A 53,002-nucleotide genomic window follows, 5' to 3' on the forward strand; every position below is an offset into this window, starting at 1 on the left:
GCTTCGCTGCGAGGGCCACCGCGGCGACCCATCGGTCGGCTTCGTGATCCTTGGCGCCGAGGCCGTGCCCGTTGCGAACGCACCTAGTCCTCAGGTGGACGTACGCGTCGGTCACCTCGGCGAGTGGAGGCATCACCCGGGAGGAGTCGACAAGTCGGTCCAAGACTCCACGTCTGCGAGAACCCCAGCCCGCAACCTCAGCGCCGAAGCGCATCTCTGCCACGACGGTGAACGGCAGGACCCATATCGACTTGACCAGCAACGGTTCCCACCGGGTGCGCCGTGCCGTCCCTCTCACTCCGAGCCAGGCGCTCGCGATCATCGTGTCAACGACGACCTCGGCTGACACCGATCAGGCTTCCTCGAGAATCCTGAAGAACTCGTCCTCTTCCTCGGGGGTGAGGTCCTCGATCACGAAGCGGCGCAGGTCGCCCATCGGCTGACCGCCTTGGAGCACCTCGGCAATCGTGGTCGGCTCGCTCGGCGCAGGACGCTGGTTAGCGGTGTTGTCCGACATGACCTTCCCCGTTCACCGTGTTCGACTAATCCAGGCTACCGCCGATCGGCCAGCGGCGGGTGGGCGGCTCGCGGATGGACAACGTTGTTTCAGCTCGTCGCGAGACGCAGGACCAGGACGGCGATCGCGAGGGCGAGAGGGACGAGAGGCATGGCGAGTCCCTTGGTATCGCCGACGCGGAGGTGTCCGAGCATGGCGCCGAGGAAGTAGGCGACGAGGCCGGCGGCGGCTGCGATGCCGAGGGGTGCGAGCCAGAGACCGATGAGGATGCCAGCCGCGCCGGCGAGCTCGAGGGCGGCGAGGACGGGGAAGTAGCGGTCGGGGACGCCGACGGTGCCGCCGATGACGTCGACGACCTGTGGGTCCTTCTGAAGCTTCTTGGCGGCCGAGCCGGCAGCCATGACGGCGAGGAGGACGGTGGCGATGGCGAGGACGATGAACATGAAGGTCTCCTTGGTCAGTTGCTGATGGCGGGTGCGGCGCGCACGTAGGTGTCGTCGGTGAGCTGGCCGACGAGAAACGCGGCGATGTCGGCGCGGGTCGTGGCGAAGCCGACCTTGTCCACACCGAGGAACCCGGACCGGGTGGTGCCGGTCGCGGCATTGTCAGTCGGGTTGGTGATACGGGCAATGGTCCAATCGAGATCGGAGCTGGTGACGGCTTCGGTCATGGCGGTGATCTCGGTGAGCGCATTGGGGAACATGAGCCTTGGCATGAACCCGATGACCTTGGCCTTGAGCGTCGGTTCGTCGCGGGGGTCGTTGACGGCGGGGGTGGCGAGGCCGATGTAGCGGCGGACACCGTCGGTGGCCATGGCGGCGACGATGTGATGGGTCCCGTCGGTGACGGGGGTGCCGGTGGCGCCGCGCTTGAGGGCAGGGCCGAGGGCGCTGATGACGGCGTCGGCTCCGGTGACGGCTTCGCTGATGGCGGCGGGGTCATCGAGGCCGCCTTGGATCACGGTGAGACCGGGGCGGTTGGTGTCGATCTTGTCGGGGTTGCGGGCGTACCCGGCGACGGTGTGGCCCCCGGCGAGGAGTTGGTCCACGACGAGGCGACCGATCTTGCCGGTGGCGCCGAACACGGCGACGTGAAGCGTGGGCTTGGCGGTCATGAGAGTTCCTTTCGGACCTGGGGAAGAACCTCGGTGCCGAGCAGCTCGATCCCTCGCAGGAAGGTGGCGTGGGGCATGCCACCTACGTCCATCTGGAAGATCTGGCGGCGGTGGCCGAGGGCGTCGTGGAGGTGCAGGATCCGGTCGGCGATCTCGTTGGGGCCGCCGACGAAGACCATCTGGCCGGCGTCGTAGCTGGCTTCTCGACCGGCTGGTGGTGCCATGGGTCGGCCGATCTCCGCGGAGCCGGCGACGAACATGCGATGCTCGTGGTCGAGGTAGGTGGCCTTGGCGTGGCGGTCGTCGGCAGCAACGAAGCCGTGGACGGCGACCGCGATGTCGGCGGCGTCGGCGGGGTGGCCGGCTTGTTCCCAGGCTTCGCGGTAGGCGTGGCCGTATTGCGCCCAGTGCTCGACCGGGCCGCCGAGGATTCCGAGGAACATCGGCAGGCCGAGCTCGACCGCCCGGTACACGGAGTTGGGGCTGCCGCCGGTGCCGAGCCAGAGCTTCAACGGCTCGTCCGGTCGGGGCACGATGAGCGTGTCCTGCAGCGGCCGGCGGCGGTGCGGACCCTGCCAGGTGACCTGCTCGTGGTGGTTGAGGGCGAGGAGCAGCTCGAGCTTGGAGGCGAAAAGCACGTCGTAGTCGCCTTCGTCGAGGTCGAAGATCGGGAACGTGATCGACGAGGAGCCCCGGCCGGCGACTACCTCGATGCGTCCGGGGGCGACCGCTGCTGCGGTGGCGAGTTGTTGGAACACCCGGATCGGTTCATCGGTCGACAGCACCGACACGGTGGCACCGAGTCCGATTCGCCGGGTCGATGCCGCGGCAGCGTTGACCAGGGACGTAGGCGAGGACAGGGGCATGGAGCGGGTGTGGTGCTCACCGAAGCCGAAGAAGTTGAGCCCGACCTCGTCGGCGACGTGCACCGCCTCCAATACGTTGCGGATCGCTTCGGCGGTGTTGCCGGGGCCGCCGTCGGAGGTCGGTGGCGTGTTGCCGAACGAGTAGACACCGAGCTCGAGGGTCATGGGGTGTGCTCCTTGGTGCGAGCGGTCTTGGGAGTGCGCTTGGGGCCGAGGCTGCGTTCGGCGTTGCGTCGCATGGCGAGCTCGGTGCGGCGGGCGCTCGGTGCGGCCGGGCCGTCGGTGGCGGCGTCAGCTCGGAACCCGTCGAGGAGGACGTGGATCAGCCGGGCCGAGGCGTCGGCGGCGATGTTGTGGGCGCGTTCGACGAGCCCGGCGTTGGCCATGAGCACCACGACGACGTCCTGGGTGGTGAAGTCGGCCCGGAGCACACCGGCGGTGTGGGCTCGTTCGACGACCTTCACCAGACCGTCGAAGGCCTCGGCGCGGAGACGTTGGATCTCCGGCGCGGTCGCGAGCTCCATCGTGACCAGATCGGCGATACCCCGATCGCGGGCCTGCATGGCGGCGGCGGCTCGGAAGTAGGAGGCGAAGCCCTCCCACGGGTCGGGGTCCGCGAGCGCGGTGCGCACTGCGTCGAGGTGTTCGGCCATCCGTTCGGCGAACACCGCCTCGATGAGGTCTCCGCGGGTCGGGAAGCGCCGGTACAGGGTGGCGTTGCCCGTGCCGGCGAGGCGGGCGATGTCGTCGAGCGGCGCGTCGAGACCGTGCTCGGCGAACACGTCCCGAGCGGCTTCGACGATGGCGGCCCGGTTGCGGGCGGCGTCAGCTCTCAGATCCATGAACTCTCCAACGATCCTCTATGTGGGGATTATTCCCCACTTGTGGGTAGCGTGGTGGCATGACCCACAGGATCGAAGTTCCCGAGTCCCTCTCCGACCTGCTCCACGGACCCAACACCGCCGTGCTCACGACCGTCGGCGCCGACGGGCTGCCCCAGTCCACGGCGGTCTGGTACCTCGTCGGTGACGACGGCGTGCTGCGCTCGAGCATCACCACCGACCGCCAGAAGTACCGCAACCTGGTCCGGCACCCGATGGCGACCCTGTTCATCCTCGATCCCACCAACCCGTACAGGACCATCGAGATCCGATCCAACGTCGAACTGACCCCCGATCCCGAAAAGGCGATGGTCCACCAGTTCGCCGACAAGTACGGCATGCCGGTCGAGACGCTCTTGCAGGCCGGCGGCGACCGCGTCGTCGCCACCTTCGACCCGGTCAAGGTCAACGCCAATGGCTGATGCACACCTCACCGCCCTCCGCTCCTCCGTGGCGCGCCTGCATGACCTCGCGGCCGGCCTTGACGAGGAAGAGCTGACGGGACGCGCCTACCCGAGCGAGTGGAGCGTTGCCGACGTCCTCTCCCACTTGGGCTCGGGCGCCGTCATCACCCGCCGACGGCTCGACGACACCCTCACGGGCAGCGAGACGCCCGACGACTTCGCGCCCGTCGTATGGGACGAGTGGAACGCCAAGCCGCCCCTCGCCCAGCGCAACGACGCCCTCGCCGCTGACGTTTCATTGCTCGCCAGCCTCGACGCTGTGCCCGCCGAGCAGCGCAGCACGTTCACCTCCGAGATGGGGCCCATGACGCTCGACTTCGCACAGTTCGTCGCCATGCGCCTCAACGAGCACGCCTTCCACACCTGGGACATCGAAGTCGCCGGTAACCCGACAGCCACGATCCCCCAGCAGGCCTCGGAGCTGATCGTCGACAACCTCGACCTCATCGCCCGCTTCACCGCCACACCAACCGGCGACACCACCATGATCACCGTCGCCACCACCGACCCTGCCCGGCGCCTTCTCGTCGAGCTCACACCCGAGTCGGTCACCTTCGGCCCTTCGAACAGCGACGCTGGTGAAGCGGACCTGAGGCTCACCGCCGAGTCGTTCGCCCGGTTCGTCTACGGGCGCCTCGACCCCGCACACACCCCGGCCGGAGATCACGGGCCCGCCCTTGACGTCCTCCGGCAGGTCTTTCCGGGCCCGTAGGACTCGATGCCGACACCCGCGCCATCGGACCCGTCCCTTGCCGTTCTACCGAACTACTCGATAGCTCCTCCGGGCAGTTGACCTGCAGATTCGTGCGATGTGCCGTTCTGCTCGACATCCGGGTGCGCCGGTTCTAACGATCGTTCTACCGGGTTCCGGAATCTCCGGAGCCGGAAGAACGAGGAGGACCACGTCATGAAGGGACACGTCGCCCGCAAGAGGGACCGCTACTACGCGGTCATCTACGAAGGACTCGACCCGGTGACCGGCAAGGAGCGCCGCAGCTGGCACCCGGCCGGCACCGACCGCGCCGAAGCCGAAGCGCTCGTGGCCCGGCTCGCCGCCGAGCGAGACGGCCGCAACGACGAGGTGCGCTCGCTCACCTTCGGGGCCTACCTCACCCACCAGTGGCTACCGGCCAAGCGTCTCGAGCTGAGGGTCAGCACCCACCGCAGCTACGTGCAGAAAACCCAACGTCACATCCTCCCGGCCCTCGGACGTCGACGGCTCCGCCGGCTGCGACCCGAAGACCTCAACCGGCTCTATGACTCGATGCTGCACCCCACCGACGGGACCAGGCCCCTCGCCCCCAAGACTGTCTACGAAGTCCACCTGATCATCCGCGGTGCCCTCGACCACGCGCTACGCCGAGGATTCGTGTCCCGCAACGTCGCCCTCGCCGCATCAGCACCCAAGCAGCGTGCCATCCCCCAAGTCGAGCGCACGGCCTGGACCCCCACCGAACTCCACGCCTTCCTGCGTGCCGCCGCAGGCCACCGACTGTTCCCAGCCCTGTGGCTGTCGGCCAACACCGGGCTCCGCCGCAGCGAACTGCTCGGCCTGCAATGGTCCGACCTCGACATCCAACACGCCCGCCTGTCCATCAACCGCGGCCTGGTCGCGGTCGGCTACGAACTCCACGAATCCCGCGGCAAGACCGACCACTCCCGCCGCTGCGTCGAGCTCGACCCCACCACCTTGCGGGTGCTCGCCGCGTGGCGGGCGATGCAAGCCGCAGAGTTCACGGCGGTGGGCATCGACGACCCAGGGTGGATGTTCACCTCGCCTTCGGGTGGCCCGGTGCACCCGCACTCGATCAGCCAGACCTTCGACCGGATCGTGCGACGAACACCGGTCCGGGTCATCCCGTTCCACGGCCTGCGCCACACCCACGGCAGCCTGCTCATCGCCCACGGCATCGACTCGAAGGTCGTGTGCGAACGCCTCGGCCACGGCGAGTTCACCTTCACCGTCCAGACCTACCAGCACACCTTGCCGCCCATGCACACCGACGCCGCCCGCGTCATCGAAGTACTCCTCACGCCACCCGGCACCGAAAACCCCAAGATCAGAAAGGCCGGTTGAACACCCGGGAGAACACCACCCGAACCCGGTAGAACACCCCGACAACGAGCAAGGCCCAGGTCACTCACCTGGGCCTTCACTCACAAGTTGGTGGCGGGGGCAGGATTTGAACCTGCGACCTTCGGGTTATGAGGGCCCCTCTCCCGTCCCGTTCCGTACCTTCCAGTACCTCTGAGGTGGGGTTTCGCGCATTCGACGTGCCAGTCCGTACCACTGCGGACCAGCCAATCCCGGCCCGCGGTGTAGAAGGGAGTGTAGAAGCCTCGAGTTGGCCGCGAAGTCCGGACTTGGGTCACTCGTCCTTCGCTGAGCACCGTCGCGGTTGCCTCTTACCGGGGACGTTCCTTGATGCCGGCCTTGAGAAGGTTGACGACTTCGACGATGCGTTCGGCGCGATGGTCTGGTCGACGCTTGGTGGCGTCGATCCAGCGGAGGTAGGCGCGGCGGTAGAACTGGGCCAGCCCGTCGAAGAACGCAGCGGCGTCGGGTTCGGCCGCGAGCGCTGCGGCGATGTCCTCGGCAAGGTCGTCGCGTTGGGGCCCTTCGGGGTAGAGAACGACGTCGACCTCGTCACCCGGGGCGATTCCGCAATCGCGTCGCCATGCCGGTCCGAGCACGATCCCCCATCCGTCGTCGATCGCTTCGACGACGGCTCGGACACCCATGCCGTTCACGGAGCCGGCCACGGGGTGCGAGGGCTTGTGGCCCCAGGCGTCGTCGGGCGCGAAGGGAAGGGGTACGAGGACGCGTCGCTTCGCGTTGCTGACAACGGTTGCCGTGAAGCGACGGGTGGGGCCGGCCATGGTTCTCATCATCGCGGAGCGGACTCGGGTCGGGTCGTCGGTCACGCAGCAAGCACCTCGACTGCCACCCCCCCTGGCGGCGCCGCTTCCGGCAGATGCGCGCTTCCGCCTGAGTCTGCTTTCGGCTGCTGGGAGTACACCGACCGATCGCTGGTGACACCCGAGCCCAGTTCAGCTTTGCGCCCGATCCGCACACCGTTGCCGTCTGAGTCGAGGACACTGAACTCGCGTGGCAGGCGCGGTGGGTCAGGTGCTGTCGATGATCTGGCACACGGGGAAGTCGGTGCAGGGCGCCGGGTCCAGGGCGTCGGCGTTGGCGGCGAGTGCTCGCAGCTGGGTGCGGACCTGGCGCAGCTCGGCCATGCGGTGGTCGATGTCGGCGAGGTGCCGGTCGATCAAGGTGGTGACGTGTTCGCATGGTGCCTCGCCACGGGAGCGGATGTCGATGATCTGCGCGATCTCGGCGACGGTGAAGCCTGCCGCCTGCGCGGATCGCACGAAGCGCAACACCGCGAGCGTCTCGTCGTGGTAGTCGCGGTAGCCGGACCCGGTGCGGGCAGGTTCGGCGACGAGCCCGGATTGCTCCCAGTACCTGATGGTCTTGGTGGGCACGCCACTGCGTTCGCTCAGCTCGCCGATGCGCACGACCGAACCCTAAGCCCCTTGACCTTCCAGTGCACGGGAAGGTTTAGGGTGAGCGCATGGAGGTTCGCATCCTGTACTTCGATGACTGCCCCAACGTCGGTCTCGCCGAGGAACGCGTGCGCGACCTCGCCGCGGGTGATCCCGCGATCCGCGTCATCCGTCAACGCGTCGCCGACCTGGCGGACGCCGCAGCTTCGGGATTGCACGGCTTGCCGACGATTCTCATCGACGGCGTCGACCCGTTCGTCGAGCCCGGCACCGAGACGTCGTGGGCATGCCGGGTGTTCGTGTCGGCCGACGGCGTCCAGGGCGCTCCGTCCATGGAACAGCTGCGCGAGGCAATGGGCCGGTGAGCGCGCCAGAAGCGGTTCGGTTCGGTGCCGTGTCCGCAGTGGGCGTGGTCAAGCTGCGGCGATGGCTTACATCATCGAACGCACGGTCCGCGTCCACGTCGTCGCCTACGACGGCCTCGACCCGCTCACCGCTGTGTAGGAGACGGTGTAGAAGGTCGGCTCTCGGGATCCGGGTCTGACCGCTACGTTGCGATGATGGGGTTCACGTCACGAGCCATGGGCACGGGGCCTGGATGGCGGGCAGCGGTGGCCGTCGTGGCGGCCGTCGCAGTGACCGCCTCCTGCTCGGGTGACGACTCGTCCCCATCGGCGAGCGACAGCGGGGCCGGCGCGGAGCTCTACGCGCAGTCGTGTGCGTCCTGCCACGGAAGTGATCTGCGCGGCACCGATGTGGGACCACCCCACCTGTCTCAGGTGTACGCGCCGGACCACCACCCCGACGAGTCGTTCCGCGCCGCGATCACCCAGGGGACCCGGGCCCACCATTGGGACTTCGGTGACATGGCTCCAGTGGAGGGCCTCACCGACGAGGAGATCGACCAGGTGATCGCCTTTGTCCGCGAGCAGCAGGAGATCCACGGCCTCGAGCCCTACCCGCCGCGGTGAGGTTCGTCACAGTTCCCGAGACTGCTGAAGGGCTCAGGACCCGCCCATCATCGGGCCGTTGCGCATCCACTGGTCCCAGTCGCCCATGTGATCGCTCATCCAGCCGACCATCTGATCGCACCACTGACCGCTGCCGTTCGTGGCCGTGGGGTCCTCGGCCATCCACTGTTGGCAGGTGGCGCGCATCGAGTCGGGGTCCTGCCACATCATTGACCCCATCATCATTCCGCCTTGGCGCTGGCCCATCCGGCCGTTCATCCAGTCGGTCATGGAACTGCACCACCCGGCGCCGGGCCCGTCGGCGCCCTGGTAGGCGTCGGCCCACTGTTGGCACCCCTGGTGCATCCAGCCGATCTGGGCGGTGTCAAAGGAGGGGCCGTCATCGCGGGTGGCGATGACCGCAGCGGCGATGCCGCCGACGGTGAGGACGGCGACGACGATCGCGAGCACGATCCACCGGCGACCGGTCCGCCTCGGGGCCGCCGGCGAGTCTGCGGGGCCTCTCTCGGTGGGTTCCACGTCGGTGTCTGCCATGGCTCCACGATCCTCCCGTGCGGTGGCGGGGCACAAGGGACCTTGGGCCTTGCGTGGGGGCGCCGACCGGGGGTTCTGACAGTGGATCCGCCGTGGGGTCAGGCGGCCCGGCTGCGGCCGAGGCCAGGGAGGAAGCGGCCGGCCGTCGCGGTGTAGCGCTCGTAGTCGGGGCCGTGGACGGTGCGCAGGTAGGGCTCCTCGACGAAGCGGACCTGGACCTCGAGCGCAGCGAATAGGGCGGCGAGGCCGGTGAGGGAGATGACGTTGCCGACCATGAGGGTGAGGCCGAGGGCGGTGACGAGCATGGCGGTGAAGATCGGGTTGCGGACCAGGGCGAATATCCCGCCGGTGACCAGGCCTGTGCGTTCGGCGGGGTCGACGCCGATCCGCCACGAGTCGCCCATCCCCATCTGGGCGGCGGTGGTCGCCACGATCCCTGCGACGGCGAGCGCGAGGCCGACGATCTGCACCGTGGCGTTGTCCAGCGGCGCGATCGGGTCCAGCCCTGCGAGCCCGGCGATCGGCGCGGCGAACCCCGCCACCAGGGCCGCGACGAACCCGAGCTTCGCCCACCACTGGATGGTTCCGGCCTCGGCGTGGAGACGCAGCCCGGTGTCGCCGGTCTGGCGCCACTGGACCCAGGTCCGCCACCCGAACGCGACCGCCGCGAACACCACGTAGAGCACGAGCGCCAACACCGTCATCACCGACCTCCGTCCCGAACGACTTGTCTCATCGGCGAGGGACGGTATCATCGGTCTATGCCGATGCAAAGTGGTGCGATCAGCGTTGACGAGCGCGGCGACATCGATGTCGCCGCCCAGATGTTCCGAGGGTTCGGCGATCCGACCCGCCTGGCGATCCTCACCGAGCTGCTGGCCGGGGAGCGGCGCGTGGTCGATCTCGTCGCCGCGGTGGGCGGGTCGCAGTCGAACGTGTCGGGCCACCTGGCGTGCCTCAAGGAGTGCGGCCTGGTGCTCGACCGCCCCCAAGGCCGCGCCGTGCACTACCGGCTGGCCAGCCCGGCGGTCGTTGATCTCCTGCGCCAGGCCGAGGTCCTCCTCGGTGAGATCGGCGAGAACGTGGCGCTGTGCCGCAACCACCGGATGCCGCGATGAGCGCCCCGGCCACCCCCGGCACCGCCCAGGACCAAGGCCCCGACCGGCTGCTCCCGGCACTGGTGGCGTCACGGGAGGTGCGGTGGTCCGCGACCAGCGGTCTGCTCATCGCCGCGGGGTACCTGGCCGGGCCGCTGGGCGCGCCGGGTGTCGTGTCCACGGTCCTGTTCGTGGCCGCGTCGGTGGTCGGCGCCCGGTTCTTCGCCGCCGAGGCGATCGAGGAGCTCGTGACCGAGCGCGAGATCGGCATCGAGCTGCTGATGACCGTCGCGGCGGTGATCGCCGGGGCGCTCGGCGCCTGGTCCGAAGCCGCAGCGTTGGCGTTTCTGTATTCGATCAGCGAGGCCCTCGAGGAGTTCACCGAGGACCGCACACGCGACGCCATCCGCAAGCTCTTGGACCTCGCCCCCCGCACCGTCACCGTCGTCGCACCCGATGGCACCGAACGCGACGTCGACATCGACACCGTCGCGGTCGGCGACCGGTTCCTGATCCGCCCCGGCCAGAACGTCGCCACCGACGGGACCGTCGTCGACGGCACCTCCGCGGTCGACGAGTCCGCCGTCACAGGCGAGTCGATCCCCGTCGACAAAGCCCCCGGCGACCCCGTCATCGCCGGCACCACCAACGGCCACGGCGCCCTCGTCGCCGAAGCGACCGCCACCGCCGCCACCAACACCCTGGCCCGAGTGGTCGACCTCGTCAGCGAAGCCCAAGACCAGAAGGGCCGGGGCCAGCAGTTCATGGAGCGCTTCGCCCGCATCTACTCCCCCGCGGTGCTCGCCCTTGGCGCCGCCGTCCTCCTCATCGGTGGCGGGGTGAGCGGCGACTGGTCCGAATGGGCCCTGCGCGCCGCGACCGTGCTCGTCGCCGCCGCGCCCTGTGCACTGGTGATCTCGATCCCGGTCACCTACGTCGCCGCCATGGGACGAGCCAGCCGCGACGGCGTGCTCATCAAGGGCGGCATCTACCTCGAAGAGCTCGGCCGGCTCCGCGCCATCGCCCTGGACAAGACCGGCACCCTCACCCACGGCCGACCCGAGCTCACCGAGATCCACCCCCTCGACGGCCGCGACCCCGACGAGCTCCTCGCCCTCGCCGCCACCGCCGAGCGCCGCTCCGAACACCCCATCGCCCGAGCCATCGTGCGCGCCGCCGACACCCGGAACCTCACCATCGGTGAACCCGACACGTTCCACGCCGCGGTCGGCGGCGGCATCCACGCCCGCGTCGACGGCACCGACCTCACCATCGCCAGCCCCGACTACACGACCAGCCAGGGTCACGACCTCGACCCCGCCGTGACCGAGGTGATCGAAGGGCTCGAGTCCAACGGCAACACCACCGTCGTGATGGCCGACCGCACCGGTCCGCTCGCCGTGCTCGCCGTCGCCGACACCATCCGCCCCCAAGCCGCCGACACCATCGACCGCCTCCGAGCGCTCGGCGTCGACCACATCACCATGCTCACCGGCGACAACCCCCGCACCGCCCGAGCCATCGCCACCCGAGCCGGCATCGACCACGTCGACGCCAGCCTCAAACCCGAGGACAAGGCCGCCCGCATCCGCCAACTCGTCGACGAGCACCACCACGTCGCCATGGTCGGCGACGGCATCAACGACGCCCCACCCCTCGCCGCGGCCAGCGTCGGCATCGCCATGGGCACCGCCGGCAGCGACATCGCCCTCGAAACCGCTGATGTCGCCCTCATGGCCGACGACCTCACCCGGCTGGTCACCGCCATCACCATCGGACGGCGAACCCGCCGCGTCGTCACCCAGAACCTCGTCCTGTCCCTGATCATCCTCGCCGCCCTGGTCCCCACCGCGCTGCTCGGTGTCATCGGACTGCCCGCCGCCGTCCTCGCCCACGAGCTCTCCGAGCTCGTCGTCATCCTCAACGGCACCCGCATGGCGAAGAGGTAGGGCTCCGGGCTGTGTGCGGTGCGGGCTTGAGCCATGACCAGCCAACCCTGCGGACATTCGACAGTTCGCAACCGGTCGAGGAGTTCGTGGGGCGTTCTACCGGGCAGGTCGAAGCGGAGTACACGTCGTTGACCTGCGGGTTCACGAGATGAGCCGTTCCGCTCGACATCAGCGCGAGACGTTCTCACGATCGTTCTATCGGGTTCCGGAGCGCCCGGATCCGGAAGAACAGGAGGATCCGCCATGCAAGGACACGTCGCCCGCAAGCGAGACCGCTACTACGCCGTCATCTACGAAGGGCTCGACCCCGTCACCGGCAAGGAGCACCGCAGCTGGCATCCCGCCGGCACCGACCGCGCCGAAGCCGCAGCGCTCGTGGCGCGCCTCGCCGCCGAGCGAGACGGCCGCAACGACGAGGTCCGCTCGCTCACCTTCGGGGCCTACCTCACACACCAGTGGCTCCCCGCCAAGCGCCTCGAGCTGCGCGTCAGCACTCATCGCAGCTACGTCCACAAGACCCAGCGCCACATCCTGCCGACCCTCGGACGGAAGCGGCTCCGCCGGCTGCGGCCCGAGGACCTCGAACGGCTCTACAACGCGATGCTCCAGCCCAAAGACGGCACCCGGGCCCTCGCCCCGAAGACCGTGTACGAGGTGCACCTGATCATCCGCGGCGCCCTCGACCACGCGTTGCGCCGAGGGCTCGTCAGCCGCAACGTCGCGCTGGCCGCTTCAGCACCCAAGCTGCGGGCGATCCCCAAGCCCGAGCAGAAGACCTGGACCGCCGACGAGCTCCAGGCGTTCCTGCGGGCTGCGGCCGGTCACCGGCTGTTCCCAGCCCTGTGGCTGTCGGCCAACACCGGGATGCGGCGCTCCGAGCTTCTCGGGCTGAAGTGGTCCGACCTCGACGTGGCGAAGAAGCGCCTGTCGATCAACCGCGGACTGGTCGCGGTCGGCTACGAGCTCCACGAATCACGCGGCAAGACCAACAACTCCCGGCGCTGCATCGACCTCGACCAGACCACTCTCGCGGTCCTCGCAGGATGGCGGACACTCCAAGCCGCCGAGTTCGCCGCGGTCGGGATCGACGACCCAGGGTGGATGTTCACCTCCGCCTCGGGCGGGCCCGTGCACCCCCACTCGATCAGCCAGAGCTTCGACCGGATCGTGCGACGCTCCCCCGTCCCCGTCATACCGTTCCACGGTCTGCGCCACACCCACGCCAGCCTGCTCATCGCCAACGACGTCGACGCCAAGGTCGCCTCCGAACGCCTCGGACACAGCGAGTTCGTGTTCACTGTCCAGAGCTACCAGCACACCTTCCCAGGGATGCACACCGACGCCGCCCGCGTCATCGAAGCACTCCTCACCCCGCGCGCCTCCGAAAACCCCAAGGTCGCCAAAGCCGGTTGAACACCCGAGAGAACGAACCCCGAACCCGGTAGAACGCCCCGACAACGACGAAGGCCCAGGTCGCTGACCTGGGCCTTCACTCTCAAGTTGGTGGCGGGGGCAGGATTTGAACCTGCGACCTTCGGGTTATGAGGATCAGATCAGGGTGTCGGTCCGTACCTTTGTGTACCAGATCATGGCGCTGAGCTGGGCTTTCACCCCGCCGCGGTCTCCGTCCGTGCCGGGCTGGCATCTCCTGTTTCGGGTGGTTCGGTAGAAGACCCGGTAGAAGTCAGCAGGCCTGTCTCGGCGCACCGGCAGCGCGCTGAGCGGTGGCCCCTCACTCGCTCGGATCGCTCCCCAGCAGCCCTCGGAGGCTGATCCATCGGCTGACCTTCGAGCCGCAGAACTCCGTGGCCCGGCGGCAGCAGGATCGAGTCAGCGCTCAGCTCGCACGGCGTACGACCGCGTGGCCGTCGCGTTCGAGCTTGGCGATCGAGCGGTTGGCCGAGAGGTTCTCCCCCACACCCACAACAAGGTCGGCGCCGACCGCTGACGCGATCTTCTCGAGCGTGTCCAGTGTCGGCCGGGTGCCCCCGCCTTCCATGCGGGCGATCGCCGATTGGGTGGTTCCCATGCGCTCGGCCAGCTCCGCCTGGGTGAGACCGGCCTCGGTACGAAGCCGGTGAACCAGCTCGCGGAACGCAGCAATACGAGCTTCATCCTCGTACGCGACGGCAGCCGGCCCGGTGCGGGGCCTCTGCTCGGTCAGGTCACTCCACGACGTGCGCTTGGTATCGGTTCCCATCAATCGTCCTCCTCGACAGCGTGTTCTTCGCTCAGGCAACGCTCGTACGCTCGCTTCGCCCGCTGGACCTCACGCCGTTCCCGACGCTGGGTCTTTACGAACACCGTGAGCAAGATGATCCGCCGACCTGACGCGATCCAGTACGTGATCCGCGTCGGGCGGCCATCGAGGTAGAACCTGAGCTCTCGGAGCTTGCCGTCCAACTGCTTGGTGAACGGCTCGTCGAGCAGCGGTCCCATCTCGGCGAGACGGTCGAGGTTGAACTGGCAGCGTGCCTGGTTGGCTTCGTCCAGAGCGAGGTACCAGTCCCGAACCTCCGGCTCGAGCTCCACCTCACCCCACGACATAGCGTCGATGCTATACCACGCCGGGGAGACCTGACGACCAGACGTTGGTTCAGACTCAGGAAAGCCGCCGCAACGCTAGGCAGACCAGTTCCAGCTCAACTTGGAGCGGGAGGGCGTCGGTCTGCTCAGGGCGCCGTCAGCACCCAGATCGTGATGGGGGCATCGCGGCGCAGTTCGAGACCATCTCGCTGTTCCATCGGGTTGCGGAAGCCGAACTCTTCAGCAGCTGCCTGCCAGTCGAGCATCGTGCCATCCGGGGTGACCGGGAACTCGGCACCCACCGGACCCTCGATGTTGAAGATGACCTCGGTTCGGTCACCGAACTCGAAACCGTGTGAGCTGAAACTGAGGCCTTCAGTCTCGGGGGCCTTGGTGTTCAGGTCACCATTCTCTTCGCGCCACTGAACATATGTACCTCGTTCGGCCTTGAAGCCGATCGCGCGCAGCTCCTCAACCGCCGCGTCGGGATCGAAGGTCTCTACGTCAAGGTTGGGGGAGATATCGATCCAGTCGCCATGAGGCGTGACGGTGAACATCGCCTCAGCAGCGGGAGGCGTGCGCCCAGCATCGAAGGCGACAAACCCGACCACAAGGATCACGAAGGCAGCCGCCCCGACCAACGCTGTGCGAGAACGGCGCGCACCTCCGTGGAGGCTAGGGGTGGCTTGCAACGAGCTACGGGCCTCGTCGACGAGACCACGACGAAGACGATCGGCATCATCGGTGGTGAGGGTGGCGGTGGCGGAGTGATTCTGGCGGGTCATGTCAGGTCCTTCGGGGTCGTGGCGAATCGGGGCGCGGGAGTTGGTTCCGAATCGGAGGCGAGGCGGGTGCGGGCGCGGTTGAGGCGGGACTTGACGGTCCCGAGCGGGATGTCGAGAGCAGCGGCGATCTCTGCGGTGGAGAGCCCCTCCCAGGTGGCGAGCACGACAACATCGAGTTCACGGCGCGGCAGGTGGGTCACCCGGTCCAAGACCCGTCGCGCCTCCAGCACAGCGGCAACTCGTTCATCTACGAGCCGCGGACTCGGCCGGGGGAGGTCGCCGATTCGACGCAGAGCGGCGTCGTGGCGCCGACGACTCCGACGCCAGTTGTTGATGACGTTCGTGGCGACGCCGTAGAGCCAAGGAAGCGCAGAAGGATGGAGCAGTTCGGTCCGCTCGCGGATGCGCCAAGCCTCCAAGAAGACGGTCGCAGTGATGTCGTCCGCCTGGGTGAGATCGCCGGTGCGACGCGCTGCGTATCGGTGGATCGTCGGTCCGTGCCGGCTGAACATCTCGCCGAACGACTCGGGGTCGCCGGCTCGGACCCTCCCCCACAGCTCGACATCGGTTGGTTCGGTCATCGTGCTCCTATGAAGTGCTCCAGTCTCCTGTACATGTCCGGCTCGCCATCTAGGTTCACGAAAAAGATCCGGCTCGACTGACGGAGCCGTGGGTTGGGGCTGGGGTGCGCACGCCGGTCACGTGAGCCCATCCGCTCCTGACCTTCGGGAACGCGGCCCGAAGATCACCCAGGCGGATCCGACCCGACCGTCACGGACGGCCCGCAAACGCCCAGGTCATGGTTCTCCAGGCACCGGGCGTGCTTGCCCTTGAGCACAGCCGGCGGCGGGTCTTCTACCGGCGTTCGGTAGAAGACCCGGTAGAATAGAAACGTGAGGCCCTCCTGGACGGGCCGGCGACGAGGTCGACAAGAACCGTGAAGGCTGTTGCCGGAGGCGTCCGTGACGCCGACGGCTCGACGACTTCGGCCGATCGTCGGGTTCCACCCGACGGCGTTCCGCCCAGCGAAGCCAATCGAAGAAAGGCAATGGCCCGGGCGCATGCCACGAGAGCACGGCGAGACCGGAGAACTACACGCAGGTTGCCCTGACCGGCCTTGCTCTTCGAGCCTGTCCTTGGGCCGGCGGTCTGCCCGGCGAGACTGTGGACTTATCGGGCGATCGCGGCTGAGGGCGACCACGCGTGGGCACCGTTACCGATTGAACCCCGACCTCGCCGATCGTTCACCACTCCTGGCGTGCTTCTTCCGCGAAGCCCTGGATGTCGTGGATCTCGATCTCGATGCCTTCGTCGGTGCGAAGGCGGCCCGACCAGGTTCCGAAGACCTGGTGGGTCTCCGATCCCTGGTCGCGTCCTGGGAGCTTCGAGTGCTTGTCGTAGCGGGGCTGCAGCGTCACATCGAGCTGTCCGCCGGGGTCCACGACGCGCCACGGGTTGAGGGGTTCGTCCCAGTCGTAGGACCAGTCGAGCTCGCGGCCGAGCTTGGTGAGCCGGCCGTCGACGATCAGGCCGTTCTCGGTGTAGCCCGACCCCTCCGTCCACTTCGCGCCGAACTGCAACCCGACGACGTGGCGCCGCACCGTCCGGCGCCGCCACCCCAGTTCCACGTGATCTCCGATGGCCAGCGCCCACGCCCTACGTCGAGCACGCCCCACGCGTCCGAGCTACCACCGCCGATCTCCGAGTGCCGGTCGCCGACGGTGAGCTGGCCGGTGGCAGGTCGGGCCTGGTGCTTGGAGGTGTAGTTGAACCGCTCGTCACTCCACGGGATCACTACGTTGAGCGACTCGTGGCCCTCGGGCAGTTCGATCGACACGTCGAGTGCGCCCGGTGTCCCGTCGTGTTCGGTCCACGAGGCGCTAAGGCGCGTCGATCCGGGCTCATCGACGATCTCCAGCGCGAAGCCGTCGCGCTCGACGCGAAGCGGAGTGGTCCCGGGGCGGTCCGGCAGGACGAGCGCACCACGGTCGGTCGTGATGATCCCATTGCCTCCTGTTGTTCCCGCGGCCAGGTCGGCCCACCAGACGTCGGCCAGACCGAAGTGGTCGATGTCCGCGTAGACCGACGACACGACGAGGTCACCGGCGAGGATCGCCCAGTAGTCCCAGCGCTTGTTGATACCGAAGCAGCCATCCAGGTTCGCCCGGTGCAGCGGTCGGCGTGACCAGCCGAGAGCGGCGCGGTTCAGCCGTCTGCCGTCGGGCGTGCACAGGTCGATCTCGGATGTCAGCTCGTTCTCGTGGGTCACGTCGCCATCTCCTCGTGAGGGTTCGGTGCTGCTTCGCTGCTCGTTCAGGGGTGTCGGCGGGCCAGCGTGGCGTAGTGCTGCGCCACCGGGCGTGGGTGCCGTTGGGCGTCGAAGAGTCCGACTTCGGTGACGGTGCCGATCGGCGACATCAGTGCGGTGTCCCAGTCGTACTGGTCGCCTCGGCTGTACCAGCAGATCCCCCGGACCGGCAGGCCGCTCGCCGCAAGGGTGTCGAGCGATGCGGTGAGCGCGGCGAGCCACTCGCTGCCCTGGTCGACCGGAAGGCCGAGGTTGGAGGTCTCGGACACCCAGAACGGCACCTGGTAGCGCTCATGCCAGGCGGTCGCCTCGTCCTCGTAGGCGCGGACGCGATCGGCGATCGACAGCGGCCTACCGGCACGTGTCCCGTGCACGGTGACGCTGACGGGGTAGATGTCGTGGCCGGCGATGATCCGGTCGGGTGGGACGACTCCGACGAGGGCCTCGATGCGCGACTGGATCGAGTCGGCCACGACATCGGTCAGGCGCGCCGCGCCGCCCCGGGGTGCGAGACCGAGGTGCAGATCCCAGACGGCCTGCTGCAGGTCACGGGCACGGGTGGCGGCGCGGATGCCGGCCTCGTCGTCGGCGTCGGCGAGGTCGCAGCCGAAGCCTTCGGACCCGATCCACCAGCCGTCTCGGTCGGCTCGGATGCGGGCGAGTGCCTCGAGGTTCGCGAGCGCGACGTTTCCCAGCGCGACGAAGTAGTCGTCCTCGCTGGCGAGGCGGTCGTTCCACATGCCGAGGAGCGAGGAGAACATGGCGGTGATGCCCGGCTCGTTGACGGGCGTGAACCACCGTGGTTCTGGATAGCGGGCCAGGAACGCGTCGACGTAGCGGGCGAAATCGTCGACCCACGTGGTGTCGCAGAACCCGCCGTGGTGGTCGGGCAGACCGAAGTGGCACAGGTCGATCACCGGGTTGAGCCCGTGGCGCCGGCACGCCTCGAGCGCTCGATCCCACAGCGTCCAGTCGTAGACCCCGGGTTCCGGTTCGGTCAGCCGCCAGGGCATGCCGTAGCGCCACACCTTCACTCCGAGCCCCGCGACATCGGCGAGGTCCGCGTCGAGCCGTTCGAGATGTCCGCTTGCTCGGTACTGGTCGACGCGGACGACCCGTCCTTCGTGTAGCACGAGCGGGTCGGAGCCTTCCTCGCCGCAGGCGATGGCGAACGCGGGGAAGTCCATGTTCGACATCATGCGTCGAGGCGGTTCGTGAGACGGCCGACGAGGCCCGATCGCCCGGGCAGCACCCGGGTGAGCGCACTCACGACGTGGGCGTCGGGCCCGACGACGACACGTGCACGGTCGCGTTCGATCGCCGACACGATCCGACGAGCGACTGCGGAGGGCGGCCTCATCACGTGGGGCGCCAGACGGGACTGCCCCATCTCGGCGAGCCGAGCGGCCTGCCCACCCCGCGCACCAGTGGTGATGTTGGTGTGGATCGCGCCCGGGAAGACCACGGTGACCCCCACCTTGGTGGTGACCAGCTCGCCGCGCAGCGCTTCGCTGAACGCCCGCACCGCGCCCTTGGTGAGCGAGTACGACACGTTGTGAGGAAGACCGAGCAACCCAACCATGCTCGACATGTTTACGATGTGAGCCTCGTCGGCCTCCCGCAGCATCGGCAGGAACGCACGGCATCCGTGCACCACACCCCACACGTTGATGTCGACGATCCAGCGCAGATCCTCGACCGTCTCATCCGCGAACGCACCAGCAGCGGTCACCCCGGCGTTGTTCACCAAGATCTGGCACGAACCGAGCGAGCCCTCGACCTCGGACGGGAGCTCGCCCATGCGCTTCGGATCACGCACATCCGCGACGTGCACGCTCGCCCGGGTGCCGAGCGAACGGATCAGATCAGCGGTCTCCTCGGCCCCGTCGCGCTGCACGTCGACCACTGCGATCGAGCACCCGCGCTCGGCGAGGGCCAGGCTGGTCGCACGGCCGATCCCGCTGCCCGCTCCGGTGACGACCGCGACTCGTCCGCTGAGCCGCTTCAACGGCCCGAGCCTTTTCCGTCAGCTCCGGTCGCGAGGACGCAGCGGGTCCGGCTGTAGATGGTGGCCATGCACTTGTTGCAGTGCACACACAGCCCCACGGCGTTCGGTGAGGTCGCCATCCTGTTGACCAAATCTGGTTCCCGTAGCAGTGCCCGGGCCATGGCGACGAACTCGAATCCCTCGCCGAGAGCACCGTCGATCGTGGCCCGTTCGTTGATGCCGCCGAGAAGGATCAGCGGCATGTCGAGCTCTCGGCGGAACTGCCGGGCGAACGGCAGGAAGAACGCCTCCTCGAACGGCAACTCCGGAAGGATGCGCCGACCGAACGCCCGCACGCCGAGTCCCACGATGGGGCCCTGCGCGGCGGCGAACTCGCGGAGGGGCACGTCCCCGCGGAAGTAGTACATGCCGTTCAGCAGCGAGCTACCGCCGGTCAGCTCAAGCGCGTCGAGCGCGCCGTCCTGCTCGAGCAGCTGGGCGAACTGCAGGCTCTCCTCGAGCCACAGGCCACGCTCGACGCCGTCGGCCATGTTGAACTTCGCCAGCACCGCCACCTTGCCATCGGCGACCCTTCGTACCGCGTCGACGACCCGTCGGGGGAACGTGGCGCGGTTCTCGATGCTTCCGCCGAACTCGTCGCGGCGCCGGTTGAGGTTGGGGCTGAAGAACGAGCTCAGCAAATAGTTGTGGGCGAGGTGGATCTCGAGCGCGTCGAACCCTGCTTCGATCGCGACGCGGGTTGCACGCTCGAAGTCGGCCACGACCTCGTCGAGGTCTCGGCGTGTCGCGCCCTTGACCCACCCCTTCGCCGGTGCGCTGAACCGGCCAGAGGGAGCCAAGCTCGGGTGGCGCTTCGACTGAGACTGGGCGACGAGGCCCGCGTGACCGAGTTGCGCCGACACCAGCGCGCCCTCGGCGTGCACCGCAGAGGTGAGGCGCTGGAGATCGCCGATGAGGGACTCGGTCATCACCATCGTGTCGCTGCTCACCCGACCGCCCATCGACACAGCGCAGTAGGCGACAGTGCTGAGCGCTGCGCCGCCTCGGGCCACGGTCGTGTGGAACTCGATCAGCTCGTCGGTGACCGCTCCACGGGGCATCACGCCTTCGAACGTCGCGGCCTTGATGACCCGATTGCGGAGCGTCAGGGGGCCGAGCTGGGCCGGTTCGAACGCGTCGATGTCGGACCGGGCGGTGGTGACGGCCATGTCAGTCTCCTGTTGTTGCCCGTTCGAGCCGGGCGGCGATGCCGTCCAGCACGATCTCCAGATCGAACGCGAAGGTGTCGTGGTCCTCTGAGGTGGTGAGGTCATCGTGGACCCGACGCAGCGCGACGAACGTGTCAGCGTCTCTCGCAGCATCGACCAGCTCCGCGGTCGGCACCAGGAACCGGGTGAAGCTCGGATCGGTCCCGCTCGACGCGGTGATCGCCACCCGGACGACGAGCCACACGGCATACGCCGCTTCCACCGAACTGAACCCCGCCGCCATCAAGAGCCGCAGGCCCGGTTCGCCGATGTCGATCCGCATGGACGCGTCATCCCGGGTCGCGTTCAGCAACGTCGCAGCCGACGAGCCCAGCTCGCGACGCACCAGCGCGGCGAAGTCGGCCAGCCACCCGCGCCATTCCGTCGCATCGGTCGCGAACTCGCGAATCGTGCCGTGCAGCCTCGACTCGACCAACGCGATGACCTCGTCGCGTCCGGCGACGTGCGAGTAAAGCGTCGCCGGAGAGATCCCGAGGTCCTCGGCCAACCCCACCATCGTGAAGGAATCCAAGCCGAGCCGAACCGCCGCATCCACGATGCGCTCCCGACCGACCTTCGGCGGCCGCCCACGACGCGCATGCGGAGCGCTACGACCTCCATTCTCCATGGTGATCGACTATATCCGAATTGTGATTCGGAAATGCTGGTCCTTCCCCCGATCACGCGAGGACCAGGTTTCGCGACCGCGGTGTCAGGTTCCCGGGGAAACCTGTGCAGGCTCCCAGCCGTGGTCGCGCGCGAGCTTGTTGAGGCGCACCCGGCCGTCGGGGCGACCGGTCAGGGCGACCAGGACGAGATAGTCACGATCGGCCGGCCGCAGTCGTTCACCAGTTGCCGAGCGCGATGCCCGGCGCACTGACCGATGTGGACCGACCGAGCGCCTGGCGCGCCACGCGTAGGTTCGGCCCACATGCGCGATGCCGGGGGGCTGCTGAGAGGCGGGATCGGGGATCTTCGGGTCGTGAGTGAGCCGGTTCACCGCAAGTGACCGCGCCGACGTGCTTCGGCGACCGCACCGGTGCGGGTGGCCACACCGAGCTTGGCGAACACACTGGCGAGGTGGCTCTTGACCGTGGCCTGACTGATGTAGAGGTCGCGGGCGATGGTGGCGTTGTCGTGACCGTCGGCCACCGCAGCAAGAACTTCCAGTTCTCGTGGCGAGGGGATGTCGGAGTTGCGCCTCGATCTGGTTACAACTCTGGCAACTACCCGGGGATCGAGGGGCTGGTGGCCGGCAGCGACGGCCCGAACGGCGCTGATCAGGTCTACTTCGGGCGCATCCTTGAGGACGTATCCGGCGGCACCGCCCTCGAGTGCCGCATCGATGTCGATGTCGTTGTCGAAGACGGTGACGACCAACACGCGCGGGCGGGCCTGGGATCGTTGGACCTGGCGCAGGACGTCGAGTCCACTCGGCCCGGTTCCGAGATGGACGTCGAGCACCACGACGTCGGGTTCGAGGTCGGCGATCGCGACGACCGCGGTGTCGTGATCGTGGGCCTCACCCACCACCACGATGTCGTCTGCTGCGTCGAGAACCGTGCGCAGCCCCGCCCGCACGACGGGGTGGTCATCGACGATCACGATGCGGATCATGGTGCTGCTCCCGGTCCGGGTCGCAGCGGGATCGTCGCGTTGATGGTCGAGCCCTGGCCCGGCTCGGAGTCGATGTTGAGCGTTCCGCCGAGCGGCATCGATGCCGGTACGGCCGAGCTCCTCGATGTGGTCGACCTCGGCGGCCGTGGCGGCGCCATCGTCGTCCGCCAACGCTCGGCGGGCCCGCCGAGCGGCCATGACCACGGAGGTGAAGCCCTGAGCCAGGGTGTCGTGGATCTCGCCGGTGAGCCGCTCGCGTTCCTCTCTCGCCCCAGCTGCGAGGTTCGCGCGGGCCAGGTCGTCACGGGTGGCGAGGAGCTCGTCGAGCAGCCGTTGACGCTCAACGGTCTCGGCGGAGGCGACGCGGCCGACTCCGACGAGCGCGCCGGCCGCAGCTGCTCCGACCAGCGGACCGACGATCTGCGCCGCCCAGTGCCCGCCATCGGGCCAGCGGCCGACCAGGATCGCGCCGGTCCCCGCCGCCATGGTCACGATGGCGGCGACCGCGGGGGCCGGTGCGAGGGTGGTGGCGAACGTGACGAACACGGCGAAGGACACCCAGGCGAAATCGGCTGAGACCCACACCGCGGCGAGGCACAACCCGCTCAGCACCGCCAGCCACGTGCGTTGCGAGGGTCGCCGCCACCGTCGGGCCGCCTCAGAGCCTTCCCAGTACCACGCTAGGAGCGCTCCACCTACGACCACCTCGGCCGCCGTGGCCCCGTCGTCGAACGCGGAACGGGCCGCTCCGAGCACGACCATCGCGGTGAACAGCACGTGCTGGACCACCCGCAGCATGCGCATCGACCGGTTCTGGGCCGGGGTGGCTCCTTCGTCATCGGGCACTCGAACCAGCCTAGATAGGGGCCCAGCCCCGCACGGCTCGGCGGGGTCATCCTTTCGGATGGTTCGCGACCAACACCCGGGTTGATGTCGATCTGCCGCGGTCGACGCCACAATGCGTGGGACGTTCCGTCCTATCGCTGAAAGGTTCGCCCGTGTACCTCGCCCTGCGAGATCTGCTCGTCGCCCGTGGCCGATTCGCGCTCGTCGGTGCGGTCATCGCCCTGGTGTCGCTGCTGGCCGGCCTGCTGTCCGGCCTGGCAACCGGCCTCGTCGACGACGGCATCTCGGGCCTGCGACGACTCCCTCTGACCCACGTGGCGTTCCAAGAGGGCTCAGGCTCGGAGTTCAGCCGGTCCAGCCTCGGCCCCGACCAGCTCGCAGCCTGGCAGGACCGCCTCGGAGACGATGCGGCACCGGTCGGCCTGTCGTTCTTCAACGCCCGCACCCCCGACGGCGCAACGGTGGACCTGGCCCTCCTCGGCACCCCGCCAGGAAGCTTCCTCGCTGCTGACGAACGAGGCGACGACGCACTCGAAGCAGGGGGTCTGGTACTCAGCGACGCGTTCGCCGACGAGGGCATCGAGATCGGAGACGAGCTGACCGTGGTCGGACCCGACATCACGCTCCCGGTGCTCGGCTTCACCTACGGCGGCTCCTACGGCCATGTGTCGATCGCGTTCACCTCGCTCGAGACCTGGCAGAACCTCGTCTACGGGGAGAACCACCGCGACCGGTTCAACGCCGTCGCGCTGCGCGATCCCGGCGGGGTCGATCTCGCAGCCATCGCCGAGCAGAACGGCATGGACCTGTACACCAAGGCCGGTGCCTACGACGGCTCACCCGGCTTCGCCGCTGAGAGCGCCACCATGTCACTGATCCGGACCTTCCTCGTCGTCATCTCCGCGCTGGTGGTCGGCGCGTTCTTCACTGTCTGGACGGTGCAACGCACCCACCAGATCGGGTTGTTGAAGGCGCTCGGTGCGTCGACGACCTACGTCGTGCGCGACGCGCTCGGGCAGCTCGCAATCATCCTCGCCACCGCCACCGCGCTCGGCATGGTCGTCGCCGTCGGAGCCGGATCGCTCATCGGCGGCGAGGTGCCGTTCCGACTCGAAGCCGGATCACTGATCTCCTCCGCCGCCCTGCTCATCGTCGCCGGGATGCTCGGAAGCCTCGTCGCCCTCCGACGCATCACCCGCGTCGATCCCGCCATCGCCCTCACCTCCCAGCCCTGAGGACCCATGACACTCCAACTACAGGACATCAACGTCACCGTCGCCGACGGCCCCGACCGGCTCACGATCCTCGACGGAACCACACTCGCCGTCGGACCCGGCGAGCTCATCGCCGTCACGGGCGTGTCCGGGTCCGGCAAGTCCACCCTCGTCGCCGTCTCCGGCCTCCTGCGCCGACCCGACCAGGGGCAGGTCCTCATCGACGGCGAGGACCTATCGGACGCACCCGACCGTCGCCGTGCGACCGTCCGACGCGACCACATCGGCCTCATCTTCCAGAGCGCCAACCTGTTCCCATCCCTCACCTCCATCCAACAGCTCGAACTCGTCGCCCACCTCGACGGCAAGATCACCACCGACGACCGCGACCAGGCCCGCCACCTGCTCGACACCGTCGGGCTCAGCGACCGGCTCCACCACCGACCCGGACAGCTCTCCGGCGGCGAACGGCAACGCGTCGCGATCGCCCGAGTGCTCATGGGCAATCCCTCGGTCGTGCTCGCCGACGAACCCACCGCAGCACTCGACGATGCCCGCGGGCGGGAGATCATGGCTCTCCTCGCCGAGCTCACCACCACCCGACAAACCGCGACCGTCGTGGTCACCCACGCTCCCCACCAGCTCCACGACCCAGACCATGCCCTGCGCCTGGCCGAAGGAGCGCTCCACCCAACCACAGACCGGGACGCCGCGCCGCTCTAACGGGACCGCCTCCGACTGCGCATACGGCAAAGCGCGTTCTACCGCTGCGCAACCTCGCATTCGCACGTCCCACCCGCCGGTTGACGTGAACCTTCGTTGCCTCTCGACATGGGGTCGCGATGGTTCTACCGATCGTTCTACCGGTTCGAGACGGGCGGCGATGTCTTCGCCGTCGCCGTAGTCGAACTCGTGGAAAGCATGCAGAACCTCGCCGATGTGCGCGGCCGAGTCCGTCTGGGTGCTCAGGTGGAGGCCGGTGTCAAAGACGAGCCGGCCCTTGGGGTGGTCAACGAGGTAGGACGTGATCGGCACACGCGTGGTGCCGTCGCGGCCGGCGAGGAGGAACCCGGTTGGGATCGTGAGGTGGCCGCACGTGAAGGCCTGTATTACCGCGGTCATGACAGCTCCCGGAGATCGGTGCCGGTCGACCCGGAACGGGACGGGTCCGGCGTCATCCGCCGGCGACCGGAGGCAGCAGCGCGACGTCGGCCGCAGGCGCGACGCGGGCAGTTCGGTCCACGATCTCGTCGCCGACGGCCACGGCGCACTGCGGCAGCAGCGGCGCGACACCGGCGCCGGAGACGGGGTGGGACTCGAGTGCGCTGACGACGTCTGCGACCGTGGCCGTGACCGACACGGTGACCTCCACGCTGCGGGCCCCGGCGGCGCGCTCGGCTGGCCCGAGGCAGCGGACAGCCACGGTCATCGTGGCCGGTTCGGCCTCAGCCGCCACGGGTGTGCATCTCACGGTGGACGTCTCGTCGGGTGACCTCGACGGGAGTGGCAGCTCGGCGCTCGGCGAGACGGAGACGGTCGACGGCGCCCTGGTCGACCCGTCGGGCCCACCCGCATGCGACCAGGTCGCGGAGCTCCTCAGCGGTTGCTCCGCGGCGTAGCGGTGTGCGCAGGTTGGTGCCGGTGGCCGCGTACAGGCAATGGTACCAGAGGCCGTCGGCGGTGACCCGGCTGCGGTCGCACGAAGCACAGAACGGGGTGCTGGTCGAAGCGACGATCCCGAAGGCCGTCCCGTCGCCGGCCCGGTAGCGCCGTGCCGGCGCCGACGGCCGTGTCGGGAGTGCGGTCACCGGCCCGAGCGCGGCGCCGACCGTGGCGAGGATCTCGCTGCGGGACACGACGAGCCGCTCGTCCCATCGCGATGCACCGGCGACGTCCATGTACTCGATGAACCGCACCTCCGCGCGGTGTGCCGCACCGAAGTGGACGAGGTCAGTGAGCTCGTCGTCGTTCACACCGCGGGTGACGACGGTGTTGATCTTCGTCCCGGTGAACCCTGCATCGGCTGCGGCGTCGATCCCGGCGATGACCGCGCTGTGGCTGTCGGGCTTGGTGATCTCGTGGTGCCGTTCGGGGCGAAGCGTGTCGAGGCTGATCGACAAACGGTGCAGGCCAGCGACCCGCAGGTCCCGGGCAACCGGTGCGAGAAGCGTGCCGTTCGTGGTCATGGCGAGGTCGCGGATGCCGTCGACGGTCGCGATCCTCGACACGAGGTCCGGGAGGCCGCGCCGCAGCAGGGGTTCGCCTCCCGTCAGGCGCACCTTGGCGACGCCGACCGCAGCGAAGCTGTGAACCACCCTGGGTTCGTTGGAGGCTCCTGACCTTGGAATCGTCCCGTTCGTCAGGTGATCAGGAAGTTGCGCATCATGCCGCCGTCCTCGTGCTCGAGGATGTGGCAGTGGTAGAGGAAGTAGCCGCGGTAGGTGTCGAAGCTCACGGCGATCCGCACTCGTTGGCCCGGCCACACCAGGACGGTGTCGCGTGTGCCCGTCTCGACGATGCCGCTGGAGATCTGCGCCCATGACTCCTCGCCCGACGCGTTCACCCATGACCGGTCGACCACCCGGAACGCCTTGCCGTGCAGGTGCATCGGGTGCGCCATCGGGGACAGGTTGACGAACTCCCAGATCTCCGTCGTCCCGAAGGCCACGGTCTCCCACTCGGCCGCCGTGCGCCCTTCCCACTGCATGCCGTTGATCCAATGACTTGCCTGTCGGGTCATGAGCTCGAAGACCCGCGGCGTGTCGGTGTTGACCGCCTCGGACGGCTCGATCGTCACCTGACCGGCCAGACCCTGCGGAACCTCGCCCGGCTCGGCGGGACCGTCGGCGACGACGAAGCTCATGGCCACCTTCGGGTTGAGTGTCAACGCCGCACCACCACCGATGCCTCCACGGCCCATGCCCCCGTTGCCCTTACGGCCACCGCCCATCATTCCGGGGACCTCGACGAAGGTGCCGGCGGTGAGCAGGTCGATCTGCTGGCCTGGTTCGTACGAGGAGAAGTCGATCCAGAGATCACTGCGCTGGGCGGGGGTCAGCACCAGCCCGGGAACATTCGCGACCTCGGGCAGAAGTCCCCCATCCGTGGCGACCACCTGGAGGGGCTCTCCGGTCGACAAGGTCAGGATCTGGGTCCGGGAGTTCGCCCCGTTGAGGAAGCGGAGCCGGTACGGCGCCCGCTCAACGCTCGTGGCGAGACCGGCAACGCCGTTGGTCACCAGCGTCTCTCCCACGAACCCCGCCATGACATCGTGGTTCGAGGCGACGTAGACGAGTTGGCCGTCGGCGCCGATGGTGCGGTCCTGCAGCACGAACCCCAGGTCCCGGGCACCGTGCGGCAACGTGGTCTCGGGCTCGTCGCCGTGGACGATCAGGAGTCCGGCCAGGCCCCGGTAGACCTGCTCGCCGGTCAGGTGATGAGGGTGGGGGTGATACCAGTAGGTGCCGGGCTCGTTGACCACGGTGAAGTCGTACTCGTAGGTCTCGCCGGGGCCCACCGCTTCGAGGGGCTGACCGTCCTGCTCCTGCGGGACGGTCAACCCGTGCCAGTGCACGATGGTCTCCTGCGACAACTGGTTCTCGAAGATGACCCGCACCCGCTGCCCGGTGCGCACGTGCAGCGTCGGGCCGAGGTACGACCCGCTCGGGGTCACGCTCGCCGGGTCGCCGTCGATCACCTCGGCCCCGAAGCTCAGGACATCGGTCGGCGTTCCCGCGACGATCTCCGCCGTAGCCGGGGCCGCCACCAGTCGAAGGTGCAGATCGCGGACCTCGGCCTCGAGCTGAGGCATCCCCTCCGGCACCACCGCGGTCCCGGCCTTCACCACGCTCGACGCGGTCGTGGACGTCGACGAACCCCCGTTGCCGCCGCCGCAGGCGGTGAGCGCGACGAGGGCTCCCGCGCCACCGACCAGACCGAGGGCGGTACGACGATCGATCGGGGTCGACGACGACGACATGCCCTGGGCCTGCGGCGCCTGACGACCAGATGCGGGACCCCGACCGCGTGAGCTCTGACGTGCCATGGTTCGATCCTTTCAGCGATCGATCATCCGCGCCGCTCCCTTGGCCTGATCGCGTTCCACGACTGCGCACGCGGTCGAGGCGTCAGAGTGCCGTGATCGACTCCAGTGGTGAGCGGCGGGCGGCGACGAGCGACGGCGCGATGGTGGCGATGGTGCCGGCGACGGCACCGAGGAGGGCGATCACGACGAGCCTGGCGATCGGGATCACCGGTGACGTGATGGCGGCGTTGTCGAGCAAGGTCACGGTCGGGAACGAGACACCGATGCCGATGGTCAAACCCATCGCAACACCGAGGACCGTCGTGATCGACGCTTCCAGGAGCACGGACGAGACGACCTGGGCCCGGGTCGTGCCGATGGCCCGGGCCACTCCGATCTCGGCCGTTCGTTCCCGGATCGACAGCGCCATCGTGTTGGCCAGCCCGACGAGCGCGATCACCACCGCGATGCCGAGCAGGGCATAGATGAGGTTGAGGATGGTGTCGACAGGTGACGAGCTCGCCCCGGCATACTCCTCAGCGGTCTGGAACCGACCTGACCCGTTCGTCGCTCGCGCGACCGCGTCGAGCGTGGCCTGCTGACCATTGGTGGCCAGGAAGATCGCGACCGTCCCGGGGTCGCTGAACACCGCCGAGTAGGTGTCCTGATCCAGGAGCACCTTCGGGGAGGCGAACCCAGGGAGCGCCGTGGCGAACGATCCCACCACGGTGCCCTTCGCCACGCCGGCGACGCCGCTGATGGTCAGGTCCGAGCCGACGGGATGGGCTCCCAGTTCGGACGAGGCGACCATCATCTGACCGGGTTCGAGGTGGCCGGCATCGGCCCCGGTGGCGTCGAGGTCGTAGACCGCGTCGAGGTTGTCCGCCTCGATCATGCCGACGGGGATCGCGTTCGGGGTCGCGGTCGTGGCTTCCGATGGGTCGGCAAGGAGGCCGCCCGTGACATGGATGGCGGCAAGATCGTTCACCCCGGGCACGGCTCGGAGCTCGGGAGTGAGATCACCCGGGACCTTCCCGGCGGGGGCACCGAGGGGTGTGACGACATGGTCGGCGCGCAGCGCTGACGTGGGACCGACCTGAAGGGTCTTGACGGTCCCGGCGAGGATGCTGAAGAACGCCACGACAGCGATGCCGATCATCAAGCCCGCCGCTGCCGACGACACACGCCGCGGCGATCGGGCCGCATTTCGTGCCGCGATGCGCCCCGTGGCCCCGGCGACGACGGCCAGGACCGGTCGTGCCGCGCCAGCGGCCAGCGAGGCGAACAACGGACCGGCCAGGTAGATCCCGATGACCGCCAGGAGGGTTCCGGCGAGCATCAGCTGGTTGCGCTGCGATGCGATCCCCGCGCTGGTGGCGGCCACACCGATGACCACGAGGACCGGCGCCAAGCCGCGCCGCCACCAAGGGGCCGACGACTCGTCCACGGCTGCATCGCGGAGCGCCGCGGCGGGCGGGACCCGTGAACCAGAGACGGCGGCCCGCAACGCAGAGAGCAACGTGATGACGACACCGATGAAGATCGTCGTTGCCAGTGTTCCAGCCGTGAAGATGACCGGGCCGTTGAACGCCTCGACGCCCGCTCGATCGAACAGCAGTTGGATGAGGACCACCACGAACCGACCGAGCACGAGACCCAGGGCCGTGGCGGCAACCCCGAGGATGAAGGCTTCGGTGAGAACGGATCGGACGAGCTCGGATCGGGTGTTGCCGATCGCTCGCATCAGGGCGAGCTCGCGGCGTCGCTGCACCATGGAGATGGCGAAGGTGTTGGTGATAATCAGCATCCCCGTGAGCGCCGCGACGATCGTGAACACCGTGAGCAACCTCGACAAGATCGTGCTCTCGACGGCGATCCGGGCCAGCTCGGCCTCGGCGGCTGCATCGCCGCAGCGCACCCGTACCGTCTCACCGGACTGTGCGAGATCGGCACGAAGCCCGTCGACCAGTACATCCGGGCTCACACCGGGAACGCCACGCACCACGATCTGCGTGGCCACATCGCCCTGACCGATGAGCGCAGGCTCGTCAGGGGCCACGAGGACCGTGGTCCGCGAAGGGAGCCGATCGGCGGGGCCGTACCGGGCGATGCCGACCACGGTGAGCGGCGTCGAGGAGCGTTCGGTGGCGAGTCGGTACTCGTCACCGAGCACCACACCGAAGTCGCGGGCGGTGGCGGCATCGAGCGCCATCTCACCGGGTTTGGCCGGGGCGCGACCCTCAGCGATGTGCCACCGGGCCGTCTCGGAATCGGTGATCCAGGTCTCGGCCTCGTTGAACGGCCCGCGGCTCTGCCCGATGATCGACCCGTCGGCCGAGAGGAGCGACGCGTTGGCATGCCAGACCGCTTGCGCAGCGGCAACGTCGGGATCGGCCGTGACGGTGCCGAGGACGGACGTCGGGATACCGATGCCGGCGGACACCATCTCCGCAGGACCGGAGAACCCTGCCGGGGGCGTGCCCGGAACCGCGTCGATGACCGCGTCGATGCCGGCCTCGCCGGCCTCGACGGTGGCCTCGTCCCCGGCGCCGATCGAATCGGTGAGCGTGAGGGTCGCGTTCACGAAGGCCACACCCATCACGATCGCGAGGAAGGTGAGCAGGTACCTGCTCCGACTGATCCAGAGCTGGCGCAGAACACGGCGGGTCATCGGTCGGCTCCGAGTGACTTCATGCGATCCAGCACCCCGTCCGCGGTCGGGCTGGCGAGCTCACCGACGGGAGCGCCGTCCTGGAAGAACACCACGTTGTGGGTGTGTGCTGCGGCGTACGGGTCGTGGGTGACCATCACGATCGTCTGACCGAGATCCGCTGCCTCCCGCAGGTACGACAGGATCTCGCCGGAGGTGTGCGAATCCAACGAACCGGTCGGCTCATCAGCGAAGACCACCTCCGGCTTCGACACCAGGGCCCTGGCGACAGCGACGCGTTGCTGCTGTCCGCCACTCAGCTGGGACGGCCGGTTGTCGAGGCGATCACGGAGGCCGAGCACCCCGATGAGCTCGTCGAACCACTGGGGGTCCACTCGGCTCCGGGACAGATCGAGCGGATACGTGATGTTCTCCCGGGCGGTGAGGGCCGGAAGGAGGTTGAAAGATTGGAAGATGAACCCGAGGCGAGTACGCCGCAGGATCGTGAGGTCGCGGTCGCTGAGATCGCGCAGATCGACGCCACCGATCTCGACCGTGCCCGACGTGAGCCGGTCGAGTCCGGCCATGCAGTTCAACAGCGTCGACTTTCCCGAGCCCGACGGCCCCATGACCGCAGTGAACTGACCTCGGGGAAAGGCGATGGTGACGTCGTCGAGCGCCCGGACTTCGGCGTCGGCGGAGCCGTAGACCTTCGTTGCTGCCGTGAGGGCAACCGATGGTGTTTCGTCGGTCATCACGTCCTCCTTCTGAGACATCCAGTCTCGCTATGAGACATACTGTATCAGCAGAACACACCGATACACTCTGTCTCATGTCACCGCCCGGCGAGACCCAGCCCGATCCTCGGATCACAGCGACCCGCAGCCGGGTGCTCGCTGCGGTCTCGTCCCTCCTCGAGTCGGGCGGTCCGAGCGAGGTCACCCACTCCTCCGTGGCCCGGGCGGCCAAGGTCGGACGCGCCACCGTCTACCGGCACTGGCCCCGGATCGACGACCTGCTGGCCGATGCGATCGAGACGCGCCTGGGAGTGACCCCGCCCGGAACGACCGGCAACGCGCTCACCGACCTCCGGTCGATGCTCCTGGCGATCGTCGCTGGCGTGTTCTCCGACGACAGCGCCGTGTTCTTCACGACGCTCCTGGTCCAGGGAGGCGACACCCCGCAGATGGATGCCCTGCGGCGAGAGATCATCGAACGCCGGATGGGCGCGATCCGCGACCTGGTCGAACGCGGTGCCATCGACGGATCGATCGACCCGACCCTCGACCCCGACCGGGCCATCTCCTATCTGGCCGGCCCGATCATGCATCGACGCATCGTCCTCGGTCAGCCGGTCACCCCGGACTTCATCGACGACCTGCTCCTCCGAGTCGCCGCCACGCCGCCCTGACCAAACACCGGTTGCGACGGTGTCATGTCCAGGCGTCGCTGGGCGAGGCGTGCAAGACCTTCGGGGACGTCGTGGAGGATCAACCCGAAGGCGATCAGGAAGACACGACACAGCTCTTCGGCCCGCAGCCCGGAGTCCTCAGGGGTGCGAGGGAGGGATGGCCGCGTGCAACACCGCCAAGAGCCCCGCACCCCAGGCGCGCACCAGCCATGTCGAGGCGTCGATGGCTTCGATCAACGCTCGTTACCACAACGATCACCGGTGGTCTCGGCAGGGCGCACAGCGCTCGGCATCTGCCGACCAGCGTCCGGTACCTTCGTCCCACGCGATTCCGTCCGCCGGATTCGACGAGGACCCGGTCTGCGAAGCGGGGCCGAATCCCCGGTAGGGTACCCCATGGGGTATCTGTGTTGCAGGACACACCACAACCACCGCTCACAGAAAACCCCGAGATCAGAAAAGCCGGTTGAACACCCGGTAGAACACCACCGAAACCCGGTAGAACACCCCGACAACGACGAAGGCCCAGGTCTCTGACCTGGGCCTTCGTGCTGAGTTGGTGGCGGGGGCAGGATTTGAACCTGCGACCTTCGGGTTATGAGAACCCGTACCACGGCGTACCAGATAGTGCCCTTGAGCTGGTCTTACGCGGGCCACGCTACACCGGCCATGCCAATGCGTACACCCCCGTGCCACGCCGCACAGTAGAAGGAACAGTAGAAGCGATGGCCGGCGCCCTGACCGATCTGGACCGGCCGAGCGCCGGGTGCGGAAGGCGTAGGTTCGTCCCACATGCGCGATGCCGGGGAGCTGCTGAGAGGTGGGATCGCGGATCTTCGGGTCGTGAGTGATGCCGGTTCACCGCAAGTGGCCACGCCGGCGTGCTTCGGCGACGGCGCCGGTGCGGGTGACGACGCCGAGCTTGGCGAAGAGGCTGGCGAGGTGGGTCTTGACCGGGGCCTGGCTGATGTAGAGGTCGCGGGCGATGGTGGCGTTGTCAAGACCGTCGGCAACCGCAGCGAGAACTTCCAGTTCTCGTGGCGAGGGGACGTCGGGGTTGCGCACCGACCTGGTCACGACTCTGGCGGCTACCCGGGGATCGAGGGGCCGGTGGCCGGCAGCGACAGCTCGAACGGCGCTGATCAGGTCAGCTTCGGGCGCATCCTTGAGGACGTATCCGGCGGCACCGCCCTCGAGTGCTGCATCGATGTCGATGTCGTTGTCGTAGACGGTGACGACGAGCACGCGCGGGCGGGTCTGGGATCGTTGGACCTGGCGCAGGAAGTCGAGTCCACTCGGCCCGGTCCCGAGATGGACGTTGAGCACCACGACGTCGGGCTTGAGGTCGGCGATCGTGACGACCGCGGTGTCGTGATCGTGGGCCTCCCCCACGACCACGATGTCGGGCCACTCGCTTGCCTGACACGGCGAAGCCCTGCTTGCGAAGCCACGCGGTGACCCGCGGGACGCCGTAGCTGCGCCCCGAGCACTCCCAGATGGCCTCGATCTCGACCTCGAGCATGCGGTCGGTGACCTCACGATCGCTCGGGGCTCGGTCGGCCCAGTCGTAGTAGCCCGACCGCGACACGGCCAGGGTCCGGCACATCTCCGCGGTGCTCCACGGGCAGTCGGTGTTGGCCTGCTCCTCGGCGATGAACGTGTACACGGCGGTCACGCGTTCCTCGGGTCTGATGCCGAGAAGTAGGCCACTGCTTTTCCCAGGATGTCGCGTTCGCGTTTCACCCTCTCCAACTCACGCTTCAGCTCGCGGATCTCGGCCCGTTCCTCGACAGTCGGCGCACCGTCGACCTCGGAGCGGGCCTGGCGGACCCAGTTGCCCAGCGTCGAGTCGTAGATGTTGAGCTCGCGGGCGACCTTCGCCACGGCCTCGGCCTTGAACTCCTTGGTGAACTTCCGCCGGCTACGGCTCGGGTTCGCTGACATGGACACTCCGTTCTGGCCTCATCAGGCCAAGGTAGGTGTCCGTCAGACCGGGTCAACCTCAGTCCGCGAACTCGTTGCAGCGATACGAGGCACTACGTGAAGGTTCCCACCACGAGTGCGATGACGCCGCGGTTGAACGGGTCGCGGACCAGGCCGTGAACCACCCGCGGTGAGAACTGGTTGGAGCCTTGTTGCATGATCAACAGCGACACCGAAAAGGTGATGCTGGCGAAGGTGATCGTTGCGGCAGCGGTGGTCGACAGGACGCTGCGGGCGCTGTCGACGGTGGATCTGCCGACCCAGTCGCCGGCCTCGACCCCGACGAGGAGGCGGGCGGCAACGAACGCCACGACGACGGCGACGGCGGGGAGGAAGAAGAAGTTGGCGCGCAGCGAGTCGGACGCGGCGCGTAGTCGCTGGATCGTGACCGACGGGGCGGAGAGCAGGGTCACGATGCCTCGTTGTTCAGTCGATCGAGGAGCACCTCGATGTTGGTGAGGTCGCGCAGGGTGACGACCCCGACGACCGCGTTCGATGATGTCACCGCGACCGCTTCGCTGTGCGCGGCCCGCATGCGGTCGGCCACCGCTTCGACGGTCTCAGCGGGTGTGGCGGGGGCGATGTCGGTGCGGGCCACGTCTCTGGCTGTCACGGTCGGCCACTCCTCCATCGGCACCAGGGCGATGTCGGTCACGGCGATGAGACCGGCGTAGCCGGTGGTGTCGACGACCGGGGCCCAGCGCCGGTTCTGGCGCAGCATCGTGGCGACCGCTGTGGCAAGGTCGAGGTCGGCGTCAATCGTGTCCGCACTCGGCGACATGATGTCGCCGACGGGCAGCCGCGACAGGGGCTCGACGTCGGGGAGGCGTTCGTTGCGCTGGTAGGCGCTGAAGGACTTGTTACCCATGACGAGTTGGGCCGCGGCGGCGGCCAGGAGGGCAGGAACCAGGAAACCGGGCTCGCCGGTCGCCTCGGCGACGAAGGCCACGGCGGCGAGCGGTGTCCGGTAGCCGGCGCCGAGGAAGGCGGCGATCCCGATCGTCGGGAACAGGTGCGGGTTCGGGGAGTCGACAAGGCGGTCGAAGATCGATCCGACGATGGCGCCCTGGGTCACGATCGGGATGAACAGCCCGCCCATCCCGCCACCAGCGACCCCGAGCCAGGTGGCCGCGGCGCGCACCGCAAACAGGCCGCACAACACGGTCACGGCCCGATCCGGTTGGGCCGCCCACTCGATCGCCGCGTAGCTCGGGCCGAGGTGCAACGGTGCGTCGAACCACCACATGGCGATCGGCGCGAGAACGATCATCCCGGCCGCTGCCGACGCGACGCGCCTCGTGCGGGAAAGCTCGAGACCCTTGGCCCTGCCGATCGCCTGCGCACCGAGGCGGGCCAACAGCCCGCAGACCACCCCGAGTGCGAGGCCCCCACCGAGATCTCGCAGGTCGAACGGTGCCGAACCGCCGGTCGGCAGCAGTGGTGCAGTCCCGATGATCGCCACGTAGGTCACATACGCCGCCCCGGCCGCCACGAGGCTCGGCAGCAACGCCCGCCGAGCGAGGTCGGAACGATACGGAACCTCGAGAGCGAAGATGACCCCGGTCAACGGCGCCTTGAAGACCGCTGCGACCCCGGCCGCTGCACCCGCAACCATCAAGACCTTGGCATCGTCACGGCGCAGACGCGACGCGAACCGATCCTCGACGGTCGAGCCGATCGAGCCACCGATCAACATCGATGGGCCCTCGAACCCGAACGCGTTGCCCGAACCGAGGGTGATCGCCGAAGCGACCGTCTTGCGCCACAACGACGACAGGCTCAGCGTGCCGCCACGCTGGTGGTACGACCGCACATACGCGTCGGTCGTCGCCGTGTCGTCATCGCGCCACACGATCGTGAGGAGGTTGACGGCAACCAACCCGGCCGCAGGGACCAGCGCGACGACCAACAGCGGCTGGCGCGCGAGCGCCCCGATGACGGGCTGCACCGCGCTGTCGAAGCCCGCCACCCCCAGCCCCGTGAGCACGCCGATCGCCATCGACAACACCAACGTGAGGTGAAAACGGCGTCCCATCTCCGCCGCATGACGACTCGCTCGGTCGAATCCCGCACGTCGGCCGTCGAGGGGGTTCCTCACCACGGGACAGAGGGCACGACGTCGTCCTCGCCAGCGGCCTCGCGGAACGCGGTGAGCGCATCGATGATCGCCACACGCTGTGAAGCCGGCACCTTGGCCATGATCGACGCGATCTCTCGCCGCCTCTGCCGCGTGACCTTTGCGACCACGTCGCGTCCAGCGGCGGTCAACAGCATCGTGACCTCACGACGGTTCGCCGGGTTCACCCGCCGACGAGCCAGACGGCGCCGCACGAGCCGATCACACAGCCGCGTCGCCGTCGACGGTTGGATCCGAAGCTCGCGGGCGAGCTCCCCGACGTTCAGCCCGGCTTCGGCACGATCGAGCACCACCAACGCACGGAACTGCGGCAACGTCACCGACTCGTCCACCGATGCGATCGACCTCGACGCTACCGCTACCAACGCCCTCGACGACAACAGCACCGCGTCGGTCACCGCGTCCAATTCGGCTTCGACCGACCTCGACCCAGGCATATGTGCATACTACAACTATTCGTCTTGACATACGATCGAGCGTCGACCTCCACGAAGCCCATGAGATATTCCGGCTCGAGCCGACCGACCAAGCACCCGACGCGGCCCACTCGTTCGACCCGGTGTGTCACATGCGCGTCGATCGCGATTGCAGCTTGTCCCTGCTTGATTCACGCGGCGAACGCCAATGGTTCTGTTCATCCCGCTGCGTCGAGATCCTCCAATCCCGATCGGCGGAGCCGTCTGGCTGACTGCATCCCGACCAAGCGGCGACCCACATCCAGCTGGACGTCCGCGTTCTACCGAGCTCCTCGACACCACCTTTCGGCCGTTCACCTGCGTGTTGGCGAACCAGACAGCTCCGCTCGACATCTGGGACTGCCGGTTCTAACGATCGTTCTACCGGGTCTCGGACCGCCCGGATCCGGAAGAACAGGAGGATCTGTCATGAAAGGACATGTCGCCCGCAAGCGGGACCGCTACTACTCCGTCATCTACGAAGGACTCGATCCCGTCACCGGCAAGGAACGCCGCACTTGGCATCCCGCCGGCACGGACCGCGCCGAGGCCGAAGCGCTCGTCGCACGACTCGCTGCCGAGCGCGACGGCCGCAACGATGAGGTCCGGGCGCTCACCTTGGTGCCTACCTCACCCACCGGTGGCTGCCCGCCAAGCGCATCGAACTGCGCGCCAGCACCCATCGCAGCTACGTCCACAAGGCCCAGCGCCACATCCTGCCTACCCTCGGGCGGAAGCGGCTCCGGCGGCTGCGCCCCGAGGACCTCGAACGGCTCTACGAATCGATGCTGCGCCCCACCGACGGGACCAGGCCGCTCTCGCCCAAGACCGTCTACGAGGTGCACCTGATCATCCGCGGCGCCCTCGACCACGCACTCCGTCGCGGGCTCGTGACCCGCAACGTCGCGCTGACCGCGTCTGCCCCCCAAGCTGAGAGCGATCCCAAAGGTCGAGCAGAAGGCCTGGACCGCCACGGAGCTCCAGGCCTTCCTGCGTGCCGCCGCTGGGCACCGGCTGTTTCCTGCCCTGTGGCTCTCCGCCAACACCGGCATGCGCCGCAACGAACTGCTCGGCGTGCGCTGGACGGACCTCGACCTCGACCACGCCCGCCTGTCGATCAACCGTGGGCTCGTCGCGGTCGGCTACGAGATCCACGAAACCCGTGGAAAGACGGCCCTCCTGACTGATCCGTGGGTCAGTTTCGGCCGGGGAGGGCTGGTGGGTGGCAGCCGAGGCTGAGCATGGCGAGGGCGATGAGGGGCTCGGGGCCGTGGAACCCGAAGGCGACTCGGGTGATGAGTCGGATCTTGGTGTTGGTCGACTCGACCAGGGCGTTCGACAGGCCTGAGTCCAAGGCGGCGTCGATGGCGGGTCGGTGTTTCACGATGCGCTTCTGCAATGCGACGAAGGCGGGGATGCGGCAGCGGCGGGCCCAGTTGATCCACCGGTCGAGTGCCTTCTTGCCGGCCTCACCCTTGAGCTGGAACACCAGGCGTAGCCCTTCTTTGAGCAGATAGGCCCGGTGCAGCCGCGGATCGGTCTTGGCCACCCAGGCGAGCTTCTCTTGTTGTCTGTCGGTGAGGTTCTCGGGGTTCTTCCAGAGCGCGTAGCGGGCGTGCTTGAGCGCTCGGGCCCGTTCGTGGCCCGGGCGGGGCGGAGCGTCACGGCGTGGTCGCCCCCGTCGTCGCCGGCCTTCGCCCCGCGCGATGCCTCGTGCGTCGTTCCAGGCCTGGCGGCGGACCTCGTCGAGCGCATCGGTTGCCCACGCCACGACGTGGAACGCGTCCGCGCAGCGGATGGCGTTGGGGCAACGCTCGGCGACGACCCTGGCGATCCATTCGGCGGCATCAGCGCTGACGTGGGTGATCTGGGCGGACCGCTCCGGGCCGAGAGCGTCGAAGAAGCCTCGCAGGGTGGCCTCGTCGCGGCCCGCAGCAGCCCACACCAACGCCCCAGTGTCGTGGTCGACGACCACGGTGAGGTAGCGGTGGCCGCGCTTGTAGGAGATCTCGTCGATCCCGATCCGTCGCAGCCCCTCCAGGCGGTCGAGGGTCGCGTCGATGTCAGCGGACACTCGCGACAAGATCGCACCCACGGTCCGCCAGGCGATCCGCATCAACTCGGTGACCGCCGTCTTGGAGCACTGGGTGGCCAGCCACGCCACCGTGTCGTCGAAGTCCCGGGTGTGGCCCACCCCGTGGCGGGCCCACGGCACCTGGACCACCGTTGGACCGTGCTCGCGGCACGAGACTCGTGGCGCGTCCGCCTCCAACCAGACCGGGACCGTGCCCAGATCCAGCGCCCGCCACCGTCGACGGCCCTCACCGCGGTCGAACCACGGGCCCCGCCGCCCGCAGCGCCCACACCGGCGCGAAGCGCCCTTGCGCGGCCGCACCGAGATCACCACCGCCCCGATGTCCTCGTCGAACACGACGGCCTCGATGACCGTGCGCGCCAGCCGAAACACCTGTTGCCATACCCTCGCGTTCCGCACCCCGTTCTGCCCTTCGCTCCGAAGCCTTCAGACAGCCCGGAACGTAGGAACCAGAACGGGGTGCACCCGCGGATGGGCTACTCAGCCACCCACGGATACGTCATGGGAGCCAGAAATCTCGTCCCTTCCGAAGCCGCCCGCACCGTGGCTGATCTACGGACACCTTCCTTCTCCAACCGCCATCGATGATGGCGACGAGACCCGCCGCATCGACTGATAGGGCGACCGTCGGGTTGGGCGGGAACCCACCCATCGTTGCCCGACGGATCGAAAGCGGCGGTCAGGCCGGTGCGGTGCGGGAGATAATGAGGAAGCTGAGGTCGGCCATGGAGGCCCCTCAGTTTCATGAGTGGTCGAACAGCGGTGGAGCGGCCGGACCCGGTCAGGCCGGCCGACGCTCCGCGATCCTCGGCTGATACAGGTCACGTCGCCAGGGTGCGGAAGGGCTGGGCCGCTTCGAGCTGCAGGCCGAGCTCGAGCAGGGTGCGCTCCTGTCCCCACCGGGCCGTGAAGTGCATGCCGATCGGCGTGTTGGTGGCGTCGTCGTGGGCGAGCGGGAGCGACATGGCGGGATGGCCGGAGGCGTTGTAGAGGGCCGTGAAGCTGGCCCAACTGAGCATCCGCGGCATGGCCGTCTCGAAGTCCAGTCCCGTGTGCAGCCAGCCGAGCTCGGGCGTGACGCGCCCCATCGTCGGGTGCAGCAGCACGTCGTGGTCGCCGAGCCTGGCGTCGACCTGCTGAGTGCTGGCCTTGAGGCGCCGGATGGCGGCGGGGGCCCGGTGCAGGTTCCGTCGCGCGTGCGCGGCGAGCGTCTTGGTGAACGCAGTGAGCCGCCGGCGGTCGAACGCGGGATCGACGAGGCGGGTGCCGAAGCGCTCGACGGTCAGGGCGGCCAGCGCCCAGTAGAGGACGAAGTCATCGACGAACTGCGGGCCGACCGCCGCTCGGACCTCGGTCACCTCATGCCCGAGGGACGTGAGCAGATCGACCGTGCAGCGGAGACCCTCGGCGGTGGCGGCATCCACCTCTGCCGCCGGGGAATCGACGTGGACGGCGATGCGCAACGGCCGATCCAGAGGGCGGTCGACGAGACCCACGGGCGGCAGAGGCGGATGGTGAAAGGCCGTCTCGGCCGCGGCGTAGAACGCGCACTGGTCGCGCACCGAGCGGGTCAGGACGCCCTCGCCGCCGACGTCGACGGGCATCTTGTCCTGCACCTTCGGATCGAACTGCAAGATCCGCTTGCGGGTGCCCTTGATGCCCACGAGGCCGTTCGCGGCAGCGGGGATGCGAATCGAACCTCCGCCATCGTTGGCGTGGGCCATCGGCAGGACACCAGCTGCGACCAGCGCGCCAGATCCCCCGGACGACGCTCCGACGCTGCGACCGGTGGCCCACGGGTTCCGCACCGGCGGGTCGGCGGGGAACTCGGTGGAACAGATGAGGCCGAGCTCGGGTAGGCGGCTCGTGCCCATGACGATGACCCCGAACTCGCGCAGCATCGCGGTGATCGGGCCGTCGGCCGCTGCCGGACGGGCCGTCGCCATGGCATCGGTGCCGTGACCGGTGCGGAGACCGGCCACGGCGGTGTTGTCCTTGATGAACATTGGGAGGCCCGCGAACGGCCCGGTGCGGGGGTGGTCGGCGTCGGCCCGTGCCCGTTCGAAGTCCTCCGTGGCGATGGCATCGAGCGGCGCCGCGGCTTCGGCCCGAGCGATCACAGCGTCGACGACCTCCCTGGACGAGATCTCGCCGGAGCGCACCAGCTCCGTCAGCGCGACGGTGTCGTGGCTGGCGAGCAGGTCATCGGTGAAGGTGCTGACGGAAGCCGGCACGACGTGTTCGGCGGTTGGCATGGGAGCTCCTGGTCTGATCGAGGATTGGTTCGGGCTGCTGGCGTGCTCCGCGACGTGGGCGAAGGATTGGGTCGTGTTCGGACGGGTGTCGGAACGAGAGCTCGGCGCTGGAAGAGCGGTCGCCACCGCTAGACCCGGTCCCGGGTGCGTTCGATGTCGCGCCACGGCTGGGTGGCGTTCTGCTCGGCCATCCAGCCGAGGCGGGTCAGCTGCTCGTCGGGGATGGCGGCGTCGTCGCCGCGTGGTCCGATGTTGACCAGGAAGTTGCCGCCCTTCGCCATCGTGTCGGCGAGGGAGCCGATCAGCTCGGTGCGGGTCAGGTAGTCGTCGTCGGTGGAGTTGCGGTTGTAGGCGAAGCTCAGGTCGAGGCCGCGGGTCATCTCCCAAGGTCCTTCCATGCCGTTCGGAAGATCGGCATACTCGGGTGTGCGGAACTGGGAGAACGGGACCGGGGGCGGGACGATGCCCCGCTTGGCCCCCTGCGAGCGGACGAGCTTCTCCAGTCCGGGGCGAAGGCCGGGGATCTTGAGCAGCGTCGTCGCGTCGAACGCCGGGAGCCACCGATCGTTGACGCACCCTTCGGGAACGACATCGAAGTAGTGCTCGAACAGGGGGAAGATCTCCTTGCTGCGCGCCGGCCAGCAGATGTCGTTCCACAGGACCGACGGCTCGTACCGGTCGATCAGCTCCCGGATGTGCGCCGCGGCATAGGCCGGGTAGTCGCCGAAGGGCACCGCCGTCACCGAGTCGAGGAGCCGGCCCATCGGCGCGTCGTTGAACGTCCAGTCGTACCCGCCGGAGTAGTAGATACCGAACCGCATCCCCGCCGCCCGCACGGCACCGGCCAGCTCGCCCACGAGGTCCCGTTCGCAGTGCCAACCCGGGACGTTGGGGTTCTCGACCTCGGTGGGCCACAGGCAGTAGCCGTCGTGGTGCTTCGTGACCATGACCACGTAACCCGCACCCGTGGCGGCGAAGGAGGCCGCCCAGGCCTCGGGATCCCACGAATCGAGGCCCTGTTCGAACGGCTCCCGGAAGGCGGCGTAGGGCGCGTGGCCGAAGTGCTCGCGGTGGTAGCGCCCGACGCTGCTCTCGGGGAACCGCATCGAGTTCCCGTACCACTCGGCGTAGGGCGACTCGGACTGCACATCGACGATCCCGGAGGCAAGGAGCTCCTCGCCCGTCTTCCTAGGGGCGAACGCCGGCACCGAGTAGAGCCCCCAGTGGATAAAGATGCCGAGGCGCGCATCGGACCACCACGGCGGCGGCTGGCGGTTGCGATCCACCAACACCTTCGGCATCCTCGTGAAGGACTCGACGGCTCGAAGGGCACGGCTCTTGGTCATCGGGAAGCTCCTGGGGCGGTGCGGATCACGGTCCGGTCAGCATCGGCCAGGGCCGTGCCGCCTCCAGCTGGAGCGCGAGCTCCAGCAAGGTGCGCTCCTGGCCGTAGCTGCCGTTGACCATCATCCCGATCGGGAGGTTGGTGTCAGCGTCGTGAGCCAGGGGCAGGCTGATCGACGGCGTCCCCGCTGCGTTGGCCACTGGCGTGAGGTGGGCCCATTCCATGACCCGGGGGAACAGCACGTCATAGGTTAGGTCCATGCCGAGGTATCCGAGGAGGGGCGGGATCTGCGCCACCGTGGGCGACAGGACCACGTCGTAGCCCTGGGTGCGAGCGGCGAGCTCCTTGCGGGTGGCCCGGAGCCGCCGCACGAGACCGGGTGCGCGGTGCCAGTTCGCCCCGAACGCGGCACCGAGGCCCTCGGTGAACTCCGTGAGCCGTTCCCGTTCGAACGCCGGGCCCCAGACCTGCCGGCCGGCCTTGACGGTGGCGGCGCCGAAGAGCTGGTAGAGCCGGAGGAAGTCGTCGGCGAACGTGGGTGCGACGGGCGGCTCGATGGGTGTCACCCGGTGGCCGAGGTCCTCGAGCAGGCGGACGGTGTCGACAAACGCGGCCTGGACCACGCCATCGACCTGACCCATCTCCGGGACGCGGCCGAGGGCGGCGATGCGCAACGGACGCTCGATCGGCCGATTCACCAGGCCCATCGGGGGCAGCTTCGGGTTGAGGTAGTGCTGCTCAGCGTGGGCGAAGTAGTGGGCCGTGTCTCGGACCGACCGGGTCACGACCCCGTCGGCCACGATGGGCACGATCTGGTGCGCCGTGTTCTTCGACGCGATCAGCCGGCCGGCGCTCGGCTTGAGGCCCACCAGGCCGCAGCACGCCGCCGGGATCCGGATGGAGCCCCCGCCGTCGGCCGCGTGGGCGATCGGGACCACCCCCGCAGCGACCATCGCAGCGGAACCGCCCGAGGACCCGCCCGCCGAGCGCTCGAGGTTCCACGGGTTCCGGGTCAGGGGCCGTCGGGGAACTCGGTGGAGGGGGTGAACCCGAACTCCGGCATCGTGGTCTTGGCGATGACCGTCATGCCCAGATCGACCATCTGCTGGACGAACGAATCGTTCTTGGCGGCGGGAGCCGCAGTCGGGAAGGCGTCCGAGCCGAACCGGGTGGGCAGCCCGGCGACGTCGACCATGTCCTTGATGAGCGTCGGGATGCCGGCGAACGCACCGCCCGCGTGGACATCGGCCTCGCGCTGAGCGTCCTCGAAGCGCTCGGCGGCGATCGCACCGAGGTGCTCGTCTGCCTCACGGGCTCGGGCGATGGCGGCCGCGGTCAGCTCCGCGACGGTGACCTCCTTGGCGGCTAGGCGCCGCAGCAGGCCGACGACATCGTCGGTTCCCAGGGCATCGTCGGTGAATGTGGAGAAGGTGGTCATGGCGGTGACGGGTTCCTCTGGTCAGGGGTGCGGGTGCATTCAGGCGTTGAGGCTGTGCATCAGCGGGCGGGTCCGCCGGTGGGCCTCCTGGAACGTTCCGGAGAGGTGGTCGTAGCGCGCCCGGTGGGTCGGGTCGGGTTCCGAGGTGTCCGCGATGGCGAGCTGGTCGGCAAGGTCCTCGGCGGACGCGATGCCGAGCTGCTCGAAGCCGAACATCGCGGTGCCGAACGAGTTCGCGAACCCGCCGTCGGCGATGCGGTGCACGGGGCGGTCCAAGACGTCGGCGAGGACCTGCGCCCAAGCCCGCGACCCGGACCCGCCACCGTAGAACGAGTACTGCGTGATCGGCCGTCCCGTGAACGTCTCGACGGGCCCCTGCACGCGGCGGAGGTTGAGGGCGATGCCCTCGGCGATTGCTCGAGCGAGGTCGTGCCGGGTCGTGCCTAGTCCCATGCCGATGAACCCGCCGCGCATCCGAGGGTCGGCTCTCGGCGCCAGCGATCCGGCGAGCCACGGGAGGAACAGGAGGCCCGCCGCCCCGGGTGCCGCGCTCGAGACGGCATCATCGAATGCCTGGTAGCGCTCCGAAGCCGACGCTGGTGCGCCGAAGGCGTCGTCGGCATAGATGTACTGGTCGAGGAAGTGATCGACGGCGGCGCCGGCCACCCCGTTCTCGGCGGCGACGAGGTGGTTCCCACCCAGCGGGCTGGGCATGGTGAACAAGGTCCGGAGCGGGTTGACCTTCTTGCGGATGGCGTGCGTCGTGATCACCGACGTCGTCCCGATCGCGAGGCCTGCGTGGTCGCCTCGCCAGGCTCCAGCGGCGATCGCCCCGGCCTGGGTGTCGTTGATGCCCGACAGCACCAGGGTGGTCGGTGGCAGTCCGAGGGCCGTGGCGGCCTCGGATGTGAGCGTCCCGACGACGCTGCCCACGGCCACCGGCTCGGGCAGCTTCGCCGGATCGATGAGCGACCGGGCAACGAGGCCGGGGTGCCACCGTGTGTCGCCCGATGCGATGGCGCCGCGGCGGTTGTCGGAGAGCATCTGCATGAACGACGAGCAGCGGTTCGCGGTGCACCGGCCGGTGAGGCGGGCCGTGAGGTAGTCGACCGGTTCGAGGAGCGCCTCGGCCCGGCCGTAGATCTCGGCTTCGCCGTAGCGGAGCCAGCGCATGTGGTTGAGACTCATCCCCGCCTCCACCGGTGCCAGCCCGTGGACCCGCACGGATTCCAGCAGGCCGGTCGGCGAGGCAGCTCGACGCGGGTAGCCGTCGAGCTTCCGGAGCCGCTTCGGCGATCCCCGGGTGTCCATCCAGGTGATCATCGGGCCCACCGGTGAGCCGTCGGCGGCGACGGGGACGATCGAGGAGTACTGGGCTGAGGCAACCACGGCCGCGATCGATGACCGGTCGACCTGCGCATGCGCCAGCGCAGCGGCCGCGGCGTCGAGCGTCGTCCGCCACACGGCCTCGGGGTCCTGCTCAGCGGCTCCGTCAGGTCTGTGGACCGTCTCGACAGAGCCGCGCGCTGTGCCCACCAGGCGGCCGTCGTCGGACACGACCGCCGCCTTGGGCCCGCTCGTGCCGAGGTCGATGGTGAGGAGGTATCGGCGGGTCACGCCGATACCTCTTCCCTAGGTGCGCCGGTCACCGCGGACGCGATCAGCGCTGGGGCGGGAGGGCGAGGGAGCGCTCGATGTACAGCGTGAGCTGCTCTCGGATGAACTCGTCGACCTCGTCGGTCATGCCGCCTTCGACGCTTCCGTAGATCGCGCCGGTGAGGGGCCGGGCATCTTCGGGCTGGGCCCGGGCGTACGCCACCGCGGCGGCGAGGTCGTCGGTCCACCGCTCGACGACCCCTGGAGCGGTCTGGGGGCGGGTCACCGCCATGTGCACGGCGTCGGGGTACTGCTGGCCGTTGAGCCGCCAGCCGAGCGACAGGAGGTGGTCGTTCACGTGGTAGATGTCGATCTCGTCGCTGGTGAACGAGAAGCAGAACGTCGGCGACCCGAGGATCCGCAGCTCGGGGTGCGCGGTGACCGCGGCCTGCATGGCGTACGAGGTGCGGAAGATCTCGTCTGCGTAGGCCCGGTACCCCTCCTTGCCGAGTCCGACGAGCGCCGCCCAGGTGGCGGCCAGCAGCCCCGCCGAGCGGGACCCGTCGATGCCGGGCGAGTTGTACTTGCCGCCGGTCCACTCGGGCAGGCAGTAGAAGACGCTGTTGCGCATCTCCTTGTCGCGAAACGCCGCCACGGACGTCCCCTTGAACCCGTAGCCGTACTTGTGCGTGTCGGCCGAGATGGTCGTGACGCCGGGGATGGAGAAGTCGAACGGCGCGATGTCGTAGCCGAGGTCGCGTCCCCACGGCAGGATGAACCCACCGAGGCAGCCGTCCACGTGGAGGCCCACGCCGCGCTCGAGCGCCAGGTCCGACATGGCCTCGATGTCGTCGATGGTGCCGTAGGGGTAGTTCCCCGCAGACCCGACGAGCGCCACCGTCTGGTCGTCGACGAGCTCGGCCATGGCCGCCACGTCGACCTGGGTCGTCTCGGGGTCGAGCGGTGCAACTCGCATCTCCATGCCGAAGAGGAAGCACCCCTTGTCGAACGCCGGGTGGGCCGAAGCGGCCTTGACCACGTTCGGCCGAGTCACGCCGCGAGCGGACCCGGCGATGCGGTACGCCAGCATGGCGTGCAAGATGCTGCCGGTGCCGCCGGTCGTCACCAGGCCCGCCGGCTCGGTGTCGGTGACGGCCCCGGCACCGAGCATGTCGAGGGTCATGGCGATGATCTCCCCTCGAACTTCGTCACGCTCGGGCACAGGTCCCGCTGCAGCGTTCATGTGCCCGAACATGGCGAACGCCTCGGCCATGTACTCGTAGTGGTCCTCGTCGCCCGAGTAGAGGGTCCCCGAGGCCTTGCCGGTGTTCCAGTGCACCCGCTCGGCGTCGGCCATGTGCCGGATCTCGGCCAGCACCTCGTCGTTCGGACGGCCCTGCTCGGGGAAGGTGCGGTGGACCTCGAAGGTCTCGGCGTAGGGGAAGTTGCGGTCGGCCATGGTGGCTCCTGTCTCGGGGATCGGACTCGGATCGGTCAGGGGTGGGCGCGCAGGCTGTCGACGAGTCGGTCGACCAGGGCCGACCACTCGTCCTGGTCCGGGAGGTCGAGGTCGAGGGCGCGGGTCAGGTGGGCCCCAAGGGCGATGATCGTGTTCATCCTCGCCATGGATCGCGCCCCCATCGTCTCGTCGAGCACGCCCGCGCCCTGGCCGGCGCGGATCTCCTCGGTCATCTGCTGCTCGTCCTGGGTCACCCAGGCCCGCACGGTCCCGGCGACGGTCTCGTCGCGCCCGGCGATCGCGAACGCCTCGACGACGAGTCGGCCCAGTTCGTGGGGTCCTCGCTCGATGACCCGGCCGGCCGCCGTGACGGTGTCGGCGATGTTCACGGTCGCCTCAGGGTCCGTACCGGCGCGCATCGCACGGTCGTAGGCCTCCTTGCCCCAGTGCTCGAGGACCACCCCGAACAGCGCCTCCTTCGAACCGAAGTTCGTGTATAGGGGCCCGGTGCTGAGCCCAGCTTCGGCGCAGATGTCGGCCACGGAGGAACCCTCGAAGCCGTGACGGGCGAACACGCGCGCCGCCGCCTCGACCAGCTCCTGGCGGGTCTGCTCGACGGTGACGCCGCTTCGTCGTCCCATGATCTCTCGCCTCCGTGTTGACGCTCCGTCTAAAGTAACAAACACTTGATTGTTTGTCGATCCGGAGGCATCCTCGACCTTCGAACAACGTGCTGCCCCCGCAGGTGCTCGGGATGCCCGTGCGGTCGGTCCGACAACCGGAAGGAGAAGGTGCTGCCGTGAACCCAACGTCCGAACATCTGGAACTCCCCGAGATCGATCCCTCGTTCCGGGGTCCCGATCAGATCCTCGCCGACCTGGGCACCGTCTTGACCCCGGCGTCCGAGTTGCCGATCGAGGAGATCAACCCGGCCAATCCCCACCTGTTCCGCGACCACGTCTGGCCCGAGCACTTCGCTCGCCTGCGAGCCGACGACCCCGTGCACCTCAACGAGATCGATGTAGCGGGTCGCTACTGGTCGGTCACCCGGTACGACGACACATCCGCCATCGACGGCGACTGGCAGACGTTCTCCTCCGCGTACGTCATCTCGCTCATGGAGCAGGTGCTCGACGACACGATCCCCGGCATGGCCGGCTTCACGCCGTTCATCGCCATGGACCCGCCGGAGCACACCGGACAACGCAAGACCGTCCGCAGCGTCTCGTCACCCGGCAACCTCCGCCACCTCGAACCCTCATCCGGCAGCGGACCATCGACGTGCTCGAGTCGCTCCCCGACGAGCCCTTCGACTGGGTCGACACGGTGTCGATCGAGCTGACGACGACCATGCTCGCCAGCCTCTTCGAGTTCCCGATGGAGGACCGCCGGAAGCTCACCCGCTGGTCCGACATCGTGTTCGCCGTGCCGGTGCCCGGCGGCGTGGTGGAGACGATCGAACAGAAGCTGATCGAGCTGCGCGAGTGCTACGAGCACTTCGAGCAGCTGTGGGAGCAGCGTCGGGAGGCACCCGGTGACGACCTGGTGTCGATGCTGGTCCACGGCGACCAGACGAAGGAGCAGACGGCACTCGACCACCTCGGCACCGTCCTGCTCCTGATCGTGGGCGGCAACGACACAACCCGCAACACGATGACCGGGAGCGTGTACGGGATGCACCGCTTCCCCGAGCAGTTCGAGAAGCTCGTCGCCGACCCCGGCCGCATCGACGACCTCGTGCCAGAGGTCATCCGGTGGCAGACCCCGCTCGCGTACATGCGGCGCACCGCGACCCGCGACTGCGAGCTCGGAGGCAAGCAGATCAGGAAGAACGACCAGGTGCTGATGTGGTACGCCTCGGCCAACCGGGACGAGGCGGTGTTCCCGAACGGTGACGCCATCGACCTCGATCGACCGAACGCCGACCGCCACCTCTCCTTCGGCTACGGCATCCACTTCTGCATGGGGAGCCGGCTCGCCGAGCTCCAGCTCCGCATCCTGTGGGAGGAGCTCCTGCCCCGCTTCTCCCGGATCGAGGTGCTCGAAGAGCCGGGGCGATCGTTCTCGTCGTTCACCAACGGCTACACGGACCTGCTGGTGCGAGCCCACCGCCGCGGACGTCGCCCATGAGACGATCAGCAGCGCAGCGACTCCCAGGTCCAGCGGCGCCAGCGGTCGAGGTGGGCGCCCGGCACCGGTCGAACCATCAATGCGCCGTACCCGGCTGCGAGCATCGGCGAACGGTGTGCTTGACCTTCGGGTTGGTGGCCCGAAGATCAGGCCCTGACCAGGGCATTAGCGGAATCGAACAGTAGAAGGGCAGTAGAAATCGGCCTTCTGCCGCTGGACAGCAGAAGGCCCCACTCCAAGAAGTGGGGCCTGACCTGCGTTTTCGATGGTGGCGGGGGCAGGATTTGAACCTGCGACCTTCGTGTTATGAGTCTGCCGCGGTACGTGATGGCGGATGTCCGGCCGTGTCGTGCAGTTGCTCTACCAGGGCTTTCGCGGCGATCGCCGGACGGGACGACACAGCCTGGACGCCTCCGGACGAGCTGCCGTTTGCAGGCGCGTTTGCATCCAAGCGGCGAAACGGGGGCCGATTCGGCGGCTTCACCACCTTGGCCGGCCGTCCCACCTCAGTCCATCGGGTTGACCATGGATTCGATGAAGGCGATCTCTTCGGCGTCGAGGCCGTACTTGGCGTACAACTGCTGGTCGATCTCAGTGATCGATCTGGTCCAGTCGATGTCTGACCGCGACGTGAAGTCCTGCGCCGGGACGAACCGCCACGTCGAGCGAGGGTTGTGTTGAGTCACCTTCAAGACGTAGAGCATCGCCCGCGAACTTCGTTTTGACATAGGAGAAGCATGACTGCGCCTCGGCCTCTGTCTCGAACGCACCGATGGTCAGAAACGTCTGGGTTACGGCAACGCTGGGCTCGACGACCTCCGGGGCTGCCATCCACCCAAGCTTGTTGCTCTCGTTTGCTGCCGGGAGCGCGACCTTGTATCTGTCGAAGCTCTCGGGGCCAGTGATGTACTCGCTACGAATCCATCGGCGGTAACGCTTGTTCTTGATCACACCGAGTACCTGAACGTAGTCGTGGTCGTCATCAGGTCGGGTCTCGTGGAAGAGGAAGGAGAACTGCTCGAATGTGTTTGTGTTGACCAGCGCGGTGTTGCCCTCTGGCCGGAGCTCGAGAGCTTCCGGGTGGTCGTCGTACAAGACATCGGTGTAACGGTATGAGCGTGAGCTCGTGATGCCCATGGTCTCGATGAAGGCCGTTCCTGACTCTCGCACCTTGTGCAGGATCGAGTTGAGTTCGTCGTACGGCGTAAACGTGTCGATTGGCGCGCCTGAGCGGTCCGCGTCCCGGTACGTCACAGCGATCCCAGCGCGAATCTTGGTGCCTGGAAACAGTTCCGAGCTGTCGCGGACGTAGATCGGAACAGTGAGATGCGGATCGGCGAGCATCTTCTCGTTCCACGCCTTCGGCGTGAATCCTGCGTTGAATAGGAAGCGCGCCGGAGTAACGAGGATGGCCTTCGTCCCCACCTCGTAGGCCGCGTCCATGAACAGGTGGTACACCGGCGTGTCACGGGTGCCAGCGCCTTGGGCCTCCTCCTGGTAGGGCGGGTTGCCAATGACGACGTCGAACTTCTTGCTCACGGTCAGCGCCCTTCGCTAAGCATGTCGTCGACCATCTTCTGCCGTTCCCCAGAGGACATCCTGGCAAGGTTCCCGACGCGGAAGTGGCCAGAGTCCTCGATCCACCCCTTGCGCTCGGGGACACCGCCGGAGACGGCCTCGATGGTGATGCGGTGCAGGATCTGGTTGTGGCTCATCTCGAAGATCTGTGAGGTCAGGATGTGCCGCAGCCGTTCGTCTTAGTCTGGGAAGACGTCGGCGAGGCCCGTGTCGAGACGGCGTACCAGTTCCATCAGGAACAGGCCGGCGGTCGAGAAGAGATCGGCGAACGTCTTGTCCGGTTCGGTGAAGACACCCGGGTTCTCGGCTTCGAGGGTGTCGACCATCATCTTCACGACCGATTGCGGGGTGAAGACCAGCGAAGTCTTCTGCTGCGGGATGTAGGCGAAAATGTTCTCGGTCTGTGCATCATCGAAGTAGTCGGCCAAGGCCTCCTTCTTGTCCAGGAACTCTTGCACGGACTGGTCGAACACCGCCGCGTCAAACAGGCCCGGGATCTTCGTGACGGTGCCGTCAGCCTCGGTGACTTCCTGGCCGTCGCGCAGCAGCCGGAACTCGGCTTCGGTGATTCCGGTGATCTCCTCGAACACGTCATCGGGTGTGTAGTCATCGAAGTTCGACAGGCGGATGCCGCGGTCGCCGTAGGCCATCAGGAACATCGGGATCGTGCGCGCAAAGCCCCGGAGGTGTGAGCGGGCGTCGTCCATGGTCTGGTTCGCGCGCTTCTGCTCCTTCTTGGTCTCGGCGCGTCACCACCTCCGGCACGATCGTGTCCATCGTGTCCTCGACGATGGAGAGGATGTTCTGCTTGAAGGCCTGCTCCTGCTCGGCCTTCATCGCCTCGATGGCCGCGGCCTCGGCCTCGGTGGCGGCGAGCTTGATCTCCTCCTCAAGGTGTTTGCTGGCAATGTTGTGCTCAGCGTACGCGCTCGACCTTGTCTTTCACAGCGTGCTCGGTGCGTTTCTGGTCGCGCTCAACTTGTGCTGCAGTGAGCCCATACTCCGTCCTTCAGCTCCGCGCTTGGCGCGGCTCTGCTCGGTCACAGCCTTGGCGATAGCGGCTGCTGCGGTGGCCGCGGGCGCGTCAGGATCAGGGGTCGGGATGTCCTCGATCCGATAGACCGGCTTGCCCAGCTCGTCGACCTTGGGATTGATGACCGTCTCAACGTCGACCTGGACGTTGCCGTCCGCATCGGTGACAGGCGGCGGCTGAGGGATTTCGATCGGTTCGCCCGCCTTGACCTTGCCCTGCTTCGCAGTCGGTAGCTTGTCGAGAATCTCCTTGACGTGTTCCGAGTAGCGGAAGATGCCGGCGACGTTGGCGAACAGCAGGTTTGACAAGAACCCCCGGCGCACGACCTCGCGGGCTTTGAATACCTGCGGGAACGTAAGGACCTGAGAGGCGTCAAGCTCGATCATCCGCCCCTCGGCGTCCTCGCCGATGACCGGGAAGAAGTTCAGAAGCGTGCGGATGTTCTCCTGCCGCACGGCCTGGTCGCCAGACGGGTTCGGGTGAAGGTTGTTGGCGAACACGTCGAAGATCCTCAGCGTGCGTTCGGGAGCGAAGTCGAAGATGTAGGCGTTCTGCTTCTGGAACACGCGCCCGGCGCGCTCGAAGGTGCATGGATTCTGCGCTCTGAATGCGGCCTGCATGTACAGCGCCGGGGAGGACAGATCGGACAGCATGATCACTGCGGTCCACTCCGGCACCGTGACGCCCGTGGTGAGCTGGCCCACTGACAGGGTGATCGTCTTGCCGCCTGATTGCTCCGCGTCCTCGATTGCCGCGCGCACCTTCTCCAAGGCCTTGCCGGCGACGACCGGGTCACCGTCGTCCGATCGCCCGTCACCAGCGGCGAGAATGATCGTGTAGTCCTTGAAGACCTCGTGCTTCTTGAGCAGCTTCTCCAGCGCTTTCGCGGAGGCGACGCGGTTCAGCAGCCAGAACGAGTGGCGGATCTCGTCGCGCAGTTCCGCCGTGGAGAACGG

At 68.1% G+C, this 53,002-nt stretch carries 54 protein-coding genes and 2 pseudogenes (1 of these 56 cut by a window edge); 13 read left to right on the forward strand and 43 right to left on the reverse strand.

Going from position 1 to position 53,002, the window contains the following annotated elements:
- The 6 genes from IPG97_08345 to IPG97_08370 form a co-directional block, all read right to left on the reverse strand.
- Positions 1-322, reverse strand: the 5' portion of a protein-coding gene (locus tag IPG97_08345) for a hypothetical protein (protein ID MBK6856541.1). The gene continues 71 nt to the left of window position 1, outside the view; the window shows 322 of its 393 coding nt (coding positions 1-322); the start codon lies at positions 320-322; its stop codon lies off the left edge, out of view.
- A 30-nt stretch (positions 323-352) separates the two neighbouring features.
- Positions 353-517: a hypothetical protein gene (locus tag IPG97_08350; protein ID MBK6856542.1), complete on the reverse strand. Its 165-nt coding sequence runs from the start codon at positions 515-517 to the stop codon at positions 353-355.
- Between the two features lie 89 nt (positions 518-606).
- The gene (locus IPG97_08355) at positions 607-960 is read right to left on the reverse strand and encodes a DoxX family protein (GenBank protein MBK6856543.1); all 354 of its coding nucleotides are present in this window, start codon (positions 958-960) and stop codon (positions 607-609) included.
- A 14-nt stretch (positions 961-974) separates the two neighbouring features.
- Positions 975-1,631, reverse strand: coding sequence for an NAD(P)H-binding protein (locus tag IPG97_08360; GenBank protein MBK6856544.1), 657 nt, complete (start codon positions 1,629-1,631; stop codon positions 975-977).
- Positions 1,628-2,662, reverse strand: coding sequence for an LLM class flavin-dependent oxidoreductase (locus IPG97_08365; protein ID MBK6856545.1), 1,035 nt, complete (start codon positions 2,660-2,662; stop codon positions 1,628-1,630). The genes IPG97_08360 and IPG97_08365 overlap by 4 nt, the downstream gene beginning before the upstream one ends.
- Positions 2,659-3,339, reverse strand: coding sequence for a helix-turn-helix transcriptional regulator (locus IPG97_08370; protein MBK6856546.1), 681 nt, complete (start codon positions 3,337-3,339; stop codon positions 2,659-2,661). The genes IPG97_08365 and IPG97_08370 overlap by 4 nt, the downstream gene beginning before the upstream one ends.
- Positions 3,340-3,398: 59 nt before the next feature.
- Here IPG97_08370 and IPG97_08375 point away from each other — a divergent pair, with 59 nt between their 5' ends.
- The 3 genes from IPG97_08375 (at position 3,399) to IPG97_08385 (ending at position 5,919) form a co-directional block, all read left to right on the forward strand.
- Positions 3,399-3,800 (forward strand): PPOX class F420-dependent oxidoreductase, encoded by a 402-nt coding sequence (locus IPG97_08375; protein MBK6856547.1) that lies wholly within the window; start codon positions 3,399-3,401, stop codon positions 3,798-3,800.
- The gene (locus IPG97_08380; protein MBK6856548.1) at positions 3,793-4,554 is read left to right on the forward strand and encodes a maleylpyruvate isomerase family mycothiol-dependent enzyme; all 762 of its coding nucleotides are present in this window, start codon (positions 3,793-3,795) and stop codon (positions 4,552-4,554) included. The genes IPG97_08375 and IPG97_08380 overlap by 8 nt, the downstream gene beginning before the upstream one ends.
- Positions 4,555-4,749: 195 nt before the next feature.
- Positions 4,750-5,919, forward strand: a complete 1,170-nt coding sequence (locus IPG97_08385) for a site-specific integrase (protein ID MBK6856549.1) — start codon at positions 4,750-4,752, stop codon at positions 5,917-5,919.
- Positions 5,920-6,248: 329 nt separating this feature from the next.
- Here IPG97_08385 and IPG97_08390 read toward each other — a convergent pair whose 3' ends face one another.
- Positions 6,249-6,722: a YdeI/OmpD-associated family protein gene (locus IPG97_08390; protein MBK6856550.1), complete on the reverse strand. Its 474-nt coding sequence runs from the start codon at positions 6,720-6,722 to the stop codon at positions 6,249-6,251.
- A 246-nt stretch (positions 6,723-6,968) separates the two neighbouring features.
- Positions 6,969-7,367 (reverse strand): heavy metal-responsive transcriptional regulator, encoded by a 399-nt coding sequence (locus tag IPG97_08395; protein ID MBK6856551.1) that lies wholly within the window; start codon positions 7,365-7,367, stop codon positions 6,969-6,971.
- Between the two features lie 56 nt (positions 7,368-7,423).
- On the opposite strand from IPG97_08395, the gene IPG97_08400 reads away from it, so the two are divergent.
- Together IPG97_08400 and IPG97_08405 are read left to right on the forward strand one after the other, a co-directional pair.
- The gene (locus IPG97_08400; protein ID MBK6856552.1) at positions 7,424-7,720 is read left to right on the forward strand and encodes a thioredoxin family protein; all 297 of its coding nucleotides are present in this window, start codon (positions 7,424-7,426) and stop codon (positions 7,718-7,720) included.
- A 192-nt stretch (positions 7,721-7,912) separates the two neighbouring features.
- Positions 7,913-8,326: a cytochrome c gene (locus IPG97_08405; protein MBK6856553.1), complete on the forward strand. Its 414-nt coding sequence runs from the start codon at positions 7,913-7,915 to the stop codon at positions 8,324-8,326.
- Positions 8,327-8,359: 33 nt separating this feature from the next.
- On the opposite strand, the gene IPG97_08410 is transcribed toward IPG97_08405, so the two are convergent.
- The gene (locus IPG97_08410; protein ID MBK6856554.1) at positions 8,360-8,860 is read right to left on the reverse strand and encodes a hypothetical protein; all 501 of its coding nucleotides are present in this window, start codon (positions 8,858-8,860) and stop codon (positions 8,360-8,362) included.
- A 98-nt stretch (positions 8,861-8,958) separates the two neighbouring features.
- Positions 8,959-9,564, reverse strand: coding sequence for an isoprenylcysteine carboxylmethyltransferase family protein (locus IPG97_08415; GenBank protein MBK6856555.1), 606 nt, complete (start codon positions 9,562-9,564; stop codon positions 8,959-8,961).
- 63 nt (positions 9,565-9,627) lie between these two features.
- Here IPG97_08415 and IPG97_08420 point away from each other — a divergent pair, with 63 nt between their 5' ends.
- The 3 genes from IPG97_08420 (at position 9,628) to IPG97_08430 (ending at position 13,319) form a co-directional block, all read left to right on the forward strand.
- On the forward strand, positions 9,628-9,978 hold the full coding sequence (locus IPG97_08420; GenBank protein ID MBK6856556.1) for a winged helix-turn-helix transcriptional regulator: 351 nt from the start codon (positions 9,628-9,630) through the stop codon (positions 9,976-9,978).
- Positions 9,975-11,906: a heavy metal translocating P-type ATPase gene (locus tag IPG97_08425; GenBank protein ID MBK6856557.1), complete on the forward strand. Its 1,932-nt coding sequence runs from the start codon at positions 9,975-9,977 to the stop codon at positions 11,904-11,906. The genes IPG97_08420 and IPG97_08425 overlap by 4 nt, the downstream gene beginning before the upstream one ends.
- A 243-nt stretch (positions 11,907-12,149) precedes the next feature.
- Entirely contained in the window at positions 12,150-13,319 is a 1,170-nt protein-coding gene (locus IPG97_08430; GenBank protein ID MBK6856558.1) for a site-specific integrase, read from the forward strand.
- 424 nt (positions 13,320-13,743) lie between these two features.
- Here IPG97_08430 and IPG97_08435 read toward each other — a convergent pair whose 3' ends face one another.
- The 11 genes from IPG97_08435 to IPG97_08485 form a co-directional block, all read right to left on the reverse strand.
- Positions 13,744-14,106 (reverse strand): helix-turn-helix transcriptional regulator, encoded by a 363-nt coding sequence (locus IPG97_08435; GenBank protein ID MBK6856559.1) that lies wholly within the window; start codon positions 14,104-14,106, stop codon positions 13,744-13,746.
- On the reverse strand, positions 14,106-14,453 hold the full coding sequence (locus IPG97_08440; protein ID MBK6856560.1) for a type II toxin-antitoxin system RelE/ParE family toxin: 348 nt from the start codon (positions 14,451-14,453) through the stop codon (positions 14,106-14,108). Before IPG97_08440 ends, IPG97_08435 begins: the two co-directional genes overlap by 1 nt.
- A 125-nt stretch (positions 14,454-14,578) precedes the next feature.
- Complete coding sequence (locus IPG97_08445) at positions 14,579-15,217, reverse strand: hypothetical protein (GenBank protein ID MBK6856561.1); 639 nt, start codon at positions 15,215-15,217, stop codon at positions 14,579-14,581.
- Positions 15,214-15,798, reverse strand: a complete 585-nt coding sequence (locus tag IPG97_08450) for a sigma-70 family RNA polymerase sigma factor (GenBank protein ID MBK6856562.1) — start codon at positions 15,796-15,798, stop codon at positions 15,214-15,216. Before IPG97_08450 ends, IPG97_08445 begins: the two co-directional genes overlap by 4 nt.
- A 663-nt stretch (positions 15,799-16,461) precedes the next feature.
- On the reverse strand, positions 16,462-16,797 hold the full coding sequence (locus tag IPG97_08455; protein ID MBK6856563.1) for a DUF2804 family protein: 336 nt from the start codon (positions 16,795-16,797) through the stop codon (positions 16,462-16,464).
- A complete protein-coding gene (locus tag IPG97_08460; GenBank protein ID MBK6856564.1) occupies positions 16,743-17,486 on the reverse strand; it encodes a DUF2804 family protein in 744 nt (247 codons plus the stop codon). The genes IPG97_08455 and IPG97_08460 overlap by 55 nt, the downstream gene beginning before the upstream one ends.
- Before the next feature lie 44 nt (positions 17,487-17,530).
- Positions 17,531-18,712, reverse strand: coding sequence for a family 1 glycosylhydrolase (locus tag IPG97_08465; protein MBK6856565.1), 1,182 nt, complete (start codon positions 18,710-18,712; stop codon positions 17,531-17,533).
- Positions 18,713-18,720: 8 nt separating this feature from the next.
- Positions 18,721-19,533: an SDR family NAD(P)-dependent oxidoreductase gene (locus IPG97_08470; GenBank protein MBK6856566.1), complete on the reverse strand. Its 813-nt coding sequence runs from the start codon at positions 19,531-19,533 to the stop codon at positions 18,721-18,723.
- Positions 19,530-20,741: an NADH:flavin oxidoreductase gene (locus tag IPG97_08475; protein MBK6856567.1), complete on the reverse strand. Its 1,212-nt coding sequence runs from the start codon at positions 20,739-20,741 to the stop codon at positions 19,530-19,532. Before IPG97_08475 ends, IPG97_08470 begins: the two co-directional genes overlap by 4 nt.
- 1 nt (position 20,742) lies before the next feature.
- Positions 20,743-21,336 carry a TetR/AcrR family transcriptional regulator C-terminal domain-containing protein gene (locus tag IPG97_08480; protein ID MBK6856568.1) on the reverse strand — a complete coding sequence of 198 codons (594 nt, stop codon included), beginning with the start codon at positions 21,334-21,336 and terminating at the stop codon, positions 20,743-20,745.
- A 440-nt stretch (positions 21,337-21,776) separates the two neighbouring features.
- Positions 21,777-23,243 (reverse strand): response regulator, encoded by a 1,467-nt coding sequence (locus IPG97_08485; protein MBK6856569.1) that lies wholly within the window; start codon positions 23,241-23,243, stop codon positions 21,777-21,779.
- Positions 23,244-23,395: 152 nt separating this feature from the next.
- On the opposite strand from IPG97_08485, the gene IPG97_08490 reads away from it, so the two are divergent.
- Positions 23,396-24,478: an ABC transporter permease gene (locus tag IPG97_08490; GenBank protein MBK6856570.1), complete on the forward strand. Its 1,083-nt coding sequence runs from the start codon at positions 23,396-23,398 to the stop codon at positions 24,476-24,478.
- Positions 24,479-24,484: 6 nt separating this feature from the next.
- On the forward strand, positions 24,485-25,180 hold the full coding sequence (locus IPG97_08495) for an ABC transporter ATP-binding protein (protein ID MBK6856571.1): 696 nt from the start codon (positions 24,485-24,487) through the stop codon (positions 25,178-25,180).
- Between the two features lie 451 nt (positions 25,181-25,631).
- Here IPG97_08495 and IPG97_08500 read toward each other — a convergent pair whose 3' ends face one another.
- The 5 genes from IPG97_08500 to IPG97_08520 form a co-directional block, all read right to left on the reverse strand.
- Entirely contained in the window at positions 25,632-25,913 is a 282-nt protein-coding gene (locus IPG97_08500; protein ID MBK6856572.1) for a MoaD/ThiS family protein, read from the reverse strand.
- On the reverse strand, positions 25,903-26,772 hold the full coding sequence (locus tag IPG97_08505; protein ID MBK6856573.1) for a radical SAM protein: 870 nt from the start codon (positions 26,770-26,772) through the stop codon (positions 25,903-25,905). The genes IPG97_08500 and IPG97_08505 overlap by 11 nt, the downstream gene beginning before the upstream one ends.
- 44 nt (positions 26,773-26,816) lie before the next feature.
- Positions 26,817-28,502: a multicopper oxidase family protein gene (locus IPG97_08510; GenBank protein MBK6856574.1), complete on the reverse strand. Its 1,686-nt coding sequence runs from the start codon at positions 28,500-28,502 to the stop codon at positions 26,817-26,819.
- An 82-nt stretch (positions 28,503-28,584) separates the two neighbouring features.
- On the reverse strand, positions 28,585-31,152 hold the full coding sequence (locus IPG97_08515; protein ID MBK6856575.1) for an FtsX-like permease family protein: 2,568 nt from the start codon (positions 31,150-31,152) through the stop codon (positions 28,585-28,587).
- Entirely contained in the window at positions 31,149-31,907 is a 759-nt protein-coding gene (locus IPG97_08520; protein ID MBK6856576.1) for an ABC transporter ATP-binding protein, read from the reverse strand. The genes IPG97_08515 and IPG97_08520 overlap by 4 nt, the downstream gene beginning before the upstream one ends.
- A 56-nt stretch (positions 31,908-31,963) precedes the next feature.
- On the opposite strand from IPG97_08520, the gene IPG97_08525 reads away from it, so the two are divergent.
- On the forward strand, positions 31,964-32,542 hold the full coding sequence (locus tag IPG97_08525; GenBank protein ID MBK6856577.1) for a TetR/AcrR family transcriptional regulator: 579 nt from the start codon (positions 31,964-31,966) through the stop codon (positions 32,540-32,542).
- Between the two features lie 858 nt (positions 32,543-33,400).
- Here the strand turns inward: IPG97_08525 and IPG97_08530 are convergent.
- The 5 genes from IPG97_08530 to IPG97_08550 form a co-directional block, all read right to left on the reverse strand.
- Entirely contained in the window at positions 33,401-33,934 is a 534-nt protein-coding gene (locus IPG97_08530) for a response regulator transcription factor (GenBank protein MBK6856578.1), read from the reverse strand.
- A gap of 279 nt (positions 33,935-34,213) precedes the next feature.
- Positions 34,214-34,486: a transposase gene (locus tag IPG97_08535; protein ID MBK6856579.1), complete on the reverse strand. Its 273-nt coding sequence runs from the start codon at positions 34,484-34,486 to the stop codon at positions 34,214-34,216.
- 92 nt (positions 34,487-34,578) lie between these two features.
- A complete protein-coding gene (locus tag IPG97_08540) occupies positions 34,579-34,938 on the reverse strand; it encodes a DUF2254 domain-containing protein (protein MBK6856580.1) in 360 nt (119 codons plus the stop codon).
- Entirely contained in the window at positions 34,935-36,560 is a 1,626-nt protein-coding gene (locus IPG97_08545; GenBank protein ID MBK6856581.1) for a chloride channel protein, read from the reverse strand. The genes IPG97_08540 and IPG97_08545 overlap by 4 nt, the downstream gene beginning before the upstream one ends.
- 59 nt (positions 36,561-36,619) lie before the next feature.
- Positions 36,620-37,099 carry a winged helix-turn-helix transcriptional regulator gene (locus IPG97_08550; GenBank protein ID MBK6856582.1) on the reverse strand — a complete coding sequence of 160 codons (480 nt, stop codon included), beginning with the start codon at positions 37,097-37,099 and terminating at the stop codon, positions 36,620-36,622.
- A 662-nt stretch (positions 37,100-37,761) separates the two neighbouring features.
- Between IPG97_08550 and IPG97_08555 the strand changes: the two genes are divergently transcribed.
- Positions 37,762-38,304, forward strand: a complete 543-nt coding sequence (locus IPG97_08555; protein MBK6856583.1) for a hypothetical protein — start codon at positions 37,762-37,764, stop codon at positions 38,302-38,304.
- Between the two features lie 8 nt (positions 38,305-38,312).
- On the opposite strand, the gene IPG97_08560 is transcribed toward IPG97_08555, so the two are convergent.
- The 8 genes from IPG97_08560 to IPG97_08595 form a co-directional block, all read right to left on the reverse strand.
- Positions 38,313-39,611, reverse strand: coding sequence for an ISL3 family transposase (locus tag IPG97_08560; GenBank protein MBK6856584.1), 1,299 nt, complete (start codon positions 39,609-39,611; stop codon positions 38,313-38,315).
- 422 nt (positions 39,612-40,033) lie between these two features.
- Positions 40,034-41,467 (reverse strand): amidase, encoded by a 1,434-nt coding sequence (locus IPG97_08565; protein MBK6856585.1) that lies wholly within the window; start codon positions 41,465-41,467, stop codon positions 40,034-40,036.
- Between the two features lie 128 nt (positions 41,468-41,595).
- Positions 41,596-42,768, reverse strand: coding sequence for an alpha-L-fucosidase (locus IPG97_08570; GenBank protein ID MBK6856586.1), 1,173 nt, complete (start codon positions 42,766-42,768; stop codon positions 41,596-41,598).
- 70 nt (positions 42,769-42,838) lie between these two features.
- Complete coding sequence (locus IPG97_08575) at positions 42,839-43,828, reverse strand: hypothetical protein (GenBank protein MBK6856587.1); 990 nt, start codon at positions 43,826-43,828, stop codon at positions 42,839-42,841.
- Positions 43,825-44,250 carry a hypothetical protein gene (locus IPG97_08580; protein MBK6856588.1) on the reverse strand — a complete coding sequence of 142 codons (426 nt, stop codon included), beginning with the start codon at positions 44,248-44,250 and terminating at the stop codon, positions 43,825-43,827. Before IPG97_08580 ends, IPG97_08575 begins: the two co-directional genes overlap by 4 nt.
- A 39-nt stretch (positions 44,251-44,289) precedes the next feature.
- Positions 44,290-45,867 carry an FGGY-family carbohydrate kinase gene (locus IPG97_08585; protein ID MBK6856589.1) on the reverse strand — a complete coding sequence of 526 codons (1,578 nt, stop codon included), beginning with the start codon at positions 45,865-45,867 and terminating at the stop codon, positions 44,290-44,292.
- A gap of 43 nt (positions 45,868-45,910) precedes the next feature.
- The gene (locus IPG97_08590; protein MBK6856590.1) at positions 45,911-47,305 is read right to left on the reverse strand and encodes an aspartate aminotransferase family protein; all 1,395 of its coding nucleotides are present in this window, start codon (positions 47,303-47,305) and stop codon (positions 45,911-45,913) included.
- A gap of 35 nt (positions 47,306-47,340) precedes the next feature.
- Complete coding sequence (locus IPG97_08595; protein MBK6856591.1) at positions 47,341-47,946, reverse strand: TetR/AcrR family transcriptional regulator; 606 nt, start codon at positions 47,944-47,946, stop codon at positions 47,341-47,343.
- 113 nt (positions 47,947-48,059) lie between these two features.
- Here IPG97_08595 and IPG97_08600 point away from each other — a divergent pair.
- Positions 48,060-49,435 (forward strand): annotated as a pseudogene (locus tag IPG97_08600) (cytochrome P450).
- Between the two features lie 506 nt (positions 49,436-49,941).
- Here the strand turns inward: IPG97_08600 and IPG97_08605 are convergent.
- From IPG97_08605 to IPG97_08620, 4 genes and pseudogenes are all read right to left on the reverse strand, one after another.
- Positions 49,942-50,974: pseudogene (locus tag IPG97_08605) on the reverse strand (Eco57I restriction-modification methylase domain-containing protein).
- Positions 50,975-50,976: 2 nt separating this feature from the next.
- Positions 50,977-51,150, reverse strand: a complete 174-nt coding sequence (locus IPG97_08610) for a hypothetical protein (protein MBK6856592.1) — start codon at positions 51,148-51,150, stop codon at positions 50,977-50,979.
- Between the two features lie 42 nt (positions 51,151-51,192).
- Positions 51,193-51,720: a hypothetical protein gene (locus tag IPG97_08615; protein MBK6856593.1), complete on the reverse strand. Its 528-nt coding sequence runs from the start codon at positions 51,718-51,720 to the stop codon at positions 51,193-51,195.
- Between the two features lie 235 nt (positions 51,721-51,955).
- Positions 51,956-53,002: restriction endonuclease subunit R (locus tag IPG97_08620; GenBank protein MBK6856594.1), on the reverse strand; the 1,047-nt coding region annotated here is incomplete at its 5' end.

The sequence above is a fragment of the Microthrixaceae bacterium genome, assembly GCA_016702505.1.
GTDB lineage: Bacteria > Actinomycetota > Acidimicrobiia > Acidimicrobiales > Iamiaceae > Aquihabitans.

Coding starts and splice junctions, on each gene's coding strand:
- IPG97_08350 (MBK6856542.1), bottom strand. CDS start 517: ATGTCGGACAACACCGCTAACCAGCGTCCTGCGCCGAGCGAGCCGACC.
- IPG97_08355 (MBK6856543.1), bottom strand. CDS start 960: ATGTTCATCGTCCTCGCCATCGCCACCGTCCTCCTCGCCGTCATGGCT.
- IPG97_08360 (MBK6856544.1), bottom strand. CDS start 1,631: ATGACCGCCAAGCCCACGCTTCACGTCGCCGTGTTCGGCGCCACCGGC.
- IPG97_08365 (MBK6856545.1), bottom strand. CDS start 2,662: ATGACCCTCGAGCTCGGTGTCTACTCGTTCGGCAACACGCCACCGACC.
- IPG97_08370 (MBK6856546.1), bottom strand. CDS start 3,339: ATGGATCTGAGAGCTGACGCCGCCCGCAACCGGGCCGCCATCGTCGAA.
- IPG97_08375 (MBK6856547.1), top strand. CDS start 3,399: ATGACCCACAGGATCGAAGTTCCCGAGTCCCTCTCCGACCTGCTCCAC.
- IPG97_08380 (MBK6856548.1), top strand. CDS start 3,793: ATGGCTGATGCACACCTCACCGCCCTCCGCTCCTCCGTGGCGCGCCTG.
- IPG97_08385 (MBK6856549.1), top strand. CDS start 4,750: ATGAAGGGACACGTCGCCCGCAAGAGGGACCGCTACTACGCGGTCATC.
- IPG97_08390 (MBK6856550.1), bottom strand. CDS start 6,722: ATGGCCGGCCCCACCCGTCGCTTCACGGCAACCGTTGTCAGCAACGCG.
- IPG97_08400 (MBK6856552.1), top strand. CDS start 7,424: ATGGAGGTTCGCATCCTGTACTTCGATGACTGCCCCAACGTCGGTCTC.
- IPG97_08405 (MBK6856553.1), top strand. CDS start 7,913: ATGATGGGGTTCACGTCACGAGCCATGGGCACGGGGCCTGGATGGCGG.
- IPG97_08410 (MBK6856554.1), bottom strand. CDS start 8,860: ATGGCAGACACCGACGTGGAACCCACCGAGAGAGGCCCCGCAGACTCG.
- IPG97_08415 (MBK6856555.1), bottom strand. CDS start 9,564: ATGACGGTGTTGGCGCTCGTGCTCTACGTGGTGTTCGCGGCGGTCGCG.
- IPG97_08420 (MBK6856556.1), top strand. CDS start 9,628: ATGCAAAGTGGTGCGATCAGCGTTGACGAGCGCGGCGACATCGATGTC.
- IPG97_08425 (MBK6856557.1), top strand. CDS start 9,975: ATGAGCGCCCCGGCCACCCCCGGCACCGCCCAGGACCAAGGCCCCGAC.
- IPG97_08430 (MBK6856558.1), top strand. CDS start 12,150: ATGCAAGGACACGTCGCCCGCAAGCGAGACCGCTACTACGCCGTCATC.
- IPG97_08435 (MBK6856559.1), bottom strand. CDS start 14,106: ATGGGAACCGATACCAAGCGCACGTCGTGGAGTGACCTGACCGAGCAG.
- IPG97_08440 (MBK6856560.1), bottom strand. CDS start 14,453: ATGTCGTGGGGTGAGGTGGAGCTCGAGCCGGAGGTTCGGGACTGGTAC.
- IPG97_08445 (MBK6856561.1), bottom strand. CDS start 15,217: ATGACCCGCCAGAATCACTCCGCCACCGCCACCCTCACCACCGATGAT.
- IPG97_08450 (MBK6856562.1), bottom strand. CDS start 15,798: ATGACCGAACCAACCGATGTCGAGCTGTGGGGGAGGGTCCGAGCCGGC.
- IPG97_08465 (MBK6856565.1), bottom strand. CDS start 18,712: ATGGACTTCCCCGCGTTCGCCATCGCCTGCGGCGAGGAAGGCTCCGAC.
- IPG97_08475 (MBK6856567.1), bottom strand. CDS start 20,741: ATGGCCGTCACCACCGCCCGGTCCGACATCGACGCGTTCGAACCGGCC.
- IPG97_08495 (MBK6856571.1), top strand. CDS start 24,485: ATGACACTCCAACTACAGGACATCAACGTCACCGTCGCCGACGGCCCC.
- IPG97_08510 (MBK6856574.1), bottom strand. CDS start 28,502: ATGGCACGTCAGAGCTCACGCGGTCGGGGTCCCGCATCTGGTCGTCAG.
- IPG97_08515 (MBK6856575.1), bottom strand. CDS start 31,152: ATGACCCGCCGTGTTCTGCGCCAGCTCTGGATCAGTCGGAGCAGGTAC.
- IPG97_08520 (MBK6856576.1), bottom strand. CDS start 31,907: ATGTCTCAGAAGGAGGACGTGATGACCGACGAAACACCATCGGTTGCC.
- IPG97_08525 (MBK6856577.1), top strand. CDS start 31,964: ATGTCACCGCCCGGCGAGACCCAGCCCGATCCTCGGATCACAGCGACC.
- IPG97_08535 (MBK6856579.1), bottom strand. CDS start 34,486: ATGTCAGCGAACCCGAGCCGTAGCCGGCGGAAGTTCACCAAGGAGTTC.
- IPG97_08545 (MBK6856581.1), bottom strand. CDS start 36,560: ATGGGACGCCGTTTTCACCTCACGTTGGTGTTGTCGATGGCGATCGGC.
- IPG97_08550 (MBK6856582.1), bottom strand. CDS start 37,099: ATGCCTGGGTCGAGGTCGGTCGAAGCCGAATTGGACGCGGTGACCGAC.
- IPG97_08565 (MBK6856585.1), bottom strand. CDS start 41,467: ATGCCAACCGCCGAACACGTCGTGCCGGCTTCCGTCAGCACCTTCACC.
- IPG97_08570 (MBK6856586.1), bottom strand. CDS start 42,768: ATGCCGAAGGTGTTGGTGGATCGCAACCGCCAGCCGCCGCCGTGGTGG.
- IPG97_08580 (MBK6856588.1), bottom strand. CDS start 44,250: ATGACCACCTTCTCCACATTCACCGACGATGCCCTGGGAACCGACGAT.
- IPG97_08590 (MBK6856590.1), bottom strand. CDS start 47,305: ATGGCCGACCGCAACTTCCCCTACGCCGAGACCTTCGAGGTCCACCGC.
- IPG97_08595 (MBK6856591.1), bottom strand. CDS start 47,946: ATGGGACGACGAAGCGGCGTCACCGTCGAGCAGACCCGCCAGGAGCTG.
- IPG97_08610 (MBK6856592.1), bottom strand. CDS start 51,150: ATGAGCCACAACCAGATCCTGCACCGCATCACCATCGAGGCCGTCTCC.
- IPG97_08615 (MBK6856593.1), bottom strand. CDS start 51,720: ATGGACGACGCCCGCTCACACCTCCGGGGCTTTGCGCGCACGATCCCG.